The 41,770-nt window shown below is 63.5% G+C and carries 38 protein-coding genes and 2 pseudogenes (1 of these 40 cut by a window edge); 22 read left to right on the top strand and 18 right to left on the bottom strand.

Annotated elements, in window-relative coordinates; genetic code table 11:
- The first annotated feature begins 251 nt into the window (after positions 1 to 251).
- The 3 genes and pseudogenes from J1N02_RS32200 to J1N02_RS32190 all read left to right on the top strand — a co-directional run bounded on the left by J1N02_RS32200 (position 252) and on the right by J1N02_RS32190 (position 6,349).
- Positions 252 to 4,259 carry a bifunctional nitrate reductase/sulfite reductase flavoprotein subunit alpha gene (locus J1N02_RS32200; protein WP_108572944.1) on the top strand — a complete coding sequence of 1,336 codons (4,008 nt, stop codon included), beginning with the start codon at positions 252 to 254 and terminating at the stop codon, positions 4,257 to 4,259.
- 137 nt (positions 4,260 to 4,396) lie between these two features.
- Positions 4,397 to 5,494, top strand: a pseudogene (locus J1N02_RS32195) (cache domain-containing protein); the annotation flags it as partial.
- Between the two features lie 87 nt (positions 5,495 to 5,581).
- On the top strand, positions 5,582 to 6,349 hold the full coding sequence (locus J1N02_RS32190; protein ID WP_370737674.1) for a methyl-accepting chemotaxis protein: 768 nt from the start codon (positions 5,582 to 5,584) through the stop codon (positions 6,347 to 6,349).
- Here J1N02_RS32190 and J1N02_RS32185 read toward each other — a convergent pair.
- From J1N02_RS32185 to J1N02_RS32170, 4 genes are all read right to left on the bottom strand, one after another.
- Entirely contained in the window at positions 6,339 to 7,133 is a 795-nt protein-coding gene (locus tag J1N02_RS32185; protein ID WP_098479353.1) for an alpha/beta fold hydrolase, read from the bottom strand. The two genes, J1N02_RS32190 and J1N02_RS32185, sit on opposite strands and share 11 nt — an antisense overlap.
- 79 nt (positions 7,134 to 7,212) lie before the next feature.
- Positions 7,213 to 8,115 (bottom strand): LysR family transcriptional regulator, encoded by a 903-nt coding sequence (locus J1N02_RS32180; RefSeq protein ID WP_027608490.1) that lies wholly within the window; start codon positions 8,113 to 8,115, stop codon positions 7,213 to 7,215.
- Between the two features lie 98 nt (positions 8,116 to 8,213).
- Positions 8,214 to 9,008, bottom strand: coding sequence for a nucleotidyltransferase domain-containing protein (locus J1N02_RS32175; protein ID WP_421148324.1), 795 nt, complete (start codon positions 9,006 to 9,008; stop codon positions 8,214 to 8,216).
- Positions 9,005 to 9,484, bottom strand: coding sequence for an AAA family ATPase (locus J1N02_RS32170; protein ID WP_421148323.1), 480 nt, complete (start codon positions 9,482 to 9,484; stop codon positions 9,005 to 9,007). The genes J1N02_RS32175 and J1N02_RS32170 overlap by 4 nt, the downstream gene beginning before the upstream one ends.
- 157 nt (positions 9,485 to 9,641) lie before the next feature.
- Between J1N02_RS32170 and J1N02_RS32165 the strand changes: the two genes are divergently transcribed.
- Positions 9,642 to 10,055 carry a DUF2231 domain-containing protein gene (locus J1N02_RS32165; RefSeq protein WP_065942086.1) on the top strand — a complete coding sequence of 138 codons (414 nt, stop codon included), beginning with the start codon at positions 9,642 to 9,644 and terminating at the stop codon, positions 10,053 to 10,055.
- Positions 10,052 to 11,344: a PQQ-dependent sugar dehydrogenase gene (locus tag J1N02_RS32160; protein WP_414887150.1), complete on the top strand. Its 1,293-nt coding sequence runs from the start codon at positions 10,052 to 10,054 to the stop codon at positions 11,342 to 11,344. Before J1N02_RS32165 ends, J1N02_RS32160 begins: the two co-directional genes overlap by 4 nt.
- Positions 11,345 to 11,374: 30 nt before the next feature.
- Here the strand turns inward: J1N02_RS32160 and J1N02_RS32155 are convergent, their stop codons facing one another.
- The gene (locus tag J1N02_RS32155; protein WP_421148322.1) at positions 11,375 to 12,283 is read right to left on the bottom strand and encodes a LysR substrate-binding domain-containing protein; all 909 of its coding nucleotides are present in this window, start codon (positions 12,281 to 12,283) and stop codon (positions 11,375 to 11,377) included.
- Positions 12,284 to 12,377: 94 nt separating this feature from the next.
- Between J1N02_RS32155 and J1N02_RS32150 the strand changes: the two genes are divergently transcribed.
- Positions 12,378 to 13,367 (top strand): DMT family transporter, encoded by a 990-nt coding sequence (locus J1N02_RS32150; protein ID WP_092356940.1) that lies wholly within the window; start codon positions 12,378 to 12,380, stop codon positions 13,365 to 13,367.
- 56 nt (positions 13,368 to 13,423) lie between these two features.
- Positions 13,424 to 14,344, top strand: coding sequence for a bifunctional helix-turn-helix transcriptional regulator/GNAT family N-acetyltransferase (locus J1N02_RS32145; RefSeq protein WP_098479348.1), 921 nt, complete (start codon positions 13,424 to 13,426; stop codon positions 14,342 to 14,344).
- Between the two features lie 224 nt (positions 14,345 to 14,568).
- On the opposite strand, the gene J1N02_RS32140 is transcribed toward J1N02_RS32145, so the two are convergent.
- Positions 14,569 to 15,972 (bottom strand): MFS transporter, encoded by a 1,404-nt coding sequence (locus J1N02_RS32140; protein ID WP_027608498.1) that lies wholly within the window; start codon positions 15,970 to 15,972, stop codon positions 14,569 to 14,571.
- 519 nt (positions 15,973 to 16,491) lie between these two features.
- On the opposite strand from J1N02_RS32140, the gene proP reads away from it, so the two are divergent.
- A complete protein-coding gene (gene proP, locus J1N02_RS32135) occupies positions 16,492 to 17,994 on the top strand; it encodes a glycine betaine/L-proline transporter ProP (RefSeq protein ID WP_027608499.1) in 1,503 nt (500 codons plus the stop codon).
- Between the two features lie 52 nt (positions 17,995 to 18,046).
- A complete protein-coding gene (locus J1N02_RS32130; RefSeq protein ID WP_027608500.1) occupies positions 18,047 to 18,553 on the top strand; it encodes a GAF domain-containing protein in 507 nt (168 codons plus the stop codon).
- Here J1N02_RS32130 and J1N02_RS32125 read toward each other — a convergent pair.
- Entirely contained in the window at positions 18,528 to 19,451 is a 924-nt protein-coding gene (locus J1N02_RS32125) for an AraC family transcriptional regulator (RefSeq protein WP_108572931.1), read from the bottom strand. The genes J1N02_RS32130 and J1N02_RS32125 overlap by 26 nt on opposite strands.
- Before the next feature lie 165 nt (positions 19,452 to 19,616).
- Here J1N02_RS32125 and J1N02_RS32120 point away from each other — a divergent pair, with 165 nt between their 5' ends.
- Both J1N02_RS32120 and J1N02_RS32115 read left to right on the top strand, forming a co-directional pair.
- The gene (locus J1N02_RS32120) at positions 19,617 to 20,639 is read left to right on the top strand and encodes an alpha/beta hydrolase (RefSeq protein ID WP_092356929.1); all 1,023 of its coding nucleotides are present in this window, start codon (positions 19,617 to 19,619) and stop codon (positions 20,637 to 20,639) included.
- Positions 20,636 to 21,841 (top strand): MFS transporter, encoded by a 1,206-nt coding sequence (locus tag J1N02_RS32115; RefSeq protein WP_421148321.1) that lies wholly within the window; start codon positions 20,636 to 20,638, stop codon positions 21,839 to 21,841. The genes J1N02_RS32120 and J1N02_RS32115 overlap by 4 nt, the downstream gene beginning before the upstream one ends.
- On the opposite strand, the gene J1N02_RS32110 is transcribed toward J1N02_RS32115, so the two are convergent.
- Positions 21,793 to 22,536: an SDR family NAD(P)-dependent oxidoreductase gene (locus tag J1N02_RS32110; RefSeq protein ID WP_027608503.1), complete on the bottom strand. Its 744-nt coding sequence runs from the start codon at positions 22,534 to 22,536 to the stop codon at positions 21,793 to 21,795. The genes J1N02_RS32115 and J1N02_RS32110 overlap by 49 nt on opposite strands.
- A 138-nt stretch (positions 22,537 to 22,674) precedes the next feature.
- On the opposite strand from J1N02_RS32110, the gene J1N02_RS32105 reads away from it, so the two are divergent.
- Together J1N02_RS32105 and J1N02_RS32100 are read left to right on the top strand one after the other, a co-directional pair.
- Positions 22,675 to 23,025, top strand: a complete 351-nt coding sequence (locus J1N02_RS32105; RefSeq protein ID WP_199275504.1) for a winged helix-turn-helix transcriptional regulator — start codon at positions 22,675 to 22,677, stop codon at positions 23,023 to 23,025.
- Between the two features lie 66 nt (positions 23,026 to 23,091).
- Complete coding sequence (locus J1N02_RS32100; RefSeq protein WP_421148320.1) at positions 23,092 to 25,701, top strand: bifunctional diguanylate cyclase/phosphodiesterase; 2,610 nt, start codon at positions 23,092 to 23,094, stop codon at positions 25,699 to 25,701.
- Here the strand turns inward: J1N02_RS32100 and J1N02_RS32095 are convergent.
- Complete coding sequence (locus J1N02_RS32095) at positions 25,658 to 26,479, bottom strand: AraC family transcriptional regulator (protein ID WP_027608505.1); 822 nt, start codon at positions 26,477 to 26,479, stop codon at positions 25,658 to 25,660. The genes J1N02_RS32100 and J1N02_RS32095 overlap by 44 nt on opposite strands.
- 97 nt (positions 26,480 to 26,576) lie before the next feature.
- On the opposite strand from J1N02_RS32095, the gene J1N02_RS32090 reads away from it, so the two are divergent.
- Positions 26,577 to 27,788 (top strand): MFS transporter, encoded by a 1,212-nt coding sequence (locus J1N02_RS32090; protein WP_065942074.1) that lies wholly within the window; start codon positions 26,577 to 26,579, stop codon positions 27,786 to 27,788.
- Positions 27,789 to 27,898: 110 nt separating this feature from the next.
- Positions 27,899 to 29,062 carry a GGDEF domain-containing protein gene (locus J1N02_RS32085; protein ID WP_027608507.1) on the top strand — a complete coding sequence of 388 codons (1,164 nt, stop codon included), beginning with the start codon at positions 27,899 to 27,901 and terminating at the stop codon, positions 29,060 to 29,062.
- Here J1N02_RS32085 and iolG read toward each other — a convergent pair.
- Together iolG and J1N02_RS32075 are read right to left on the bottom strand one after the other, a co-directional pair.
- Positions 29,050 to 30,054 (bottom strand): inositol 2-dehydrogenase, encoded by a 1,005-nt coding sequence (gene iolG / locus J1N02_RS32080; RefSeq protein WP_027608508.1) that lies wholly within the window; start codon positions 30,052 to 30,054, stop codon positions 29,050 to 29,052. The genes J1N02_RS32085 and iolG overlap by 13 nt on opposite strands.
- 35 nt (positions 30,055 to 30,089) lie before the next feature.
- Positions 30,090 to 31,115 carry a LacI family DNA-binding transcriptional regulator gene (locus tag J1N02_RS32075; RefSeq protein ID WP_027608509.1) on the bottom strand — a complete coding sequence of 342 codons (1,026 nt, stop codon included), beginning with the start codon at positions 31,113 to 31,115 and terminating at the stop codon, positions 30,090 to 30,092.
- 122 nt (positions 31,116 to 31,237) lie between these two features.
- Here J1N02_RS32075 and J1N02_RS32070 point away from each other — a divergent pair, with 122 nt between their 5' ends.
- Genes J1N02_RS32070 through J1N02_RS32060 form a run of 3 tightly spaced genes read left to right on the top strand, consistent with a single transcriptional unit; the run spans position 31,238 to position 34,172 of the window.
- Positions 31,238 to 32,080, top strand: coding sequence for an SDR family oxidoreductase (locus J1N02_RS32070; protein ID WP_027608510.1), 843 nt, complete (start codon positions 31,238 to 31,240; stop codon positions 32,078 to 32,080).
- Entirely contained in the window at positions 32,080 to 33,213 is a 1,134-nt protein-coding gene (locus J1N02_RS32065; RefSeq protein ID WP_421148319.1) for a phytanoyl-CoA dioxygenase family protein, read from the top strand. Before J1N02_RS32070 ends, J1N02_RS32065 begins: the two co-directional genes overlap by 1 nt.
- A 35-nt stretch (positions 33,214 to 33,248) precedes the next feature.
- Positions 33,249 to 34,172 (top strand): sugar ABC transporter substrate-binding protein, encoded by a 924-nt coding sequence (locus J1N02_RS32060; RefSeq protein ID WP_253490645.1) that lies wholly within the window; start codon positions 33,249 to 33,251, stop codon positions 34,170 to 34,172.
- 89 nt (positions 34,173 to 34,261) lie between these two features.
- Here J1N02_RS32060 and J1N02_RS32055 read toward each other — a convergent pair whose 3' ends face one another.
- Complete coding sequence (locus J1N02_RS32055; RefSeq protein WP_092356914.1) at positions 34,262 to 34,684, bottom strand: MAPEG family protein; 423 nt, start codon at positions 34,682 to 34,684, stop codon at positions 34,262 to 34,264.
- Positions 34,677 to 34,982, bottom strand: a complete 306-nt coding sequence (locus tag J1N02_RS32050) for a DUF2834 domain-containing protein (RefSeq protein ID WP_092356911.1) — start codon at positions 34,980 to 34,982, stop codon at positions 34,677 to 34,679. The genes J1N02_RS32055 and J1N02_RS32050 overlap by 8 nt, the downstream gene beginning before the upstream one ends.
- A gap of 83 nt (positions 34,983 to 35,065) precedes the next feature.
- Between J1N02_RS32050 and J1N02_RS32045 the strand changes: the two genes are divergently transcribed.
- Positions 35,066 to 35,851: a helix-turn-helix domain-containing protein gene (locus tag J1N02_RS32045; protein WP_027608515.1), complete on the top strand. Its 786-nt coding sequence runs from the start codon at positions 35,066 to 35,068 to the stop codon at positions 35,849 to 35,851.
- A gap of 56 nt (positions 35,852 to 35,907) precedes the next feature.
- A complete protein-coding gene (locus J1N02_RS32040) occupies positions 35,908 to 37,614 on the top strand; it encodes an amidase (protein ID WP_098479341.1) in 1,707 nt (568 codons plus the stop codon).
- Between the two features lie 97 nt (positions 37,615 to 37,711).
- Here J1N02_RS32040 and J1N02_RS32035 read toward each other — a convergent pair.
- The 3 genes and pseudogenes from J1N02_RS32035 to J1N02_RS32025 form a co-directional block, all read right to left on the bottom strand.
- A pseudogene (locus tag J1N02_RS32035) lies at positions 37,712 to 37,798 on the bottom strand (CPBP family intramembrane glutamate endopeptidase); the annotation flags it as partial.
- Between the two features lie 44 nt (positions 37,799 to 37,842).
- On the bottom strand, positions 37,843 to 38,313 hold the full coding sequence (locus J1N02_RS32030) for a RidA family protein (RefSeq protein WP_098479340.1): 471 nt from the start codon (positions 38,311 to 38,313) through the stop codon (positions 37,843 to 37,845).
- Positions 38,310 to 38,528 carry a DUF6434 domain-containing protein gene (locus J1N02_RS32025; protein WP_098479339.1) on the bottom strand — a complete coding sequence of 73 codons (219 nt, stop codon included), beginning with the start codon at positions 38,526 to 38,528 and terminating at the stop codon, positions 38,310 to 38,312. Before J1N02_RS32025 ends, J1N02_RS32030 begins: the two co-directional genes overlap by 4 nt.
- A gap of 246 nt (positions 38,529 to 38,774) precedes the next feature.
- Between J1N02_RS32025 and J1N02_RS32020 the strand changes: the two genes are divergently transcribed.
- On the top strand, positions 38,775 to 39,203 hold the full coding sequence (locus tag J1N02_RS32020; RefSeq protein ID WP_024075865.1) for a nuclear transport factor 2 family protein: 429 nt from the start codon (positions 38,775 to 38,777) through the stop codon (positions 39,201 to 39,203).
- Positions 39,204 to 39,226: 23 nt separating this feature from the next.
- On the opposite strand, the gene J1N02_RS32015 is transcribed toward J1N02_RS32020, so the two are convergent.
- Positions 39,227 to 40,552 carry a PLP-dependent aminotransferase family protein gene (locus tag J1N02_RS32015; RefSeq protein ID WP_108572915.1) on the bottom strand — a complete coding sequence of 442 codons (1,326 nt, stop codon included), beginning with the start codon at positions 40,550 to 40,552 and terminating at the stop codon, positions 39,227 to 39,229.
- 88 nt (positions 40,553 to 40,640) lie between these two features.
- Here J1N02_RS32015 and J1N02_RS32010 point away from each other — a divergent pair, with 88 nt between their 5' ends.
- Entirely contained in the window at positions 40,641 to 41,531 is an 891-nt protein-coding gene (locus J1N02_RS32010) for a DMT family transporter (RefSeq protein WP_421148318.1), read from the top strand.
- Here J1N02_RS32010 and J1N02_RS32005 read toward each other — a convergent pair.
- On the bottom strand, positions 41,528 to 41,770 hold the 3' end of the coding sequence (locus J1N02_RS32005; protein WP_092356893.1) for a YceI family protein. 315 nt of this gene lie beyond the right edge of the window; 243 of the gene's 558 nt are visible here — the last part of the coding sequence; its start codon lies beyond the right edge, outside the window; it ends in the stop codon at positions 41,528 to 41,530. The two genes, J1N02_RS32010 and J1N02_RS32005, sit on opposite strands and share 4 nt — an antisense overlap.

Genomic DNA, 41,770 nt, shown 5'->3' with positions numbered 1-41,770 from the left:
GTGATGGGGCGGCTTCGCCACCCAGCGCGGGGCAAGCCCGCTCACCACAGTAATCCCGCTCACCACAACAAGCTGGCTTGCCACAATTTGCCCGTGCTTAAGAAATTGGCGCGTGACTTGCTAGGAACACACACAGAGCAGTCAACGCTGATTGCCCATTCACGACAAAGGCGCCGTGCAATCCCCGTTTCCAACGGAGGGTTGCAGGGCGCTTTTTTGTTGGCGGGCAGAAAAAGTTTCGAGGGTGACGGATGGCAAACCAAAGCGTACGCAGTGTGTGTCCCTATTGTGGTGTGGGCTGCGGCATCATCATGCAGGTCGAGCACAATAAGGTGGTCAAGGTCATCGGTGATAAGGCCCACCCCACCAACTTCGGCCGCCTGTGCACCAAAGGCACCACCTGCGGGCAGGCCATCGCCGAGTCCGGGCGGATGGAAAACGCCTACCTGCGCGAGAAGCGTGACCACGACCCGGTGCGCATCGCCATGGACACCGCCATCAGCGAAACCGCCGGGCGCCTGCGCGGCATCCTCGACAGTCACGGGCCGGATGCCCTGTCCTTTTACGTCTCCGGGCAAATGTCCCTGGAGGCCCAGTACCTGATCAATAAGCTGGCCAAGGGCTTTGTGCGCACCAACAACGTCGAGTCCAACTCGCGGCTGTGCATGGCCAGCGCCGGCAGCGGCTACAAGCTGTCCCTGGGCTCCGACGGGCCGCCGGGCTCCTATGAAGACTTCGACCGCGCCGACCTGTTCTTCGTGATCGGCGCCAATATGGCCGACTGTCACCCGATCCTGTTCCTGCGCATGATGGACCGGATCAAGGCCGGGGCGAAGCTGATCGTGGTCGACCCACGGCGCAGCGCCACGGCGGACAAGGCCGGCCTGTACCTGCCGATCAAACCCGGCACCGACCTCGCCCTGCTCAATGGCCTGTTGCACCTGCTGGTCAAGAACGGCCACACCGACCCCGCGTTCATTGCCGCGTTCACCGAGGGCTGGGAGGCCATGCCCGGCTTTCTCGAGGACTACCCGCCGCACACGGTCGCCGAGATCACCGGCCTGGCGGAAGCGGATATCCGCCAGGCCGCCGACTGGATAGGCGCCGCCGCCGAGTGGATGAGCTGCTGGACCATGGGCCTCAACCAAAGCACCCACGGCACTTGGAACACCAACGCGCTGTGCAACCTGCACCTGGCCACCGGCGCCATCTGCCGCCCCGGCAGCGGGCCGTTTTCCCTCACCGGCCAACCCAATGCCATGGGCGGCCGTGAGATGGGCTACATGGGCCCGGGCCTGCCGGGGCAGCGCTCGGTGCTGGTGGAAGCCGACCGCGCATTTATCGAAGACCTCTGGCAGATCCCCCCAGGCAGCCTGCCGCGCCAGGTCGGCGGCGGCACCGTGGCGCTGTTCGAGCAGATGAGCGCCGGGCAGATCAAGGCCTGCTGGATCATCTGCACCAACCCGGTGGCCAGCGCGCCCAATCGCCGCAAGGTCATCGAAGGCCTGCAAGCCGCCGACCTGGTGATCACCCAGGACGCCTTCCTCGACACCGAGACCAACCGCTACGCCGACATCCTGCTGCCCGGCGCGCTGTGGGCCGAGGCCGAAGGGGTGATGATCAACTCCGAGCGCAACCTGACCCTGATGCAAAAAGCCGTCGAACCACCGGGCCAGACCTTGCCCGATTGGCAGATCATCGCCAGGGTCGCTTGCGAGATGGGCTTTGCCGAAGCCTTCACCTATGCCAGTGCCGCCGAGGTCTTCGACGAGATCAAGCGCGCCTGGAACCCCAAGACCGGCTATGACATTCGCGGCGCCAGCCATCAACGGCTGCGCGCGCAACCGCTGCAATGGCCCTGCGCTTCAGACGCGGGCGCCGACCGCAACCCGATCCGCTACCTGAATACAGGCACGCTCAGATTCGCCACCGAGAACGGCAAGGGCCAGTTCCTGGCGCGCCCGCATATGCCGCCGGCGGAGATGCCGGATGAGGCCTTCCCTTTCGTGCTCAACACCGGGCGTTTGCAGCACCAGTGGCACACCCTGACCAAGACCGGCAAGGTCGCCACCCTGAACAAACTCAACCCCGGCCCCTTCGTCGAACTGCACCCCGAAGACGCCGCCAGCCTGGGCATCCAGGACAAGGACCGCGTGGAGGTGCGCTCCTCCCGCGGGCGTGCCGTACTGCCTGCGGTGGTCACCGACCGCGTGCGGCCGGGCAACTGTTTTGCGCCTTTCCACTGGAACGATGTATTTGGCGAAAACCTGGCGATCAACGCGGTGACCAACGACGCGGTCGATCCGATTTCCCTGCAACCCGAGTTCAAGTTCTGTGCCGTCGCCCTGGCCCGGGTCGAGTTGATCGATCACCAGTTTCTCGATGGGCCGGTCTCGCAAGACTTGCCCCCCTTAGTAGAGGACCTCACCCTGTCGCGCCTCGACGCCTTCGCCGATATTGCCGGCCTCCGTAACGTGCCGGCGCCGACACTGAGCGACAGCGAGCGTACTTACCTGGCAGGTTTCCTCAGCGGTCTGCGCTCCGAGGCCGGGCGCCTGGCAGCGGGTGTGCCGGTGATGCCAACCCATGCGCCGCTGACCAAGGATTCCCGACTGTGGCTGGACGGTTTGCTCGGCGGATTGTTCAGCCGCGCAGACGTCAGCGCCATCGCCGCAACGCCCTCCCCGGCCGTCACCCTGTTATGGGCCTCCCAGACCGGCAACGCCGAAGCCCTCGCCGAGCGATTCGCCAAGCGCCTGCGCGACGCCGGTATCAGCGTCGAGCTCAGCGCGATGGCGGATTTCCCGGCCAGCAAACTGGCGAGCACACAAAACCTGGCGCTGATCAGCAGTACCTTCGGCGACGGCGACCCGCCGGACAATGGCGAAGGCTTCTGGCACAGCCTCAGCACCGCCGAGATGCGCCTGGAGTCGCTGCGCTTTGCGGTACTGGCCCTGGGCGATCCGAATTACGACCAGTTCTGCAAGCACGGCAAACGCCTTGACCAGCGCCTGCTGGAGCTGGGCGCGACCCGCCTGCTGGAGCGCGTGGATTGCGACACCGAATTCGAAGAGCGCGCCGATGCGTGGCTGGCCCAATTCCAACAGACCCTCCACCCGGCAAAGCCCGTAGCCCCGGTAACACCCGCCACACCGGCCGGCAAAACCAAGCTGCATGGCTCACGGCTGCTGCTCAACCGGCACCTGAACCCGCAGAGCACCCACAAGGAAACCCGCCAGTTCGCCCTGGACCTGACCGACTCCGGGCTGAGCTATGAAGCCGGTGATGCCTTGGGAGTAATGCCGCGCAACTGCCCGGAACTGGTCAACGAACTGCTCGACCTGACGCGCCTGGATGCCAGTGCCTGCGTGAACATCGACACCTTCGGCGATGTACCGCTGCACCAGGCATTGACCCAGCGTTTCGAAATCGCCCGCCCCAGCAGCGACACCCTCGCCTTTATCGCCGAGCGCAGTGCCAACCCAGGCCTTAAGCGCCTGCTGAGCCCCGAGCACAAGACCGAACTGCAGGCTTGGCTGTGGGGCCGGCAACTGGTGGATGTGCTGCACGAGTACCCCATCGATTGCTCGGCGGACGAACTGCTCGGCACCCTCAAGCGCCTGCAACCACGTTTGTATTCAATCGCCTCCAGCGCCAAGGCCTACCCACAGGAAGTGCACCTCACCGTGGCCGCCGTGCGTTATGGCAAGCGCAAGGGCGTGTCCTCGACCTTCCTCGCCGACCGCGCCGCAGACAGCGAGGTGCCGTTGTTCGTGCAGCCGTCCAAGCACTTCCGCACACCGGCCGACGGCGACGTACCGATGATCATGATCGGCCCCGGCACCGGTGTGGCGCCGTTCCGCGCGTTTTTGCAGGAACGTCGGGCCCAGGGGCACCAGGGCCGCAACTGGCTGTTCTTCGGCGAGCAGCACGCGGCCAGCGACTTCTATTACCAGGATGAACTGCAAGGCATGCAGCGCGACGGCCTGCTCACCCACCTGAGCCTGGCGTTCTCCCGCGACCAGGCGCAAAAGATCTACGTACAGGACCGCATCCACGAACAGGGTGCCGAGCTGTGGCGCTGGTTGCAGGACGGCGCCAGGCTGTATATCTGCGGGGATGCCAGCCATATGGCCAAGGATGTCGACCAGGCGCTGCGCCAGGTCGCGCAAACCCACGGCGGGCTTGGCGTTGAGGGCGCAGTGGAGTACTGGCGCCAGTTGAGCGAACAGAAGCGTTACCTGCGTGATGTCTACTGATTGGATACAGAACAATAAGCACTTTGTATTGTGTACAAAAAACCCTAAAGATTTACCGGCACCGGGCCGAAACAGCAGTGATAGCAAATCGCCGCGCTGTTTTTCCTGAGCGGACGATTTGACCACCCTCTGCGCTGATGGTCGTCTCGATGAAAATAAAAAATAAGCTGGTGCTGGCATTTGTCTCTGTGGCGTTTATTCCGGTAAGCCTGGTGGCCGTGATCTCCGTGATGAACACACGGACCCAGGCGGTGGATCAGTTCATCGATGGCAGCACCCGGGAAATCCGCCAGATCGACGGCAATATCCGCCAGTTCTTCGACGGCACACTGCAGAACGTCGATCAAATGGCCACCGATCCTGTATACACCGCCGTGGACTCTCTGAAGAATTACCAGCCTGCCGATGCAGCCAGCCAGCCGATGCCGGCGGCGGCGCAGGATGTGATCAAGCGCTTTGCACGCTTCGGCGCCACGCACCCGGCCGCCGCGATCCTGTCCATCGGCCTGGAAGACGGTACCTACGCCAAATGGCCGGATGACCCGCAGTTGGCCAAGTACGATCCACGCACGCGCCCCTGGTACAAGGCCGCGATGGCCAGCCCCGGCAAGACCGTGCGCACGCCGGCTTACTACTACGACAAAGACGACGTGGCGCTGGTGGGCACTGCCCGGGCGCTGCTGGATAACGCCGGCAAGGCCAAGGGCGTGTTCGTGGTCAGCGTGTCGCTGAAGAACCTCACCGAACTGGTCAAGAGCATCAAGCTCGGCGAAAGCGGCTACGTGATGCTGATCGAAGACGGCGTGGTGCTGGTCGACCCGCGCGACGCCGCCCACAGTTTCAAGCCGCTCAAGGACCTGGGCGCCGCCTATGCGCACCTGGCCGAGACGTCCCAGGGTTCTACCGAGGTGGAAATCGACGGCGTGCGCTACATGGCCAACGTGTGGACCTCTCCCGGCCTGGGCTGGCGCTATATCGGCCTGATCGAGCACCGCGAAGTGATGGCCGAAGCCACGCGCATGACCTACCTCACAGCGGTCATCGTCGGCGTGCTGGTGCTGATCTTCGGCGTGCTTGCGGCGGCGTTTTCCAAGGTGATCGTCAAGCCCATCGGCCAGGTCAGCAGCGGCTTGCAGTCGATTGCCGAGGGCGAAGGCGACCTGCGCCACGCACTGCAGGTGCAGGGCAAGGATGAAACCGCCGAACTGGCCGGCTGGTTCAACAAGTTCCTCGCCGCGATTCGCCAATTGATCCAGCACATCGGCGCGGCCTCGGCCAATTTGCACAACGCCTCCAAGGTCAACAGCGAAGTCGCACATAACATGAACGAAGCCGCCGGGCGCCAGCGCGAGGCGGTGGAACTGGTGTCCACCGCGTTCAACGAAATGGTCGCCACCGCCAACGAAGTCGCCCGCTCCTGCAGCAGTGCGGCAGAGTCGGCGGAGAACGGCCATCGCCGCGTGGCCGAGGGCAAGCAGCAGATCGAAGTCACCACCGATAACGTCAACCGCCTGGGCCGCCGCCTGACCGAATCGTCCGACGCCATGGTCGAACTCGAAGCCGGCAGCCGCAGCATCAACCAGATCATCGGCACCATCCGTGCGATTGCCGAACAGACCAACCTGCTGGCCCTCAACGCCGCCATCGAGGCTGCCCGTGCCGGTGACCAGGGCCGTGGTTTTGCCGTGGTCGCCGACGAGGTGCGCGCGTTGGCCAAGCGCACCTCCGACTCCACCGGCGAGATCGAGCACCTGCTCGGCACCCTGGAAAACAAGACCCAGGAAGTCACGCAAAAAATGGGCAGTTGCCTGGACCTGTCACGGGCCAGTGTGTCGTCCATCGAAAGCGCGCGGGACAGCTTTGAAGGCATCCAGCTGTCGGTCAACGAAATCCGCGACCAGAACCTGCAAATCTCCGCCGCCGCGGAGGAACAACACAGCGTGGCCGAAGAGATCAACCGGCATATCCAGCAGATCTACGACGAGGCACGCCTGGTGGAAAGCCTGGCCAACTCGGCGCAGGACGACTCGGGGCGCCTGTCGAACCTGTCGGATGAGCTGAATGGCCTGGTGGGGCGCTTCAAGTCCTGATGAATGCCGCGATCTGTTGCCACATCGCCTGCGGGTTGGAATACATCGGGAAGTGCCCGCACGTCGCAATGGGCGCCAGGCGCACACCGTTAGCCTGGATGTGCGGCAGGTAGGACAGCCCGGCGTTCTGCGCGCCGTACATGAACAGCTTGGGGCATGGCAGGCCGAGGAACTTGTCCATCAGGTCGGCGTTATCGGAAAGCGTCACCATCGATTGGAAAATCCCGCGCACCGCGCCGGCGCGGACCTTGTGGCGCAAGCTCGCTGAATACAGGGCGCTGGCATACGCCGGCGCCTGGCGGGTGCGTTCGATGAAGGCGCTGAAGAACACCTCCGGGTCATCCGCCGGGTAGTCGACGATCTGGCGACTGAGAAAGCAGTCTTGCGCGGCGATATTGCCTTCGATATCGGTGAAACTCAGGACACGGCCAGGGAAACGGTGCGCCAGCAGCAAGGCCGTCAACCCGCCCATGGAGTGGCCGACCAGGTGGAAACGTTCGATCTGGAAGTGCTCCAGCACCTGCAAGGCGGTTTCGAGCAGGAACGGGATGCTGATTGCCCCCAGGTCGGCGCATTCACTTTCGCCACAGCCGGGCGCGTCATACGCAACAAAGGGATGCCCGTCGAAAGCCGGGTGCAGGACGATATCGGCGTAGTCTTCCTTGGTGGAGCCAAAGCCGTGCAGGAACAGGATCGGCGCGTGCTCGCCGGAGCGATACAGGGCGGCGATATCCAGCGATACGCCATCTACCGTCAGCGGCAGACGGGTGTGAGTGAACGACATGGCGAGGGCTCCTTGAACACAAAGGCGGCCAATTTCAAGGGTTTCCCTGCGCGTGTAAATGACCGATTGCAGAACGTTTTCATACGCCAATCGTATGAGCCTGGAATTGTGCGACCAGTTCTGTGACTAACGGGTTTGGCCTTTGCGAGTTCCAGGCGACCGCCGTCGTCACGACGTTGAGCTTCTGGGTCAAGGCCCGCAGCACCACGTTATCCGGGGCGAGTTTTTTCAACGAGGCCGGCACCAGCGCGATGCCCTGGCCGCAGCTGACAAAGGCAATCTGCGAGGCCACCGAACGCACCTCATGCAGCACCCGCGGCGAGAACCCGCTGGCGCGGCACGTGGCGATCAGGTTGTCGAAGTACACCGGGCTGACCTTGCGCGAAAACATCACCAAAGGCTCGCTGGCCAGGCTCGACAGGCTGATGCGCGTGCGCGACGCCAGCGGGTGATCGCCGGGCAGCGCCACCATCAGGCGGTCCTCGCGCAACGGCAAGGACTGGATCGCCGGGCCGAGGTCGCCGTCCAATCGCGCAAACGCCAGGTCGATATCCCCCGCCTCCAGCGCCGGTACCGCCTCCACGCTGTCGATCTCGCGCACCGATACGGTGAGCTGGGGGTATCGCTGCTTGAGCAGGTCGATCAAGCCAGGCAACACATCAAACATCGCCGTGGAAATCGCGCCAATGGTGAGCATGCCCGACTGCCCCGCCACCGCCTCCTCCACCGCCAGCTCCAGGCGCTCCAACTGTTCGGCGAACTTGCGCACCGCCGGCAGGATCGCCGCACCCACCGGCGTCAACTTGGCGCCCCGCCGCGAACGCTCGAACAACGTGACCTTGAGCGCCTGCTCCAGCACCTGGATCTGCTCGCTCAACGGCGGCTGCGACATACCCAGGCGCTTGGCGGCACGGCCGAAGTTCTGTTCTTCGGCCACGGCGAGGAACAGCCAGAGGTGGCGAATAAGGCGGAAGTTGATCATGGGAGTTCCATAGGCTTGACGTATGAAAGGTCAGGTTTAACGCTAATAAACCTATAATCTTTGGATAAGCCTTATGGCGCAAGCACAGCCCCACATTTTTAATCCGCTACGTACGTAGGAAGGACGGTGGGTGAAGCCATCCAATCCAGAAAAGCCCGAAGCCGCGCGGTGAAGTTTTCCATCGTGGCGCCAGGGTTCCTGGCCTCAAAGAGAAAGAACGCAAGGTGAGTGACCCGCTGCGGATACCCCCGGACGAACATCGCCACATGCTCTTCGAGGGTGAGGGGCCATGTCGACGCATCTTCCGAAAGCAATACATGGGTGGACCTGATCAGCTTGCGTGAAGCCTCGCGCTGCAAGCGAAGTCGCTGCACCTCGGTGTCGGCGCACGCGATGCGCGTGAGGTACGTGCTCAATACGGCGTGAAAATCACCATTTACCGCCAGCGCGATGTCACGGGATGGCCGAAACCGTTCGAAATGCACTGACAGATCATTGCCCCACAGGCAGCGGCACTGGTGTTTGAGCCAGAAGCCCCACCTGTTGCGGTTTTCCGCCGCCAGTACTTGCGCGCGGTGGCCGATATCGAAATCCACCTTGGTGACAAGGGGGTGCCGCTGCTCCAGCGCACGCCGGACTGCCTCCAGCCGGGCCAATAGCTCCGCGGTTGCCGGCTCGCGCAGCACCAGGGTGAGGTCGAGGTCGGAAACGCCGGGAATGGCGTCGCCCCTTGCGACACTGCCATAGAGATAGAGACCGTCCAGGCCCAGGTCGTCCGTCGAGAGCGACGCGCAGACATCCGCCAGCAACGGCTGGTATTCAAGCTGCACGGGGGTGTCGGGAACGGTGAGGATAAAACCGTCCGCGTCGATGCCCGCAGAAGGCGTACTCATGGGCGATACACCTCGATCACCAGCCCTTCCGCCTCACTCGGCACGCAGAAATGCCGGGTGATCAGGTCGAACTCGGCATCCGTCGCCGCGAAATCATGATCGCCCTGGGCATTGCGCGCATGCAGCCTTGCGCGGCAGGTGGCGTCGTCCAGCTCGAGGTAATGCAGGCGGTGCGGCACCTTGGCGGCCTGCGCCAACCCCAGCAGCCATTCGCGATTGGCCAGGGTATTGGCGGGAAAATCCAGCACCACGTTGACGCCGGATTCAAGCAGGTTGATCACCAGCGGGCCCAACACCCCGCGAATACGCTGGGCACAGCGCAGGTAGTCGGCGATCGAGAGGATTTCACCGGGGTACAACTGGGCGAGCCAGGTGTCTTCGCTGAGCAGGATGGCGGCGTGTTCGGCCACCAGGGTCTTGGCCAGTGTCGACTTGCCCGAGGCGATCTTGCCGCACAGCAGGTGCAGGGTTGGCATGGGGACGGCTCCTTATGTGAAGCCTTGAGCATGCCAGCTTTCCGGCTGGTTCTTAATATTTCGACACGAATTATGCTGAACTATCTGACAGGTAAGGCGTTCATTTCCTATGCGCAGCCCCGACCAGGGGCGTTGTACAACAAGGAGCCGCCTTACCATGACAACCCTTCCCGCCTACCGATACACGCCGGGGCCGCTGCATGCGACCTTGCTGGCCGGCACCGTGCCGCTGTTTCTTGGTGCCTTGCTCAGCGACATTGCCTACACCCAGACCTACCAGATTCAATGGGCCAACTTTGCGTCCTGGTTGATTGCCGGTGCTCTGGTGTTCTGTGGGTTCGCGTTCCTGTTTGCGCTGGTCAACCTGCTTCGCGCCGAGCGCAAGGCGGGGCAACCCACGCGGTATGTCCTGCTGCTGTTAGCCACCTGGGTATTAGGGCTGGTCAATGCCTTTCAACATGCCAAGGATGCCTACGCCTCAATGCCTGCCGGGCTGATCATGTCGGCCGTCGTCTTGCTGCTGACACTGGCGGCCACCTGGACCGGCCTGCGCTCGGGAGGTGCCAAATGAAAACGTCCCACACACTGAGCGTATTGAGCGCCGCGCTGTTGCTGAGCGCCTGCGGCGGCGAAGGTGACAAGACCCAGGCCCGTGGCCCCGACCCCACGTTGCCGGAGCAACAAAGCAGCCTGTTGCCGAGCATGAAGATCGCCGAGCCTACCCCATGGGGCGATCAGAAACCCAAGGTCCCTGACGGCTACAGCGTCACGGCCATCGCCACCGACCTGGCCATCCCGCGCCAGACGTTGGTGCTGCCCAACGGTGACATCCTGATCGCCGAAGGCCGTGGCGGCAGTGCGGCCAAGCTCAAGCCCAAGGATGTGATCGCCAGCGTGATCAAGGCCCAGGGCAACACCAAGGTAAAAGGCGGCAACCGCCTGACGCTGCTGCGCGATGCCGACGGTGACGGCACCTATGAGTTGAAGACGGTGTTCGCCGACAACCTCAACGCGCCCTACGGCCTGGCGTTTGCCGATGGCAAGCTCTACGTGGCCAACCAGGATGCGCTGGTGCGCTTCGACTACACCGATGGCCAGACCAAGGCCAGCGGCGCACCGGTGAAAGTCACCGACCTGCCGGCGCAGATCAACCATCACTGGACCAAGTCCCTGGCGGTGAGTGCCGATGGACGCCAGTTGTATGTGGGGATCGGCTCCAACAGCAACGTGACCGAACGTGGCATGGAAGTGGAAATCGACCGCGCCATGGTCTGGCAGATCGACGCCGCCACCGGCGCGCACAAACCATACGCCACCGGCCTGCGCAACCCGACGGCGCTGACCATCCAACCCGACTCCGGGCAACTGTGGACGGTGGTCAACGAACGCGACGAACTCGGCCCCGACCTGGTGCCCGACTACCTGACGTCGGTGAAAGAAGGTGCGTTCTACGGCTGGCCCTACAGCTATTGGGGCCAGAACGTCGACCCGCGCGCGCAACCGCAGAACCCGGCCAAAGTCGCCGCCGCGATCAAGCCCGACTACAGCCTGGGCTCCCACGTGGCCGCACTCGGCGTGGACTTTTCCATCCCGGCCATGGGCGAGCAATTTGCCGACGGCGTATTCGTCGGCGAGCACGGCAGCTGGAACCGCGACAACCCGGTGGGCTACAAGGTGATCTTCGTGCCGTTCAGTAATGGCAAGCCATCGGGTGAGCCGATTGATTTCGCCACCGGCTTTCGCGGTGACGACGGCAAGACCCGTGGGCGCCCGGTGGGGGTGACGGTGGACCCGAAAGGCGCGCTGATCATCGCCGACGACCTGGCCAATACCGTGTGGCGGGTGACGCGCAAGCCATAGCGGCATATGACAGGGGCGGCGACGCCCCTGTCAGCCTTCATCCTGCAATTGCACCTCCAGCCAGTCGAGCAACGCCATGACTTCAGCGCGGATGTCCTCTCCCTGCTGCCGATAAACCGATAGCGCCTGGGGCAAATGCACACTCTCGACACAGGGCCTTACCAGCGCCCCGCTGTCAATCAACCGGCTCGCCGTACGCCGCCAGCCCATGGCGATCCCATGCCCCTCCACCGCCGCCTGCAACATCAGCGGGTAGCTATCGAAGGTCGCACCGCGCACCTCCCCGCCCAAGGCCTGGCCGAACACCTGCAACCAGCTGTCCCACTCCATCAGGTGCGGAGGATGGGAGCTGTGGTGCAACAAGGTGCGCGACTGCAACCCGGCGAGCGACAGCGGTAGTTTGCTGTCCAGATAGCCGGGGCTGCACACCGGGAACACTTCGTCGGCGGCGGTGAACATCAGCGGATGGCTGCCACTCGCGCGCCCGGTACTTTGCAAGGCCACGTCGAAGTGGCTGGTGAACTCCGTCAGGGGTCGGGTGGAGGTCACCACCTGGATTTCGATGTGCGGGTATTGCTGGTGGAACGTCGACAAGCGCGGCATCAGCCAATAAAACGCTTCGCACAACTGGCACAGCAACACCACGCGATGACTGTTGGGTCCCCCCCGCAGGCTGGTGGCACTCTCACTGATGCTGCGCAGCGCTTCGCCGACCACCTTGCTCAGTTCCCGCCCCTCTTGGGTGAGGAACACCGCTCGGTTGCGCCGACTGAACAGCTTCACCCCCAGGTTGTCTTCCAGCCCGCGAATCTGGCGGCTGATGGCAGCCTGGGTGATGTGCAGCTCATCGGCCGCCTTGGAGAAACTGCCCAGGCGTGCCGCCGCTTCAAACGGCAACAGGCTGGCCAGGGGCGGCAGGGTCTTGCCAAGTGTATTCATAATCTGAGGTTATACATCCACGGCCGAGAACTCGTTTGTAGCACACCCGCATGACTGGGCACCATGGATCCATTACCTCAATGGATGCCCCCAGATGAACGCTGCACAGACCTCCATTGCCGTCGGCGTGCTGCTCGCGATTGTTGCCACACTGGGCTGGGCGCTGAACTTCATCGCGCCCTACGTCACTGGCGGCTACAGCCTTTATGACCTGATGGCCGTGCGGTTTTTGATCGCAGGCGTGCTGGGCGGCACGGGTGTGCTGCTATGCCGGGCACAACTGCGCACGCTCAGGCCCGCCCAGCGATGCCTCGCTGCCGCCCTCGGGGCGGTGGGTTGCCTGGGCTACGGCCTGTGCATCGCTGCCGGCGTGATGTTCGGCGGCCCGGTCATGACCCCGGCGTTTATCGGCACGGTGCCGGTATTGTTGGCTCTGGTGGGTAACGCCAGCACCCGGACAGTCCCATGGCGCCGACTGGCAGCCCCCCTGGCATGCCTCACGACGGGCCTCGTGCTGTCGAACATCAGCAGCTTTCATCAACCTGCATTGGATACAAGCGCCTGGTTGGCGGGGCTGTTTTTTTCCCTGAGTGCGGTCGCCCTCTGGTTGTGGTTCAGCGTGATCAACCAACGGCAACTGACGCACCTCGCGGCGCAGGCAACCGGCCTCTGGACCGCACTGATGATGGTGGGCGCCGGTGTCGCCACGTTGTGCCTGCTGCCGTTCATCCAGGCACTTGGCTTGTTCACGCTGCCGACGCTCGGCTTCGGCCTTTCCCAGGCAGGCCCGCTCTATGCCTGGGCCCTGATCATTGCGGTGATGTCGACCCTCGTCGGCGCCTGGGCCTGGAACGCCGCGACCCGACGCCTGCCGATGGTGCTCAGCGGCCAATTGATCGCCCTCGAATCCCTCTTCGCCACCCTGCTCGGCCTGGGGTTCCACGGGCGCTGGCCCACACTCATGGAAGCCGCGGGCCTGAGCGCGGTGCTGATCGGCGTGGTCATGGCGATTCGAATCATATTGACGAGCCCCCAGGCGACGGCCGGTGCAGGGAGGACGGTGACCGTCGAGCAAAGCCATTGACATGGTTGCCTGAAGCAACAATATAATTGCCTCAGGCAACCATTCGAGCATTCGCCATGTCCACTCCCCTGCTTGTGGAACGCGCCGGCATCGTGCGCGGCTTCAATCGCTTCTACACCCACCAGATCGGCGTGCTGCAGGAACACCTGCTGCACAGCGACTATTCCCTGACTGAAATTCGGGTGATGTACGAGCTGTCCTCCCGTGGCGACCTCACCAGCGCCGACCTGTGCCAGATGCTCAGCCTCGACGCGGGTTACCTGAGCCGCCTGACCAGTGGCTTCGAGAAAAGCGGCCTGATCCAGAAAGTCCGCTGCGCCACCGATGCGCGCGCGGTGCAATTGCACCTCACCGATCTCGGTCGCGCGGTCCTGGCGCCGCTGGAACAGCAGACCCAGGATGAAGTCATCGCCCTGCTCGAGAGCCTGCCCGAACCCCAGCAGCAGCAATTGACCGACGCCATGCAACGCATCCAGGCCCTGTTGCAAGGCAGCCCGTCGAGCTACCTGCTGCGCGATCCACGCCCCGGGGATATGGGCCTGGTGGTGCAGCGGCAAGCCGCGCTGTATGCCCGCGAATACCATTGGAACTGGGAGTTTGAAGCGCTGGTGGCGGAGATCGTCGCCAAGTACCTGCGCGAGTTCGACCCGGCGCGGGAGCACTGCTGGATCGCGGAGAAGGATGGCGAGGTGGTGGGTTCGGTGTTCGTCGTGCGCCATGACGATACAACCGCCAAGCTGCGCATGCTCTACGTGGATGCGAGTGCGCGGGGCCTGGGCATCGGCCAGCGCCTGGTGGACGAATGCCTGCGCTTTGCCCGCGATGCCGGCTACACCCGCATGATGCTGTGGACCATGAGCGCCCTGACCGATGCGCGCAAGCTCTACCAGAAAGCCGGTTTCGAGTTGGTGGAAGAAGAGCCGACCTTGAGTTTCGGCAAGCAGCTGGTCAGCCAGACCTGGGCGCGCGCGTTGTAGAAAAGACGCTTGAAGGAATGGGTCTCGACACAACGTTATGGGTGATTCGACGGACCTGTGGCGAGCGGGCTTGTCCCGCGTTGGGCTGCGCAGCAGCCCCTAAACCAGGCGCAGCGGAGTGCCTGATACAACGCATCCGTCTTTATTAGGGGCGCTTCGCACCCCAACGCGGGCGGTGCGACGATTCGACAAGCCCGCTCACCACAGAGGTAGCGGGTCTGGGTTTACAGGTCCGTGATTTCCTTGTGGCGCGGCACCAGGGTCTTCATCACGCTCCACGCCACCAGGTACGCCAGCGCACAGATCGCGAACATGATCATGTAGCCGGTGTGGATGTCATTGATGGACTTGTAGTAGTCGAACACCCAGCCGCCGATCTTGGTCATCACCACACCGCCGATGCCGCCGGCCATGCCGCCGATGCCGACCACCGAGGCCACGGTTTTCTGCGGGAACATGTCGGACACGGTGGTGAAGATGTTGCACGACCACGCCTGGTGCGCCGAGGCGCCGACGCCGATCAGCAATACCGGGACCCAGAAGCTGATGTAGCCCAACGGTTGCGCCAGCAACACCACCAACGGGAACAGCGCGATCACCAGCATGGCTTTCATCCGGCCGTCATAGGGGGCATCGCCACGGGCCATGAAGTAGCTGGGGAACCAGCCGCCGCCGATGCTGCCGACCATGGTCATGCTGTACAGCACGGCCAGCGGCATGACGATATCGGCGCCTTTCATGCCGTATTGCGCCGACAGGTAGGTAGGCAGCCAGAACAGGAAGAACCACCACACGCCATCGGTCATGAACTTGCCGAAGGCAAACGCCCAGGTCTGGCGGTAGGTGAGCAACTTGAACCACGAGACTTTTTTCTGTACCGCGCCTGCAAACGGCGGGATAGAGGGCTGCTGCGCCTGGTCGCTGCGGATATAGGCCAGCTCTTCGGCCGACAGGCGTTTCTGCTGCTCCGGCTTCTCATACACCGCCGCCCAAACCGCCACCCACACAAAGCCCAGCATGCCGATAACCATAAAGGCCGCTTCCCAGCCCCACATCCCGGCGATCAGGGGCACGCAGATCGGCGCCAGGATCGCGCCGACGTTGGCGCCGGAGTTGAAGATCCCGGTGGCCAGCGAGCGTTCTTTCTTGGGGAAATATTCGGCGGTGGCCTTGATCGCAATCGGGAAGTTACCCGCCTCGCCAATCGCCAGCACGGCCCGGGACAGCATGAAGCCGGCGATGGACACGGGGATCACCGCCAGGCCGAACGCGGCGCTGACCGCCGCGATGCCCTCGCCCATCGGCACCGAGAACGCATGCATGATGGCGCCGGTGGACCAGACCGCAATCGCGATCACGTAGGCGGCCTTGGTGCCGATCTTGTCGACAAACCGCCCGGCAAACAGCATGGAAATCGCATACACAAACTGGAACACCGCCGCGATATTGGCGTAATCGGTGTTGCTCCAGCCAAATTGCGTCGACAACTGCGGCGCAAGCAGGCTGAGCACCTGGCGGTCGAGGTAGTTGACGGTGGTCGCGAAAAACAACATCGCGCAGATGGTCCAGCGATAGTTGCCTACAGCTTGGCCAACGCGCTGGGCGTTGATGGGCTCGATCAAGTTCATGGCATCACTTTTTATTTTTGTTAGGTAGGACATATGTAACGTCATATGTCGTCGTACAACTGTGGCTTTTATATCGGGCTACCTACCCGCTGTCAATCTGAAAGATTACGGCTTTTGCGGGCTATCTCACGGGTGTGAAAAGTGTCAGGCGCGGCTAGGTTGTAGGACGACAAACGCGCATGACCGTGGCGAGCGGGCTTTTTGTGGTGAGCGGGCTTGCCCCGCGCTGGGCTGCGAAGCGGCCCCAAAACCAGGCACTGCGGTTTGTCTGATGGAACACAGTGATCTTGATTGGGGCCGCTTCGCAGCCCAACGCGGGGCAAGCCCGCTCACCACAGAATGCCGGATCGCCACAGGGTAGGTGCTCCCCCCCAAACCCAGGCCATTGCACGCAAATTGCGCCCCACGCAAAAAAACGCAAATAGCGGTGAATTATTTCATGTCCGCTTGTATCTGAACTGACAGAGCGGTGCCATTGCAACGATGGCACCTCCCCTGTTCTGTTTTAGAGTGGTCCGCATGAAATTACGTAAGAAAAGCGTCAAGCCCATCGGTTTGAAAGACATCACCATTGTTGACGACGCCAAGATGCGCAAGGCGATCACCGCCGCCGCACTGGGTAACGCCATGGAGTGGTTCGACTTTGGTGTCTACGGGTTTGTCGCCTATGTATTGGGCAAGGTGTTCTTCCCCGACGCCTCCCCCAGCGTACAAATGATCGCGGCACTGGCGACGTTCTCCGTGCCGTTCCTGATTCGTCCCCTGGGCGGCCTGTTCTTCGGCGCGCTGGGCGATAAATACGGACGCCAGAAAGTCCTCGCCGCGACCATTGTGATCATGTCGCTGAGCACCTTCGCCATCGGCCTGATCCCCGGGTACGCCTCCATCGGCATCTGGGCGCCGATCCTGCTGCTGCTGTGCAAAATGGCCCAGGGCTTCTCGGTGGGCGGTGAATACACCGGCGCCTCGATCTTCGTCGCCGAATATGCGCCGGACCGCAAGCGCGGTTTCCTCGGCAGCTGGCTGGACTTCGGCTCCATCGCCGGTTTCGTCCTCGGTGCCGGTGTCGTGGTGCTGATCTCCAGCGTGCTGGGCGAAGCCGACTTCGAGGCCTGGGGCTGGCGCCTGCCGTTCTTCCTGGCCCTGCCCCTGGGCATGATCGGCCTGTACCTGCGCCATGCGCTGGAAGAAACCCCGGCGTTCCAACAGCATGTCGACAAGCTCGAACAGGGTGACCGCGAAGGCCTGACCCATGGCCCGAAAGTGTCATTCAAGGAGATCGCCACCAAGCACTGGCGCAGCCTGCTGACTTGCATCGGCATCGTCGCGGCCACCAACGTGACGTACTACATGCTGCTCACGTACATGCCGAGCTACCTGTCCCATAACCTGCACTACTCCGAAAACAGCGGCGTGCTGATCATCATCGCGATCATGGTCGGCATGCTGTTCGTGCAGCCGTTCATCGGTTTTGTAAGCGACAAGATCGGCCGCAAGCCCTTCATCATCGCCGGCAGCATCGGCCTGCTGTTCCTGGCCATTCCGGCCTTTATGCTGATTACCAGCGGCAAGACCGGCCTGATCTTCGCCGGCTTGCTGATCCTGGCCGTCGTGCTTAACTTCTTCATCGGCGTCATGGCGTCCACGCTGCCGGCGATGTTCCCCACGCACCTGCGCTACAGTGCCTTGGCCAGTGCGTTCAACGTCTCCGTATTGATCGCCGGCGTCACCCCTACCGCGGTGGCCTGGCTGGTGGAAAGCACCAACGACCTGTACATGCCCGCCTACTACCTGATGGTGTTTGCGGTGGTCGGCCTGATCACCGGCCTGACCATGAAGGAAACCGCCAACAAACCCCTGCGCGGCGCCGCACCGGCTGCGTCGGACATGGAAGAAGCGAAGGAGTTGCTGCAGGAGCATCACGACAATATCGAGCAGAAAATCGAAGACATCGACGCCGAGATTGCCGAACTGGAAGCCAAGCGCCAGAACCTGGTGCAGCAGCATCCGCGTATCAATTAAGACCTGACCAAGCGTGGTGGCAAGGGCCGCCACGCCAGTGGAGTGTTCAACCATGCTTCCAAGCTTCACCGCCGCACACGCGTTACTCAGCGCCGACGAACGCGCTGCCATCGCCGAAATCGAAGCCACCACCAGCATCCTGCAATTGGTCACCCGCCTGACGGGCATGCGCTTTGCCGGCATCGCCAAGTTCACTGACCTGGAATGGATTGTCTGTTCAGCGCACGACCCCTTCGACATGGGCATTCATGCCGATGACGTGCTCGACCTGGAAACCACCCTGTGCAGCGAGTTCTGCATCAACCCGCAGACCCTGTTCATCCCGCAGGTCAGCGCCAATGGCCGCTTTGCCACGCGCCCGGTGGTCAAGCAATACGCCATCGAGAGCTACGCCGGGGCGCCGATCTTCCTCCCGGATGGCCGCCTGTTCGGCGCACTGTGTGCGCTGGATTCCCGGGCGATGCTGTTTGACGACCCCAACCTGCCGGAAACCCTCAGCCTGTTTGCGCGGCTGATCGGCTGCATCTTCTACGCTAACTTGACGCCAGCGGATCGCTGACCGGCGCTTTGCCGCGCAGCATGGCCATATCGCGCTTGGGCGGCACACCAAAAAGCCGGCTGTACTCGCGGCTGAACTGCGACGGGCTTTCATAGCCGACCTTGAACGCCGCACTGGACACGTCCCGGTGCTCGTTCAACATTAAGCGCCGCGCTTCGTTGAGGCGCAGCCATTTCTGATACTGCAGCGGGCTCATCGCCGTCAGTTGGCGAAAGTGATGGTGAAAGGTCGCCGCGCTCATCTGCACACGCGCGGCCAGTTCGTCCACGCGCAACGGCACGTCGTAATTGAGCTTGAGCCAATCGATCGCCCGCGCAATCCGATAACCCTGCCCGTCCACGGAACAGATCTGGCGCAGTCGGCCGGCATGGTCGCTCTGCAATAGCCGGAAGTGAATCTCGCGCTGGATCAAGGGTGCGAGCACCGGTATCGCTTCGGGCTCATCAAGCAATTCAACCAGGCGCGCAAAGGAGGCGAGCATGGCGCCGGTCACGACACCAATCCCCACGCCTTTCATCACCGCCCGCTCACGCGTTGGCGGCAACGCCCCCTGGGCGATCAGCTCGGCCAGGATGCGCAGGTCGAGCTTGAAGGTCAGGCCCAGGCACGGGCGGGTCGGGCTGGCGACCAGCACTTCGGAGTTGGCCGGTATATCCAGCGACGTGAGCAGAAATCGTGCCGTGTCATACGGGTACCCCTCGCCGCCGACCCACAGCCGCTTCTCACCCTGGGCAACCAGCACGATGCTCGGCTCGACCATGCACACCACGGGTGTCGCGGGCTGCTCACGCCGATAAAAGCCCAGGCCGGGGATGGGCATGGGGTAGTCGCCGGGTATGCAGACCCTTGAGCCGATCGCGTGGACCAGCACGTCCAGGGGCATTTGATTGATCTTCATAAAGGGCCCTTCGCTCTGATCGTTGGACTTTACCCCGACCGGCCCGCTTACGTCCCCGGCAACCCGCCAGACTCAGAGGATCAGGCAAGTAATCCAGTGGAACGCACTACAGAACCCTCAGCCACGCCGGGAAAATGTGCCGACCCCCTTCTCAAGGATCCATCCATGAAAAGCCTCTTGCTCACCCTGAGTCTGCTGGTGATTTCGTTCTCTTCTCTGGGAGCCGACATGTCCAACGGTGCAAACAACTTCTACACAAGCGACAAGGTGTCCGTCGAAAAAGTCACCTTCAACAATCAATACGGCATGCCGGTGGCGGGCAACCTGTTCGTGCCCAAACAGCTCGCCCCGGCCTCGAAAAATGCCGCGCTGATCGTCGGCCACCCGATGGGTGCCGTCAAGGAACAGAGCGCCAACCTCTACGCCACCAAAATGGCCGAACAGGGCTTTGTCACCTTGTCGCTGGACCTGTCGTTCTGGGGCGAAAGCGCAGGCACACCACGCAATGCGGTGCTGCCCGACCTCTACGCCGAAGACTTCAGCGCTGCCGTGGACTTCCTCGGTACCCGGCCGCTGGTCGATCGTGAGCGCATCGGCGTGATCGGCATCTGCGGCGGCGGCAGCTTTGCCATCGCGGCGGCAAAGATCGACCCACGCCTCAAGGCCATCGCCACGGTCAGCATGTACGACATGGGCGCCGCCAACCGCAACGGCCTCAAGCACGGCATGACAGCGGAACAACGCCAGCAGGTGCTGGTGCAGGCGGCCAACCAGCGTTACGTGGAATTCCAGGGCGGCGAGACCCTCTACACCAGCGGCACGCCGCTCAAGCGGAGCGGCAACCCGATTGGCGATGAGTTTTTCGATTTCTACCGCACACCGCGCGGTGAAGTCACACCGGCCGGCGCGTCGCCGCAGACCACCACCATGCCGACGCTGACCAGCAACGTGAAGTTCATGAACTTCTATCCGTTCAACGACATCGAGACCATTTCGCCTCGCCCGCTGTTGCTGATTGCCGGTGCCGACGCCCACTCCCGCGAGTTCAGCGAAGACGCCTACAACCGTGCCGCCGAGCCCAAGGAACTGGTGATCCTCCCCAACGCCGGCCATGTGGACCTCTACGACCGGGTCAACCTGATCCCCTTCGCCAAGCTCACCAGCTTCTTTAACAGTCACTTGAAGTGATCTCGATAAACCCTCACGCGCCCCGCTGGGGCGCCGTCTTCGCCCTGTCCCTGGCGGCCTTTGCCCTGGTGGCCTCGGAGTTCATGCCGGTGAGCCTGTTGACCCCGCTGGCCGCCGACCTGGGCATCAGCCAAGGCCAGGCCGGCCAGGGTATTTCGGTGTCAGGCCTGTTTGCCTTGCTCACCAGCCTGATGATCGCCCGAGTGGCGGCGCGCATGGATCGCAAGCGCCTGCTGGTCGCGCTGACCTTGCTGATGATCGTGTCCGGCAGCGTGGTAGCGCTCGCGCCGAACTACCTGATCTTCATGCTCGGCCGCGCCCTCATCGGCGTGGCCATCGGCGGCTTCTGGTCGCTGTCGGCAGCCACCGCCATGGGCCTGGTGCCCGAGGGCCAGGTGCCGCGCGCCTTGGCCATCGTCAATGGCGGTAACGCACTGGCAACCGTGATCGCAGCACCGTTGGGCAGTTTCCTCGGTGGTTTGATCGGCTGGCGTGGCGCGTTTTTCTGCGTGGTGCCGGTGGCCGTGGTTGCGGTGCTGTGGCTGCTGCTGAGCCTGCCATCGATCAAACCCCGTCGCCAGGCCGGCAACGGCCACCTGTTGCGCTTGATCAAGCGCGCCCCGGTGGCCCTGGGCATGCTGGCCGTCAGCGTGTTTTTCATGGGCCAGTTCATGCTGTTCACCTACCTGCGGCCGTTTCTGGAAGGTGTTACCCAGGTGGGAGTATCGCTGCTGTCGTTGATGCTGCTGGTGCTCGGCCTGGCCGGTTTGGCCGGCACGCTGCTGATCGAGCGTGTCCTGAAGAACGGCCTGTACCCCACGCTGATCGCCATTCCCGTATTGATGGCGGTGATCGCTCTGGCATTGGTCGCATTCGGCAGTTCGCCCGTTATTACCGCCGCGCTCCTCGGTGTGTGGGGCCTGGTAGCCACCGCCGCGCCGGTGGGCTGGTGGACCTGGCTGGCAAAAACCCTGCCTGACGATGCCGAGGCAGGGGGCGGCTTAATGGTTGCCATCATCCAACTGGCAATCGCTGCCGGGGCAACGCTGGGCGGTGTGGTGTTTGACCTGTGCGGCTACCAGGTGACGTTTGCCTTGAGCGCCGCACTACTGTGCATGGCGGCGATACTCGCCTGGGCCGCTGCGCGGGTCAGTCAACGCGCACTGTCGATGATCTGCCCGCCATCCGGTGTCAGGCTGTAGCCGGTGATGAACTGCGCATCCTGGCTGGCCAGGAACAGCGCCACCGGCGCGATGTCGTCTTCCGGCGAGCCATAACGCCCGAGCACATTGGAGGGTGCCGGCGCGTCATAACTATCACCCCAGGTATCGGCCACCGGCAGCAGGTTATTGACGGTGATGTTATCCACGCCCCATTCCCGCGCGGCCGAGCGGGTCAGCGCGCGCACCGCTTCCTTGGCCATGTTGTAGGGCGCGTAGCCTTGCATGCCGATGATGCCGGCCAGCGAACCGAAGTTGATCACCCGCCCTGCGCCGCTGGCCTTGAGGTACGGGTAGCAGGCTTGCATGGTGCGCAGGTAGGCGATCGGGCCCATGTCCAGGTTGCGTTGCAGTTGTTCGACCGGCAACTCGAGCACCGAGGAAAACACCACGGACGGGTCGAATGCGTTATTGACCAGAATGTCGATGCCGCCATAGGTGGCGACGACGTTCGCCACCGCTGCGCTGACCTGCGCCGCATCAGCCAGGTCGCACACCACGCCGAGCGCCGTGCCGCCTGCGGCCTGGATATCGGCCACCACGCGCGCGACGTTTTCCGGGGTGCGCGACACCACGGCGACCTTGGCGCCCTGGGCCGCGAACAGCTTGGCCGTGGCGCGGCCGATACCACGTCCGGCACCGGTGACAATGGCGACTTTTGCGTTGAGTCGGGACATGTGTTTTCTCCAGTCTGTGAGGGATGAATTTCAGCTAAGATCCCCGCGGAGATGAATTCGCACAAGTAGGATGAAAAAGTGGCAGTCAGTATGGAAAACCAGACTAAAAGCGTTGAAAAGCTGAATATGCATGAAGAAATGCGGCGTGCATTTTCACTGCTCAGCGGCAAGTGGAAACTGGAAATCATGTGGCTGTTGAACCAGCGGGTCTATCGGTTCGGCGAGCTGCGCAAGACCATCGGCGGCATTACCCAACATATGCTCACGGCCCAACTTCGCGAGCTGGAAGACGATGGCCTGGTGACCCGCACGGTGTTCGCCGAAGTACCGCCCCGGGTCGAATATGAAATAACCGCCAAAGCCCGCGCGCTCGCGCCGACCCTGCAGGCGCTGATGGCGTGGTGGGCTGAATACGGCGACAGCCTGCCGGTGAAGCCGCCATCCCGAGGGCGCACCGCGCTTCAACGCCCGCCAACACCGAAGCGCTAAGTTTTTTACCCGCACCGCCGATAACCCGTCATACCAATGACTTGCAGCGACGTCCTGCGGGAAACCATGCCGAACTCTCTCGCCCCTATCGTCCGCACCTTGTCCGACCGCAGCAGCCTGTCGCTGGCGCGCACGTCGCTGTTCAATTTCGTGGCGTTGCTGGCCTTGGTCTTTGCCTCCGCCGCCTACTCCCTGGTTTACCTTGCGCACGAACTGGATCACTCCGAACAGCAGGAAAGCGCGTTTTATACGCGTAAAGCCGTGCAATCCCTGGAGAAGTCCCTGCGGGTGACCGTCAAGGACTACGCCTTCTGGAGCGATGCCTACAAGCACCTGCACATGACCGTCGACAGCGACTGGGCCTACGCGCGCGGCAACGTCGGCGCCACGCTGTATCAGGACTTCGGTTTCCAAGGCCTGTTTGTGGTCGATAACGACAATCGCACGGTCTACTCGGTGATCAAGGGCGAGCTGCAAAGCGTCGAGCTCTCGCAGTGGCTCGACCAGCCCTTGACCGAAATTATCGAGCAGGCGCGTGCCGGGGCTGAAAACGAAACACCGGTCACGGCGTTCATCAATGTACGCGGCAGCCCGGCACTGGTGGCCGCCGCCGCGATCACGCCCGGCACCGATCCCACGGTAGAGCCCGATGGCCGGCCGGCCTCGGTGTTGATTTTCGTCGACGTCCTCAACAGCGCCAAGTTGCACGCAATCGGCGATGAGTTCGGCGTGGGCAAGCTGCATGTGGCCACGCCCGATGACATCGGCCAGACCCTGGTTTTCCCCCTGGGCGACAACGGCGTCGCCGGCAGCCTGCACTGGGAACCGGCCCGGCCCGGCCTGCGTTTGATGGGCGTAGGCCTGCCGCTGCTGGGCCTGGCCGCGTTGCTGGTGTGCCTGATGACCTGGGTGATACTGCGCCGCACCACCGCCGCCGCCCTCGCCCTGGATGCCAGCCACACCTCTCTGCTGGACAGCCAGGCCGCCCTGGCCACCAGCGAGGCGCGCTTTCGCGACGTGGTGGAGGCCAGCTCGGACTGGGTCTGGGAAATCGATGCCGGCTGGCGTTTTACCTACCTGTCGGAACGCTTCGAAAGCGTCACCGGCCTGACCCGGCAAGCCTGGCTCGGGGCGGCCATGAGCGACCTGCTGGACACCGAGGCCGACCTGCTGTCGCAGTGGCTGAGCACTCCGGGCCGGCGCGTGGACATCAGTGTGCAATGCCGCTATATCGATGCCCAGGGACAGGAGCGCACAACCCGGCTGTCGGCCCGGGAAATGCCCTGTGGCGGGTTTCGCGGGACGGCCACCGACGTCACCGAAGAGGTCGAAGCACGTCGGCGCATCGAGTACCTGTCTCAACACGACGCCCTGACCGGGCTGCCCAACCGCACACGCCTGCAGGCGTTCCTGGACGGAAAACTCAAGGCCCTGCCCGGCACCGAGCAGCCGCTGGTGATGCTCAGCCTCGATCTGGACCGCTTCAAGCCGGTCAATGACCTGCTCGGCCACGCCGCCGGTGACCGGGTGCTTAATCAAGTGTCCGCCCGCCTGGCTGCTTGCGTGCGCCATGGTGACCTGGTGGCTCGCGTCGGCGGCGATGAGTTTGTGTTGATCCTCAGCGACGCCGGCAGCCAGGATGAAGTCGAAAGCCTGTGCCTGCGCTTGATCGAGTCCATCGAGCAGGCGATCAAAATCGACGAACAAGAGGTGTTTATCAGTGCCAGTATCGGCATTGCCCTGGCGCCCACCGATGCCCGCGATGCCACCGAACTGCTGCGCTACGCCGATATCGCGCTGTATGAGGCCAAGGCCGCCGGGCGCAATACCTGGCGCTTTTACTCCGGGGACATGAATACGCGGATCATCGAGCGGCGGCGCCTGGAGAGCGATCTGCGCTTTGCGATCAAGCACGCCGAACTGCGCCTGCACTTCCAGCCGCGCTATCGCATCGCCGATGGGCAGATGGTCGGGGCCGAAGCCCTGGTGCGCTGGCAGCACCCGGTACGCGGGCTGATCGCCCCGGACACCTTTATTCCGATTGCCGAAGAATCGGGGCTGATCCTGGCGCTGAGTGACTGGGTACTGGCCACCGCGTGTGCGTGCGCGGCGCAGTGGCCCGACACGCTGTTCGTCTCGGTGAACCTGTCACCCACCGAGTTCAAGCGCGGCAACCTGGTGGAGCGCGTGCGCCACGCCCTGGACGCCTCGGGTATCGACCCTGCGCGCCTTGAGGTGGAAATGACCGAAAGCGTCATGCTCGAGGACGCCGTCGGCGCACTTGAGGTGATGCGCACGCTCAAGCAACTGGGCATCCGCATTGCCATGGATGACTTCGGCACCGGCTATTCGTCCCTCAGCTACCTGCGGGCGTTCCCGTTCGATGGCCTGAAAATCGACCGCAGCTTCCTCACCCGCCTGGAGGAAAGCGAGGATGACAAGGCGATTATCCAAGCCATTGTCGGCTTGGGCCGTGCCCTTGCCCTGACGGTCACGGCCGAAGGCATTGAGACCGCTGAGCACCTGGCCATGCTCAAAAGCGTGGCGTGTGAAGAAGGCCAGGGCTACTTCCTCAGCCGACCGCTGGATATCGACGCATTCAACGGTTTGCTGGACGACTACTGCGCCGACGTCAGCGGAAAAAATGACTTGGGGTCTTGCCAAACTGTTTCTTGAACATGCTGGTAAATGCGCTGGGGCTTTCGTAGCCCAGTTCCAGGGCTACGTCGATAATCTTCTGCCCCACCGCGATACGCTCCAGTGCCAGCAGCAGCCGCGCCTGCTGGCGCCATTGGCCGAAGGTCATGCCGGTGTCCTTGCGGAACAGGCGCTGGATGGTTTTCTGGTCGAGGGCCAGGCGCTCGCTCCAATCCGCCACGGTGGAGGCATCGCCCGGGTCCTCCTGCCACGCCAGGCAGATCTGCTGGATCCGCAGATCGGCGGGCTGCGGCAGCGACAGCGGCAAGGCCGGCAACAGCGCCAGCTCGTCGAGGATCAAGTGCATGATCCGCGCATCGCGGGAGTCTTCGGCATAGGGCGGTTTCAAGCTCACGGAGGCCTTGATCAGCTCGCTGAGCAGCGGCGAAATACTCACCGCCTTGGTCTCGGTCGGCAGGTTGGGGAAACTGTCGGGGCGCACGAACACGCTGCGCATTTTCAGGGCGCCCACGCAACGCAGGGAGTGCACGTGCCCGCAGGGCATCCAGAAGCCGCGATGGGGCGGCACCGTCCATTGGTTGTGCGCCGAATGCACCACCATCACGCCTTCGGTGGCGTAGAGTAATTGATGCTTTTCGTGACTGTGGTCGGGGATCACCCAGTTTTCCGGATAATCGGTGGCCGAACTGATGACGGCCCAGTCGCCCTCATCGATTTCCTGCAAAAATTTATCCAGTGATTTGATCATTTCGCCCTTTTTACGATGGTTGCCTCCCGAATTACGCGAGACAGGCATTCCTGGCGAATCTAGCATAAGCTCTGAAACAAATTGAAATGGGCAGCCTGCTCAAGTACTCGCTGCCCCTGTTCGCTGCCTTGTATGGAATGCCTGCATGTCGACCCTGACCGCATCACCTGCCGCCACCTCGAGTCCGCCCCACGTAAGCCCGTTAGTCCTGCGTATCCTCGGCGCCTGTGCCCTGGCGCACCTGATCAATGACCTGATCCAGGCCGTATTGCCGTCGATCTACCCGATGCTCAAGGCCAACTACGGCCTGACGTTTACCCAGGTCGGCCTGATCACCCTGACGTTCCAGCTGACCGCCTCGCTGCTGCAACCCTGGATCGGCTACCACACCGACCGGCATCCCAAGCCGTGGCTGCTGCCGGCGGGCATGGTCTGCACCCTGGTCGGCATCCTGATGCTGGCGTTTGTCGGCAGCTTCCCGGCGATCCTGCTGGCGGCAGGCCTGGTGGGCGTCGGCTCGTCGACCTTCCACCCGGAAACCTCGCGCGTCGCCCGCCTGGCCTCCGGCGGGCGCTATGGCTTGGCGCAATCGACCTTCCAGGTCGGCGGCAACACCGGCAGCGCGTTGGGGCCGTTGCTCGCGGCGGCGATCATCATTCCTTACGGCCAGGGCAACATCGCCTGGTTCGGGCTGTTTGCCGTGTTCGCGATCCTGGTGCTGTATGGCTTGAGCCGCTGGTACCGCAACCACCTCAACCTGTTCAAGCTCAAGCAAGGCGGCAAGGCCACCCACGGCTTGTCCAAGGGCCGCGTGACGTTTGCCCTGGTGGTGCTGGCGGTGCTGGTGTTCTCCAAGTACTTCTACATGACCAGCCTGACCAGCTACTTCACGTTCTACCTGATTGAAAAATTCCACCTGTCGGTATCGAGTTCCCAGATGTACCTGTTCCTGTTCCTCGGTGCGGTGGCCGTGGGCACCTTCGCGGGCGGGCCGATCGGCGACCGGATCGGGCGCAAGAAAGTCATCTGGTTCTCGATCCTCGGTGCCGCGCCGTTCACCCTGGCCCTGCCCTACGTCGACCTGTTCTGGACCGCCGTGCTCAGCGTGGTGATCGGCTTTATCCTCGCCTCGGCGTTCTCGGCCATCGTGGTGTTTGCCCAGGAACTGGTGCCGGGCAATGTCGGCATGATCGCCGGGATCTTTTTCGGCCTGATGTTCGGCTTCAGCGGGATCGGCGCGGCCTTGCTCGGCCTGCTCGCCGACAGCCACGGCATCGAGTACGTCTACACACTGTGCTCGTTCCTGCCACTGGTGGGCATCCTGACGATACTGCTGCCGTCGACCAAAGGCGTCTAGACCGCCGATCATCGGATGGCTGTATGCCATTATCGTTTGGGCTCTGAAAAACCTGCGTGTGCGCTTACAATCCCCGGCTTCAACGCACACCCAGGCAGACCCGGCACGAAATGACGCTCGACCCTCCTACGATTTTGGCACTCACCGTTGCCCTGGCCGCTGCTGCTGCCCTGTACCTGGCCATAGAATGGCGCAGCGTACGCGAACCTTCGCTGCTGTTCTGGAGCGCCGGTTTCGCCACCATCACCGTCGGCTCCACCCTGGCCCTGCTGCGCATCAATGGCTACCTGCTCATCGGCATCTGGTTTGCCAACGGCTTGCTGGTGGCCGCGCACTGCCTGTTCTTGCTCGGGGTCGCACGCTTTACCCAGGTACGCCTGTCGCCGCGATGGTGGCTGCTGCTGGCCGTGTGGCTGGGCATGCTGATGCTCCCGACCGACCTGCCGTGGTCCAAAGCCATGTTGGGCGTGCAGTCGCTGTTGGTCGCACTGCCGACCCTGCGCGCCAGTTTCCTGCTGCGGCCCCACGGCCGATCATTGAGCATCGGCGCGGTGCAACTGCGTTATGTGCTGCTGGTCCACGGCATGTTCTACGTGGCCAAGGCGCTGTCGGTGGTGATCCCCGGCACCTTGATCGACCTTGCGGCGTTCAAGGGCGAGATCATCCAGGTGTCCCTGGTGGAAGGCGCCATGGCGATCATGCTGATTGCGCTGTCAATGACCGGCTCGGAGCGCTACCGCCGCGAACAGCAGATCGCCCGCCTCGCCGCCCGCGACCCACTCACCGCCCTCTACAACCGCCGCGCACTCGACCTGCGCGCGCCGCGCCTGCTGGCCCAGGTGTCGGCGCAACAACCAGGCGCCCTGCTGCTGATCGATATCGACAACTTCAAGTCGGTCAACGACCTCCACGGCCATACCGCCGGCGACCGCGTGCTGATCGCCTTGAGCGAGATGATTCGCGCCGTCGTGCCCCGAGGCGCGCTGGCCGCACGTTTGGGCGGTGATGAGTTTGTGATCCTGCTTAACCCGGCCTCGACCGAGCAGATCGTCGAACTGGGCAGCAGCCTGCGCGAGCAGTTCCAGCAACTGGCCGCACAAACCTTCGCCACGCCCGCGCCGGTGACCCTGAGCATCGGCGCCACCCTGTTCGACCAGCCGCCGGCCAGCCTGGCGGCGCTGATCGAACAGGGCGATACCACGCTGTATGAATCCAAGCGTGGCGGACGGGACAGCATTCGGCTGGTGGATCGGACCGGGGCCTACAGGTCGTAACTGACCGCCACACACCTCCCCGTCCTCACCGACTCCAACGCACAATCGGCCAGATGCAGCGCATACAACCCGTCGCGCACACTGGTGGGCAGCGGCTGGCCGCTGTTCAGCGCATCGATAAACCGGGTCAGCTCATTGCGATAGGCATCGGCGTAACGCTCCAGGAAGAAATGCTGCAACGGTTCCAGCGCTTCGGTGTGGTCGGCGCTCCAGTGGCGCAGGGTGCTGGGGCGATGGTTGTCGGTGAGCAGCACGCCAAGGGCGCCGGAGACTTCCACGCGCTGGTCGTAGCCGTACACCGCCTGGCGGCAGCAGTTGATATGGCATTGCTTGCCGGAGGCGGTACGCAGCAGGACCATCACGCTGTCGTAGTCGTCGATCTGTTCCAGGCTCGGGTCCACCAGGCGGCTGGCAATGGCGCTGACTTCCACCGGTTCCTCGCCGAGCAGGTGGCGGGCGGTGTCGAAGTCGTGGATGGTCATGTCGCGCAGGATGCCGCCGGAGTGTTCCAGGTAATCCCGCGGCGCCAGGCCTGGGTCGCGGCTGGTGATGATCACCTGGCGCACCGCGCCGATCTGGCCGGCATCCAGGGCCTGGCGCAGGCGCAGCATGTCGGGGTCGAAACGGCGATTGAAGCCGAGCATCACCTTGCCGCCCTGGCGCTCCACGGCCTGGGCGGCGCTGCGGGCCTTGGCGATATCGAGGTCGATGGGCTTCTCGCAGAGTACCGCCTTGCCCTCGGCGACGGCGGCCAACAGCAGGTCGATATGGGTGTCGGTGGGGGTGCCGATGACCACGGCGTCGATGTCTTTGCGCGTGAGGGCGGCGGCACAATCGTAGGCCGCCTCGCAGCCCAGTTGGCGGCTGAGGGCATCGACGCCTTCGCGCCAGGGGTCGGCCACCAGCACCAGCGTGGCATTCGGGTGGGCGGCGACGTTGGCGGCGTGGATCCTGGCGATGCGCCCGGCACCTAGAACAGCGATACGTAGCATGGTTGAACTCCTGATGTTGTTGTTGGAGGGAGTACTCAGTCCGGCAGGTTGAACGGGGTGACGATCTGCACCTGTGACGGCGCAATCGGCCCGGCCTTCCACAACCGGTGGTAGTGCAGGATGTGCAGGAACACGTGGCGGGCATCGATCTGCAGGTTGTGGTCGATGATCGCGGCGATTTTTTCGTCCAGCAGCAGTTGGCGGTTTTCTTCGTCGAGGTCGTGGCCGATAAACACTTCCAGCGGGCGACCCAGGGCGGCGAAGGCGTCGACAATCGCACGGTTGCCGCCGCCGACGCTGTACACCGCCTTGAGGCCGGGATGCTGTTGCAGCGCCTGGGTGACCCGCTCGAAGGTGCGCGGGTACACGCCATAGCCGCCGCTGACGTCCAGCACCCGCAGGTGAGGGGCTCGCCCGCGCAGCCAGGCGCGAAAGCCCATCTCGCGCTCCTCCTCGCCCCGGAACAACTCGCTGCCGATCACCACCGCCACGTCCTGGGGTAACGCCGGCAGCCAGCGCGACATCAGGTAGGCGGCGGTCTGGCCGGCGGTGCGGTTGTCCATGCCGACGTAGCCGATGCGTTCGCTTTGCGGCAGGTCCGTCACCAAGGTCACCACCGGGATGCCCGCCGCGATCAGGTGCTTGACGGCCTGGTTCACCGCCGGTTCGTCGGCGGCCTTGAGCACCACGCCCTGGCTGCCGGTGTCGAGGCAGCGCAGCAACTGATCGTGCATGGCCTGGGGTTCGATTTCTTCGAACAGGTGAAAACGCGGTGCGATGCGAAACGGCGCGAGGCTGGCCAGTTGCGCGGTGATCGCCGCCTGCACTGCGGCGCTGAAACGCTGAGGGGTGTGCATGATCACGTCGACATGGAAGGTGCGCCCTACCGCCAGGCCGTTTTTCTCCTGGGATTCCAGTTCATCCAGCGCCTGCTCGATACGTCGGCGAGTCTGGGCGTGCACGCTGCCGCGCTGGTGCAGCACGCGGTCGACCGTGGCCTTGCTCACGCCCGCCTGGGTCGCGAGCTGCTTGATGGAGAAGTGTTTGGCGCGTTCGAGCATGGGTTTCGCCTGAGGTGTTTATGAGGTCTTTTTTAGGCATTACTGAGGTTTTGCAATGCTAGTCTCAGTTTTGTCCGGCGTCGAGCCGGGCAATCAAAACAACAACAATCCAGGAGAACCCCATGCCTCGAGCCGACCTCGCCAGTACCTTCAACGGCCAATATTTTGTCGTCACCGGCAGCACCCAGGGCCTGGGCGCCGCCGTGGCCCACACCCTGGCGCGACGCGGCGCCGCCGGGCTGATCATTTGCGGGCGGCGCCGCGCCCAGGGCGAAGAACAGGTGCGGCAGTTGGCGCAGCTGGATTGCCAGGCGTTTTTTGTCGAGGCCGACCTTGAACAGGTCGAGGATTGCCGCGCGATCATTGAGGCCGCGCGCACCCACTTCGGCACCTTGCATGGCCTGGTGAACTGCGCCGGGATGTCGGACCGCGGCACCATTGTCGACACCTCGCCGGAGCTGTTCGATCGGCTGATGGCGGTGAATGTGCGGGCGCCGTTTTTCCTGATGCAGGACGCGTTGAAATTGATGATCAGCCAGGGCGTGGAAGGCGCCGTGGTGAATATCCAGAGCATCACCGGGCATGGCGGGCAATCGTTCCTTTGCGCGTATGCGGCGTCCAAAGGTGCGCTGGCGATCCTGACCAGGAACGTGGCGTTCAGTGCGCTGCGCAACCGGATCCGCGTCAACGGCCTGAACATCGGCTGGATGGACACGCCCCATGAGGATCAGATCCAGCGTCAGTACCACGGCGCCCAGGACGGTTGGCTGGCTGAGGCTGAACGCGCGCAGCCGTTCGGTCGCCTGCTCAAGCCCGAAGAGGTGGCGCAAAGCGTGGCGTTCCTGCTGTCGCGCGAGTCGGGGATGATGACCGGCGCGGTGATCGACCTGGAGCAAGGCGTGGTCGGCTGCACCGACAGCGGCAGCCCGCAGCCCTTCAAGGCCCTGAGCCTGGGAGGTGAGTAATGTCGGCATTCGTGACACTGCAGGATGTGCGCATTGAGGATTTCAAGCGGATTTGCGCGCAACAGGCGCGTGCCGAGGACTATCCCCTGGCTGCGGAAGTGCTCGGCAACGTGCCGGTCTATCAGGCCCGCACCTTGCGCAACAGCGACCGCCACACGGTGATGAATGAGCTGCACCGCTTGTTTCGCGATGGACCGGGCGTGATGGTGGTGCGCCGCGCCTATGAGGACCTGGAAGTGGTGGATCGCCACAGCCAGGTGTTCGAGGCGATCTTCGCCCAGGAGGCCGCCCAAGGCGTGGCCGCCGACCATTTTGCCAAGGCCGGCAGTAACGGGCGTATCTGGAATTCATTGCAGAAGGCGGCGCTGCAGTCGCCGCAATCCTTTGTGGAGTATTACGCCAACCCGCTGCTGGGGCTGATCGCCGAGGCGTGGCTGGGCCCGAGCTATCAGGTGACGGCGCAAGTGAACGTGGTGCACCCCGGCGGCCAGGCGCAACAGCCACACCGCGACTATCACCTGGGCTTCCAGACCACCGAGGTGGTGGAACGCTTTCCCCTGCCCTTGCATGTGCTGTCCCAGTACCTGACGTTGCAGGGCGCCGTGGCCCACTCGGCGATGTCGCTGGAAAGCGGCCCCACCCAGCTGCTGCCGTTTTCCCAACAATACGCCCTGGGTTACCTGGCCTGGCGGCGCCCCGAATTTATCGAGCACTTCCAGCAGCACGCCGTGCAACTGGCGCTGGACAAGGGCGACCTGCTGTTTTTCAACCCGGCGCTGTTCCACGCCGCCGGCACCAACCGCACGACCGGCCACCAGCGCATGGCCAACCTGCTGCAAATCTCCTCGGCCTTCGGCAAGCCCATGGAAGCCCTCGACCGCGACCGCATGATGCTGGCGGTGTACCCGGCCCTGCTGGCCAACACGGCCCTGGACGCCCAGGCGATTGCAGCGGTGGTGGCCTGCACCGCCGACGGCTATGCCTTCCCCACCAACCTCGACACCGACCCACCTTTGCAGGGCCTGGCCCCGCAAACCGGGCAACAACTCATGCTGCAAGCCCTCGACGAACGCTGGGCGTATGAGGACTTCGCTGCGGCCGTGACGCAACTGCGGGCCAAGCGCCAGGCGTGATGCTTTAACAACAACAAAAACAACGGAGCACAACCATGAAGAAGCAACTCCTTGCGGCACTCTTGACCCTCGCCATCACCCCCTGGGCGCTGGCCGATATACGGATCGGCGTGAGCATCGCCCAGGTCGACGACGTGTTTCTCGCGCAAATGCGTGACTACATGGCCGCCCACGCCAAGGAACTGCCCGGCGTGACCCTGCAATTCGAAGACGCCCAGGGCGACGTGGTGCGCCAGCTTAACCAGGTGCAGAACTTCACCGCCCAGGGCATGGACGCGATCATCGTCAACGCCGTAGACACCGCCGCCACCCAGAAAATGACGGTCAATGCCCAACAGGCCAGGATCCCGCTGGTGTACGTCAACCGCCGCCCCGAGTTCAAGGAAGTACCGCCGGGGGTTGGCTATGTCGGCTCGGATGAGATCAAGGCCGGTGAAATCCAGATGCGCTACCTGGCCGAGAAAATGGGAGGCAAGGGCAACCTGGCGATCATGCTCGGGCTGCTGTCCAACAACGCCACCCACAACCGCACGCAGGGGGTCAAGAACGTGCTCAAGGACTATCCGGGTATCAAGATCGTCGAGGAGCAGAGTGCCGAATGGCAGCGCAGCAAGGCGATTGACCTGATGAACAACTGGATCGTGTCCGGGCGCAAAATCGACGCCGTGGCGGCGAATGCCGACGAAATGGCGATTGGCGCGGCCATGGCGATCAGCCAGGCCGGCATGCAGCCCGGCAAGGATATTCTGGTGGCCGGCAGCGATGGCGGTGCGGCCGGGCTGGATGCGGTGAAGAAAGGCCAGTTGCTGGTGACAGCGTATCAGGACAACAAAGGGCAGGCCGTGGGCTCCATTGACCTGGCGGTGAAGATGGTCAAGAAACAGCCGTATGACGCCGAGCTGACCATTCCTTACCAGCAGATCACCAAGGACAACTACCAGGCATTCCTCAACCCATAAACGGTTGTCCTAATGCCAGTCAGTGAATCACCTTCGCTTAACTGAACGACGTTAGGGCTTGCCACAAAAACCGGGGGTGTCGCTGCGGTTCATCGCAATGCGTAAAGCACCATTGCACCCAGCCCGAACAGGCACGCCACCCCCAGCCCATACGCCAGCGTGCGCCACGGCTGCCATCCCGCCAGATACATCAGCGTATGGGCCATCCGCGCCAGGGTGAAACCAATGAACAACCAGGCAGTGGTCGCACCGGCAGTGCCCAGCGCCACACACAACCCACCGAGCACGAAGAACAGCGGGATATTCTCCAGGTCATTGGCCCAGGCCCTGGCCGCCCGACTCACCTGGGATAACTCCACGGGATGCGCAGCACGCTTGAAGACCGCCGCATCTTCGCGGTTGGTGAACGCCAGCCCGCGAAGCCGGAAAAATCCCTGATAGCAGGAAATGCCGAACATCTTCAGGCACAGCACCAGCACGCACAGGGCGTAGATGTGCAACAGCTCATTCATCCCGCGCGCCCTTCACGACGATGTAGAGCAACGGCCCCACCGACACGAACACCGCCGTCAGCAAGAAGTACGGCAGCACCGACGCCAGCGACCGCCCCCGCGACCGTGCATCCCGGTACATCCACACACAGGCCAGCACGGCCATCAGGTACAGGTCGATGACGACCTGCGCGGTGTCCGGGCGCGATATCAACTCTCGTCCGAAGGCCAGCAGCGATTGCTCGGCCGTGAGCAGCGTGAACAGGGTGTACAGCGAAAAGCCCAGCAGAGCGGCGAGGGCCAGGTAAGGTTTGTGCATGGTCGGCTCCTTGACGTGATCGAGGCTCACCCTAGTGATAAGGTTGCCCTCCTCGCAATGACCTCGGAGGTCATAGTCACGCCATGGATAACCCCGCTACTGCCGGCGAACACTTGCGCCAACTGCGTCGACACGCCAAATTGAGCCAGCTCGACCTGGCCTTGATCACCGGCATTTCCCAGCGCCATCTCAGTTGCCTCGAAACCGGCCGTGCCAAGCCGAGCCCAGGCACCCTGCACAACCTGCTCAGCGCCCTGGAAACACCCCTGGAGCAGTGCAACCGCGTGTTCCTCGCCGCCGGTTTTGCCCCGCGTTACGCCGCTACCCCGCTCGCGTCACCGGCCATGGCCGCAATTCGCGAGGCGGTCAGCCATGTCCTGCACGCCAACAACCCGGCCCCGGCGATCCTGCTGGGCAGCCACTGGGAAGTGCTGGCGGCGAATGCGAGTACCGGCGTGCTGTTGGCACTGGCGGGAGTCACACCGCCGCTGGAAGGCCTGAACCTGCTGACCACCCTGCTGCAACCCGGCGGCCTGGGCGACCACCTGGTCAACGCCGAAGAAATCCGCACCCTGGCCTGGCAACGGGCAAGCCGCGAGGCGCTGGACAACCCTGCGCTGGCCGCTCTCCTGGCGAGCCTGCCCGCCCCCGCCCACACCACGCCGCCGCCTGAAATGCCGCCGCTGGTGTTGACCCGCGTGCACACCAGCCAGGGCGAGCTGAGCTTTCTGTCCACCTTCACCACCTTCGGCATGCCCCAGGACATCACCCTCGCCTCCCTGCGTATCGAGCATCTGATTCCCGCAGACGACGCCACCTGGCAGGTGATGCGTGCCGCCCATGGGGAAAATGCCGCACTGGTTTTGTGAAATATCTGTACGTAGACTGCCGCCATACCTCAACTTAAGGCGGCGAAGAAAACGTCATGCAAGTTACCGAAGTCTCCATTGCCCAATTGCGCGCGGCGCTCGAATCCGGCCAGACCACGGCCGTTGAACTGGTGCAGGCTTACCTCGCGCGGATCGATGCCTACGACGGTCCGCAGACCGCTACCGCACTCAACGCCGTCGTCGTGCGCAACCCCGACGCCCTGAAGGAAGCCGAGGCCTCCGATGCCCGCCGGGCCAAGGGTGAAACCCTGGGGCCACTGGATGGCATTCCCTACACCGCCAAGGACAGCTACCTGGTCAAGGGGCTGACGGCCGCCTCCGGCAGCCCGGCCTTCGCCAAGCTGGTCGCCCAGCGCGATGCCTTCACCATCGAGCGCCTGCGCGCCGGTGGCGCCATCTGCCTGGGCAAGACCAACATGCCGCCGATGGCCAATGGCGGCATGCAGCGCGGCGTGTATGGCCGCGCGGAAAGCCCGTACAACGCCGACTACCTCACCGCGCCGTTTGCCTCCGGCTCATCCAACGGTGCCGGCACCGCCACCGCCGCCAGCTTTGCCGCCTTCGGCCTGGCGGAAGAAACCTGGTCCAGCGGGCGTGGCCCGGCGTCCAACAATGGCCTGTGCGCCTATACCCCGTCCCGCGGGGTGATTTCGGTGCGCGGCAACTGGCCGTTGACCCCGACCATGGACGTGGTGGTGCCCTACGCCCGCACCATGGCCGACCTGCTGGAAGTGCTCGACGTGGTAGTGGCTGAAGACCCGCACACCCGTGGCGACCTGTGGCGCCTGCAGCCGTGGGTGCCGATCCCCAGCGTCGCCTCGGTACGCCCGGCGTCTTACCCCGAATTGGCGGCTACAGCCGAATCCCTGGCCGGCAAACGCTTCGGCGTGCCGCGCATGTACATCAACGCCGACCCCGAGGCCGGCACCAGCGAGAAGCCCGGCATCGGCGGCCCCACCGGGCAGAAGATCAACACCCGCGCCAGCGTGATCGACTTATGGAAGGACGCACGCCAGGCCCTTGAAGCGGCCGGTGCAGAAGTCATCGAGGTGGATTTCCCGCTGGTGTCCAACTGCGAAGGCGACCGCCCCGGCGCGCCGACCGTGTTTACCCGTGGCCTGGTGTCCAGGGAATTCCTGCACGATGAACTGTGGGAACTGTCGGCCTGGGCCTTCGATGATTTCCTGCGCGCCAACAACGACCCGGCCCTGAACCGCCTGGCCGATGTGGACGGGCCGAAGATCTTCCCCCACGACCCCGGCACCTTGCCCAACCGTGAAGACGACCTGGCCGCCGGCATGGACGAATACGTGCGCATGGCCGAGCGCGGCATCACCCCGTGGAACGAGATCAGCACCGTGCCCGATGGCCTGCGCGGCCTGGAGCAAACCCGGCGGATCGACCTGGAAGACTGGATGGATAAGCTCGGCCTCCACGCTGTGCTGTTCCCGACCGTGGCCGATGTGGGCCCGGCGGATGCCGACGTGAACGAAGCCAGTGCCGATATCGCCTGGAGCAATGGTGTATGGGTAGCTAACGGCAACCTCGCCATCCGCCACCTGGGCGTGCCTACCGTTACCGTGCCCATGGGCGTGATGGCGGACATCGGCATGCCGGTCGGGCTGACCTTTGCCGGGCGCGCCTACGATGATTCGGCATTGCTGCGCTTTGCGGCGGCGTATGAAGCCACCGGCAGCAAACGCCTGATCCCGCCGCGCACACCGCCACTGGCGACACACTAACTGATTCACTGTGGGAGGAGTGTCAGTTGATGCGTCGGTGGCTGACCCACTGCCATCGGGAGCAAGCCCCCTCCCACAGTTCTAACCGCATTTCAAGTCAGGCCATATAGGGCACGGCAATCAGCAGGATTGCCGTGCCATGGCAGGCCGTCGCCGCCAACACGCCATGACGCATGCGCACCAGGTGCAGGCCGTAGTTGAGCAGGACGACCAGACCTTGGCTGACCATCAGTCGTGCGCGACCGCGACCATGTCGATCTCCACCGCCGCCGACTTCGGCAGTTGCATCACCCCCACCGACGTGCGCGAATGCACCCCGGCACCGCCGAGGATCTCGTGCAACAGGTCCGAGGCGCCGTTGGCCACTTCACTCTGCTGATCGAAGTCCTCGGCGCTGCGTACATACACGGTGATACGCGGGATAGCCTTGACCCGGTCCAGCGAACCGAGCGCCTGCTTGAGCAGGCCCAGGCAGCGCAATGCACTGATGCCGGCGGCGATCTGGGCCTGGGCCAGGGTCAGGGTGTCACCGACTTTACCCGGCAGCATGATCGTGTCGCCGACGCGAGGGATCTGCCCGCTGATGTACAGCTGGTTACCGTCGCGCACCAGCGGCGTGTAGTTGCCGCCGACTTTGAATTCATCCAATTGATAGCCGAGGCGTTTTTGCACGGCTTGGTATTTTTCATCGGGCGTCATGGGCGTGCTTCCTCGTTGCGTCGTTGCCACTCATCCACCACGTCGCCCATCGTCTTGGGTGTTGCGTTGCGAATCCACGCCATGAAAGGCCGGTCGAACTTGAACCCCGGCCCACAGTGTTCAAGCATGAAGCGGCGCACGTTCTGGGTATTTTTATAGTGTGGGGTCACGGGAGTGGCTCGGGTGATGGGTTCGCTGTGCCAGTCAACATCCATTTTGTCTCTCCGGAGATCTGGGGGTCGGGCAGTAGCATAGCGATGTGCTACTTGCACCGGAAGCGAGGTTTAAGCCAAACGAGGTGTTGAGACATCGTATAAGAAACCCAGATGTCCACACCCCTTGAAACACCAATCCTTTCGAGATATTTCAAATTTTTCTTTCCTTCCCTGGGGAAAATATTGCATGGTTGTACGATGACTTAGCGAGTCATATCCGCCCCCAACAACAATAAGGAAACATCCATGCAAAACGTCAAAGTGCTGATCGGTTTTCTGTGCCTGTTCAGCGGCTATGTGGCCGCCGCCCCTGCCGCCGACAAAGACGTCGCCCAAGCGGTCGACCACCTCACCCAGGCCATGCTGCATAAAGACCTCAAGCAGCTCCAGAGCCTGACCGCCGAGAACCTCACCTACGGCCACTCCAGCGGCAAGATCCAGAACAAGCAGGAATTCATCGCCGACATCGAGACCGGACGCAGCGGCTTCAAGACCCTGGAAATGCAGAAACAGACCATCACCCTGAGTGGCGATACCGCCCTGGTACGCAACCACTTCTCCGCCCTGGCGGTGAACAGCGGCAAGGAAGTGCCCACCGAAATCGAGAACTTCCAGATCTGGCAAAAACAGAAAGGCCACTGGCTGCTGATCGGGCGCCAGGCGTTTAAATTCTGATGGCTAGCGGTGGGCCATCGGGCTCACCACTGCACCACCTTGCGCACCTTCAGCAACGCCTCGCGCAGCGCCGGCATGTCCACCGAGCCCAAGGCCAGGCGCAACGCATGGGGCACGTGGGCCGAAACGGCGAAGGGCTCGGCGGTGGAGACGGAAATACCGTCGCGCTGCAAGGTCATGGCGACTTGATCGGCGCGGGCCTCTTCCGCCAGGGGTAGCCACAAGAAATACGATGACGGGTGGCTGGTGTAGGCAAGCCCCTTGAGCACCTGCGCGGCCAAGGCTTGCCGCGCCTGCGCATCCTGGCGCTTTTGTGCTTCAAGTTGCGCCACCGTGCCATCCTCGAGCCAGGCCACCGCAATCGCACTCATCACCCCCGGGACGTTCCAGGTGGTGGCCATGATGGTGCGCTCCAGTGCTTTGACCCAACCCGACGGGGCAGCGATAAACCCCACGCGCAGGCCGGTCGCGACACTTTTCGACAGCCCGCCCACGTAGACCGTGCGCTCCGGCGCCAATCTGGCCACGGGCAGCGGCGCGTCCTCGGCCAGGAACGCGTAGGCCGCGTCCTCGATGATCATCAGGTTGTGCTCACGGGCAATCGCCACCAACTGCTCGCGCTGCGCCAGGCTCAGCACCCAGCCCAACGGGTTATGCAGGGTCGGCATGCTGTACACGGCACGCACCGGACGCTTGCGACACAGGCTGTGCAGGTGGTCCAGGTCCGGGCCGTCGGCGGTGACCGGAATGGCGACAATTTCCAGGTGCAGGGTCTCGGCCAGCACCTTGAACCCCGAATACGTCAAGGCGTCGACGGCGATCACATCACCGGGCTTGAGCAAGGCCATCATGGTCACGGCCAACCCGTGCTGGGCGCCGCTGACCACCAGCACCTGTTCGGCCTCGACCGTCAGCCCTCGGCTCAACAGGTGCCGCGCGACAGCCGCGCGCTCATGCAGGCGACCGGCGTGGGGCTGGTAACGCAGCAGCGCGTCGAGGTCGCCGGACAGTGCCAACTGGCGCAATGCGGTGCGCAGCAAGTCGGCCTGGCCCGGCAAGGACGGGTAGTTGAAGTTCAGATCGAGCATGCCCGCCGCCACACTCATCTGCCCGCTGCCCTGCCCCGGCGGCAGCGAGATTTCGCGCACAAAGGTGCCGCGGCCCGTTTCGCCACTGACCAGGCCCATGGCCTCCAACTCGGCGTACACCCGGCTCGCGGTGACCAACGCCAGGCCATGCTCGGCGGCCAGTTGGCGGTGCGTCGGCAGTCGCGTGCCGGGGGGCATGCTGCCTGAGCGAATGGCCTCGGCGAAGCTGTCGACCAACGACTTGTAGCGGGCACGGGGCATAAGCGATGTATCCATGACAATTTTTTGATTGTCTTTATCTTCAACCCTAGGATGCCTGCCACGCAACTCCTCCTTTCGGACGCCCCTTATGGAACGTACAGCTCCCCTCAGCAACCTCGACACCCGCACCCAAGGCTGGATCAACGGTTTTATCGGCGTGGTGATCTTCAGCGGCTCGCTGCCGGCCACGCGCCTGGCGGTGATGGAATTCGACCCGGTGTTCCTGACCATGATCCGCGCCGCCATTGCCGCGCTGCTGGGGCTGGCCTTGCTGGGGCTGTTCAAGGAGAAACGCCCCGCGCGCCAGCAATGGATGCCCCTGGCCATCGTCGCCCTCGGCGTGGTGATCGGCTTTCCGTTACTCACCGCGCTGGCCCTGCAATACGTGACCTCCGCACACTCCATCGTCTTCATCGGCCTGCTGCCGCTGGCGACCGCCGTGTTTGCTGTACTGCGTGGCGGCGAGCGTCCACGCCCGGTGTTCTGGCTGTTTTCGATCCTCGGCAGTCTGCTGGTGATGGGATACGCCTTCGCCCAGGGCTTGAGCGCCGCACCGGCGGGTGACGTACTGATGCTGCTGGCGGTGCTGGTGTGCGGCCTGGGGTATGCCGAAGGCGCCACACTGTCGCGCAGCCTGGGCGGCTGGCAGGTGATCTGCTGGGCGCTGGTGGTGTCGTTGCCGGTGGTGGTGCCGTTGAGCCTGGTGCTGGCGCCGTCGAGCGTCAGCGGCATCAGCCTGCCGGCCTGGCTGAGCCTGGGCTATGTGTCGCTGTTCAGCATGCTGATCGGCTTTGTGTTCTGGTATCGCGGCCTGGCCCAGGGCGGCATCGCCGCCGTCGGCCAATTGCAACTGCTGCAACCGTTCTTCGGCCTGGCGCTGGCAGCGGGCTTGCTGCATGAACAGGTCAGCCTGGGCATGCTGCTGGTGACGGTCGCGGTGATCGGCTGCGTGGCCGGGGCCAAGCGCTTCGCGCGCTAACGCTGGGGCGCGACCATCTTGAACTTGATGTTGATGTCGTCGGACACCACGCTGTTGCCGGCCCATTCGCCTTCGCCGATCCTGAAGTCGCCGCGCTTGAGGATGAACTCACCGTCGAACACGCCAATGCCATCCAGCTCCTTGAGCACCACGTTGACCGCCACCGGGCGCGTGGTGCCCTTGATCGTCAGGTTGCCGCTGATGTTGAAGCGGTTATCCCCCAGGGCCTTTACAGCGGT

This window comes from Pseudomonas sp. NFX5 (assembly GCF_049132125.1).
GTDB lineage: Bacteria > Pseudomonadota > Gammaproteobacteria > Pseudomonadales > Pseudomonadaceae > Aquipseudomonas > Aquipseudomonas marginalis.
Note: the sequence above shows the minus strand (reverse complement) of the source record. Positions and strands in the feature narration are given on the sequence as shown.

What these genes read in the sequence shown, in the direction of transcription:
- J1N02_RS32200 (WP_108572944.1), top strand. Translation starts at nt 252, where the DNA reads ATGGCAAACCAAAGCGTACGCAGTGTGTGTCCCTATTGTGGTGTGGGC.
- J1N02_RS32190 (WP_370737674.1), top strand. Translation starts at nt 5,582, where the DNA reads ATGAACGAAGCCGCCGGGCGCCAGCGCGAGGCGGTGGAACTGGTGTCC.
- J1N02_RS32185 (WP_098479353.1), bottom strand. Translation starts at nt 7,133, where the DNA reads ATGTCGTTCACTCACACCCGTCTGCCGCTGACGGTAGATGGCGTATCG.
- J1N02_RS32180 (WP_027608490.1), bottom strand. Translation starts at nt 8,115, where the DNA reads ATGATCAACTTCCGCCTTATTCGCCACCTCTGGCTGTTCCTCGCCGTG.
- J1N02_RS32175 (WP_421148324.1), bottom strand. Translation starts at nt 9,008, where the DNA reads ATGAGTACGCCTTCTGCGGGCATCGACGCGGACGGTTTTATCCTCACC.
- J1N02_RS32170 (WP_421148323.1), bottom strand. Translation starts at nt 9,484, where the DNA reads ATGCCAACCCTGCACCTGCTGTGCGGCAAGATCGCCTCGGGCAAGTCG.
- J1N02_RS32165 (WP_065942086.1), top strand. Translation starts at nt 9,642, where the DNA reads ATGACAACCCTTCCCGCCTACCGATACACGCCGGGGCCGCTGCATGCG.
- J1N02_RS32160 (WP_414887150.1), top strand. Translation starts at nt 10,052, where the DNA reads ATGAAAACGTCCCACACACTGAGCGTATTGAGCGCCGCGCTGTTGCTG.
- J1N02_RS32155 (WP_421148322.1), bottom strand. Translation starts at nt 12,283, where the DNA reads ATGAATACACTTGGCAAGACCCTGCCGCCCCTGGCCAGCCTGTTGCCG.
- J1N02_RS32150 (WP_092356940.1), top strand. Translation starts at nt 12,378, where the DNA reads ATGAACGCTGCACAGACCTCCATTGCCGTCGGCGTGCTGCTCGCGATT.
- J1N02_RS32145 (WP_098479348.1), top strand. Translation starts at nt 13,424, where the DNA reads ATGTCCACTCCCCTGCTTGTGGAACGCGCCGGCATCGTGCGCGGCTTC.
- J1N02_RS32140 (WP_027608498.1), bottom strand. Translation starts at nt 15,972, where the DNA reads ATGAACTTGATCGAGCCCATCAACGCCCAGCGCGTTGGCCAAGCTGTA.
- proP (WP_027608499.1), top strand. Translation starts at nt 16,492, where the DNA reads ATGAAATTACGTAAGAAAAGCGTCAAGCCCATCGGTTTGAAAGACATC.
- J1N02_RS32130 (WP_027608500.1), top strand. Translation starts at nt 18,047, where the DNA reads ATGCTTCCAAGCTTCACCGCCGCACACGCGTTACTCAGCGCCGACGAA.
- J1N02_RS32125 (WP_108572931.1), bottom strand. Translation starts at nt 19,451, where the DNA reads ATGAAGATCAATCAAATGCCCCTGGACGTGCTGGTCCACGCGATCGGC.
- J1N02_RS32120 (WP_092356929.1), top strand. Translation starts at nt 19,617, where the DNA reads ATGAAAAGCCTCTTGCTCACCCTGAGTCTGCTGGTGATTTCGTTCTCT.
- J1N02_RS32110 (WP_027608503.1), bottom strand. Translation starts at nt 22,536, where the DNA reads ATGTCCCGACTCAACGCAAAAGTCGCCATTGTCACCGGTGCCGGACGT.
- J1N02_RS32105 (WP_199275504.1), top strand. Translation starts at nt 22,675, where the DNA reads ATGCGGCGTGCATTTTCACTGCTCAGCGGCAAGTGGAAACTGGAAATC.
- J1N02_RS32100 (WP_421148320.1), top strand. Translation starts at nt 23,092, where the DNA reads ATGCCGAACTCTCTCGCCCCTATCGTCCGCACCTTGTCCGACCGCAGC.
- J1N02_RS32095 (WP_027608505.1), bottom strand. Translation starts at nt 26,479, where the DNA reads ATGCCTGTCTCGCGTAATTCGGGAGGCAACCATCGTAAAAAGGGCGAA.
- J1N02_RS32090 (WP_065942074.1), top strand. Translation starts at nt 26,577, where the DNA reads ATGTCGACCCTGACCGCATCACCTGCCGCCACCTCGAGTCCGCCCCAC.
- J1N02_RS32085 (WP_027608507.1), top strand. Translation starts at nt 27,899, where the DNA reads ATGACGCTCGACCCTCCTACGATTTTGGCACTCACCGTTGCCCTGGCC.
- iolG (WP_027608508.1), bottom strand. Translation starts at nt 30,054, where the DNA reads ATGCTACGTATCGCTGTTCTAGGTGCCGGGCGCATCGCCAGGATCCAC.
- J1N02_RS32075 (WP_027608509.1), bottom strand. Translation starts at nt 31,115, where the DNA reads ATGCTCGAACGCGCCAAACACTTCTCCATCAAGCAGCTCGCGACCCAG.
- J1N02_RS32070 (WP_027608510.1), top strand. Translation starts at nt 31,238, where the DNA reads ATGCCTCGAGCCGACCTCGCCAGTACCTTCAACGGCCAATATTTTGTC.
- J1N02_RS32065 (WP_421148319.1), top strand. Translation starts at nt 32,080, where the DNA reads ATGTCGGCATTCGTGACACTGCAGGATGTGCGCATTGAGGATTTCAAG.
- J1N02_RS32060 (WP_253490645.1), top strand. Translation starts at nt 33,249, where the DNA reads ATGAAGAAGCAACTCCTTGCGGCACTCTTGACCCTCGCCATCACCCCC.
- J1N02_RS32055 (WP_092356914.1), bottom strand. Translation starts at nt 34,684, where the DNA reads ATGAATGAGCTGTTGCACATCTACGCCCTGTGCGTGCTGGTGCTGTGC.
- J1N02_RS32050 (WP_092356911.1), bottom strand. Translation starts at nt 34,982, where the DNA reads ATGCACAAACCTTACCTGGCCCTCGCCGCTCTGCTGGGCTTTTCGCTG.
- J1N02_RS32045 (WP_027608515.1), top strand. Translation starts at nt 35,066, where the DNA reads ATGGATAACCCCGCTACTGCCGGCGAACACTTGCGCCAACTGCGTCGA.
- J1N02_RS32040 (WP_098479341.1), top strand. Translation starts at nt 35,908, where the DNA reads ATGCAAGTTACCGAAGTCTCCATTGCCCAATTGCGCGCGGCGCTCGAA.
- J1N02_RS32030 (WP_098479340.1), bottom strand. Translation starts at nt 38,313, where the DNA reads ATGACGCCCGATGAAAAATACCAAGCCGTGCAAAAACGCCTCGGCTAT.
- J1N02_RS32025 (WP_098479339.1), bottom strand. Translation starts at nt 38,528, where the DNA reads ATGGATGTTGACTGGCACAGCGAACCCATCACCCGAGCCACTCCCGTG.
- J1N02_RS32020 (WP_024075865.1), top strand. Translation starts at nt 38,775, where the DNA reads ATGCAAAACGTCAAAGTGCTGATCGGTTTTCTGTGCCTGTTCAGCGGC.
- J1N02_RS32015 (WP_108572915.1), bottom strand. Translation starts at nt 40,552, where the DNA reads ATGCCCCGTGCCCGCTACAAGTCGTTGGTCGACAGCTTCGCCGAGGCC.
- J1N02_RS32010 (WP_421148318.1), top strand. Translation starts at nt 40,641, where the DNA reads ATGGAACGTACAGCTCCCCTCAGCAACCTCGACACCCGCACCCAAGGC.